At 61.3% G+C, this 40,723-nt stretch carries 36 protein-coding genes and 1 pseudogene; 19 read left to right on the top strand and 18 right to left on the bottom strand.

What is annotated here, in order from left to right; translation table 11 throughout:
• The 6 genes from CFII68_RS19060 to CFII68_RS19085 all read left to right on the top strand — a co-directional run.
• Positions 1-1,268: benzaldehyde dehydrogenase (locus tag CFII68_RS19060; RefSeq protein WP_033062525.1), on the top strand; the 1,268-nt coding region annotated here is incomplete at its 5' end.
• Between the two features lie 69 nt (positions 1,269-1,337).
• Positions 1,338-2,105, top strand: coding sequence for a coniferyl-alcohol dehydrogenase (locus CFII68_RS19065; protein WP_018604029.1), 768 nt, complete (start codon positions 1,338-1,340; stop codon positions 2,103-2,105).
• Positions 2,106-2,194: 89 nt separating this feature from the next.
• Positions 2,195-3,844: a DUF1302 domain-containing protein gene (locus CFII68_RS19070; protein ID WP_018604028.1), complete on the top strand. Its 1,650-nt coding sequence runs from the start codon at positions 2,195-2,197 to the stop codon at positions 3,842-3,844.
• Positions 3,845-3,859: 15 nt separating this feature from the next.
• The gene (locus CFII68_RS19075) at positions 3,860-5,221 is read left to right on the top strand and encodes a DUF1329 domain-containing protein (RefSeq protein WP_018604027.1); all 1,362 of its coding nucleotides are present in this window, start codon (positions 3,860-3,862) and stop codon (positions 5,219-5,221) included.
• 69 nt (positions 5,222-5,290) lie between these two features.
• The gene (locus tag CFII68_RS19080) at positions 5,291-6,394 is read left to right on the top strand and encodes a YCF48-related protein (protein ID WP_033062524.1); all 1,104 of its coding nucleotides are present in this window, start codon (positions 5,291-5,293) and stop codon (positions 6,392-6,394) included.
• A 52-nt stretch (positions 6,395-6,446) separates the two neighbouring features.
• A complete protein-coding gene (locus CFII68_RS19085; RefSeq protein WP_018604025.1) occupies positions 6,447-8,867 on the top strand; it encodes an RND family transporter in 2,421 nt (806 codons plus the stop codon).
• A gap of 145 nt (positions 8,868-9,012) precedes the next feature.
• Here CFII68_RS19085 and CFII68_RS19090 read toward each other — a convergent pair whose 3' ends face one another.
• Entirely contained in the window at positions 9,013-9,870 is an 858-nt protein-coding gene (locus CFII68_RS19090; RefSeq protein ID WP_018604024.1) for an SDR family oxidoreductase, read from the bottom strand.
• A 188-nt stretch (positions 9,871-10,058) separates the two neighbouring features.
• On the opposite strand from CFII68_RS19090, the gene CFII68_RS19095 reads away from it, so the two are divergent.
• The gene (locus CFII68_RS19095; protein ID WP_018604023.1) at positions 10,059-10,463 is read left to right on the top strand and encodes a VOC family protein; all 405 of its coding nucleotides are present in this window, start codon (positions 10,059-10,061) and stop codon (positions 10,461-10,463) included.
• A gap of 161 nt (positions 10,464-10,624) precedes the next feature.
• On the opposite strand, the gene CFII68_RS19100 is transcribed toward CFII68_RS19095, so the two are convergent.
• Positions 10,625-11,773: a MalY/PatB family protein gene (locus CFII68_RS19100; RefSeq protein WP_018604022.1), complete on the bottom strand. Its 1,149-nt coding sequence runs from the start codon at positions 11,771-11,773 to the stop codon at positions 10,625-10,627.
• Positions 11,774-11,931: 158 nt separating this feature from the next.
• Here CFII68_RS19100 and CFII68_RS27850 point away from each other — a divergent pair.
• The 3 genes and pseudogenes from CFII68_RS27850 to CFII68_RS19110 form a co-directional block, all read left to right on the top strand.
• A pseudogene (locus CFII68_RS27850) lies at positions 11,932-12,033 on the top strand (alpha/beta hydrolase); the annotation flags it as partial.
• A gap of 227 nt (positions 12,034-12,260) precedes the next feature.
• Positions 12,261-13,007, top strand: coding sequence for a YkgJ family cysteine cluster protein (locus CFII68_RS19105; RefSeq protein ID WP_018604020.1), 747 nt, complete (start codon positions 12,261-12,263; stop codon positions 13,005-13,007).
• A gap of 241 nt (positions 13,008-13,248) precedes the next feature.
• Complete coding sequence (locus CFII68_RS19110; protein WP_018604019.1) at positions 13,249-14,157, top strand: AraC family transcriptional regulator; 909 nt, start codon at positions 13,249-13,251, stop codon at positions 14,155-14,157.
• Positions 14,158-14,203: 46 nt separating this feature from the next.
• Here CFII68_RS19110 and CFII68_RS19115 read toward each other — a convergent pair whose 3' ends face one another.
• From CFII68_RS19115 to CFII68_RS19130, 4 genes are all read right to left on the bottom strand, one after another.
• The gene (locus CFII68_RS19115) at positions 14,204-16,444 is read right to left on the bottom strand and encodes a xanthine dehydrogenase family protein molybdopterin-binding subunit (RefSeq protein WP_018604018.1); all 2,241 of its coding nucleotides are present in this window, start codon (positions 16,442-16,444) and stop codon (positions 14,204-14,206) included.
• A gap of 12 nt (positions 16,445-16,456) precedes the next feature.
• A complete protein-coding gene (locus CFII68_RS19120; RefSeq protein WP_003201837.1) occupies positions 16,457-16,930 on the bottom strand; it encodes a (2Fe-2S)-binding protein in 474 nt (157 codons plus the stop codon).
• Between the two features lie 139 nt (positions 16,931-17,069).
• Positions 17,070-18,110 carry a hypothetical protein gene (locus CFII68_RS19125; protein WP_018604017.1) on the bottom strand — a complete coding sequence of 347 codons (1,041 nt, stop codon included), beginning with the start codon at positions 18,108-18,110 and terminating at the stop codon, positions 17,070-17,072.
• Between the two features lie 122 nt (positions 18,111-18,232).
• The gene (locus CFII68_RS19130) at positions 18,233-19,441 is read right to left on the bottom strand and encodes an MFS transporter (RefSeq protein WP_018604016.1); all 1,209 of its coding nucleotides are present in this window, start codon (positions 19,439-19,441) and stop codon (positions 18,233-18,235) included.
• Between the two features lie 153 nt (positions 19,442-19,594).
• Between CFII68_RS19130 and CFII68_RS19135 the strand changes: the two genes are divergently transcribed.
• Entirely contained in the window at positions 19,595-20,476 is an 882-nt protein-coding gene (locus CFII68_RS19135) for a LysR family transcriptional regulator (protein WP_018604015.1), read from the top strand.
• 54 nt (positions 20,477-20,530) lie between these two features.
• Here CFII68_RS19135 and CFII68_RS19140 read toward each other — a convergent pair whose 3' ends face one another.
• The 4 genes from CFII68_RS19140 to CFII68_RS19155 form a co-directional block, all read right to left on the bottom strand.
• Positions 20,531-21,232, bottom strand: coding sequence for a YafY family protein (locus CFII68_RS19140; RefSeq protein ID WP_033062523.1), 702 nt, complete (start codon positions 21,230-21,232; stop codon positions 20,531-20,533).
• Positions 21,233-21,235: 3 nt separating this feature from the next.
• Positions 21,236-22,168 (bottom strand): NAD(P)-dependent alcohol dehydrogenase, encoded by a 933-nt coding sequence (locus tag CFII68_RS19145; RefSeq protein ID WP_018604013.1) that lies wholly within the window; start codon positions 22,166-22,168, stop codon positions 21,236-21,238.
• Between the two features lie 182 nt (positions 22,169-22,350).
• The gene (locus tag CFII68_RS19150) at positions 22,351-22,740 is read right to left on the bottom strand and encodes a putative quinol monooxygenase (protein WP_018604012.1); all 390 of its coding nucleotides are present in this window, start codon (positions 22,738-22,740) and stop codon (positions 22,351-22,353) included.
• A 78-nt stretch (positions 22,741-22,818) separates the two neighbouring features.
• On the bottom strand, positions 22,819-23,724 hold the full coding sequence (locus tag CFII68_RS19155) for a LysR family transcriptional regulator (RefSeq protein WP_018604011.1): 906 nt from the start codon (positions 23,722-23,724) through the stop codon (positions 22,819-22,821).
• Positions 23,725-23,898: 174 nt separating this feature from the next.
• On the opposite strand from CFII68_RS19155, the gene CFII68_RS19160 reads away from it, so the two are divergent.
• The 3 genes from CFII68_RS19160 (at position 23,899) to CFII68_RS19170 (ending at position 26,019) form a co-directional block, all read left to right on the top strand.
• The gene (locus CFII68_RS19160) at positions 23,899-24,198 is read left to right on the top strand and encodes a hypothetical protein (protein WP_018604010.1); all 300 of its coding nucleotides are present in this window, start codon (positions 23,899-23,901) and stop codon (positions 24,196-24,198) included.
• 69 nt (positions 24,199-24,267) lie between these two features.
• Entirely contained in the window at positions 24,268-24,963 is a 696-nt protein-coding gene (locus CFII68_RS19165; RefSeq protein WP_018604009.1) for a type 1 glutamine amidotransferase domain-containing protein, read from the top strand.
• Positions 24,964-24,987: 24 nt separating this feature from the next.
• Positions 24,988-26,019 carry an amidohydrolase family protein gene (locus CFII68_RS19170; protein ID WP_018604008.1) on the top strand — a complete coding sequence of 344 codons (1,032 nt, stop codon included), beginning with the start codon at positions 24,988-24,990 and terminating at the stop codon, positions 26,017-26,019.
• Positions 26,020-26,056: 37 nt separating this feature from the next.
• Here the strand turns inward: CFII68_RS19170 and CFII68_RS19175 are convergent, their stop codons facing one another.
• The 8 genes from CFII68_RS19175 to CFII68_RS19205 are packed head-to-tail and all read right to left on the bottom strand — an operon-like array spanning position 26,057 to position 35,189.
• Positions 26,057-26,836: an SDR family NAD(P)-dependent oxidoreductase gene (locus CFII68_RS19175; protein WP_033062521.1), complete on the bottom strand. Its 780-nt coding sequence runs from the start codon at positions 26,834-26,836 to the stop codon at positions 26,057-26,059.
• Between the two features lie 60 nt (positions 26,837-26,896).
• Positions 26,897-28,156 carry a TIGR02270 family protein gene (locus CFII68_RS19180; protein ID WP_018604006.1) on the bottom strand — a complete coding sequence of 420 codons (1,260 nt, stop codon included), beginning with the start codon at positions 28,154-28,156 and terminating at the stop codon, positions 26,897-26,899.
• A 33-nt stretch (positions 28,157-28,189) separates the two neighbouring features.
• Entirely contained in the window at positions 28,190-29,113 is a 924-nt protein-coding gene (locus tag CFII68_RS0125880) for a hypothetical protein (RefSeq protein WP_033062520.1), read from the bottom strand.
• Between the two features lie 23 nt (positions 29,114-29,136).
• The gene (locus CFII68_RS19185; protein WP_018604004.1) at positions 29,137-30,324 is read right to left on the bottom strand and encodes a PAAR-like domain-containing protein; all 1,188 of its coding nucleotides are present in this window, start codon (positions 30,322-30,324) and stop codon (positions 29,137-29,139) included.
• A complete protein-coding gene (locus tag CFII68_RS19190) occupies positions 30,324-31,361 on the bottom strand; it encodes a 3-oxoacyl-ACP synthase (protein ID WP_018604003.1) in 1,038 nt (345 codons plus the stop codon). Before CFII68_RS19190 ends, CFII68_RS19185 begins: the two co-directional genes overlap by 1 nt.
• On the bottom strand, positions 31,361-32,473 hold the full coding sequence (locus CFII68_RS19195; RefSeq protein ID WP_018604002.1) for a DUF2169 domain-containing protein: 1,113 nt from the start codon (positions 32,471-32,473) through the stop codon (positions 31,361-31,363). The genes CFII68_RS19190 and CFII68_RS19195 overlap by 1 nt, the downstream gene beginning before the upstream one ends.
• Before the next feature lie 15 nt (positions 32,474-32,488).
• Complete coding sequence (locus tag CFII68_RS19200) at positions 32,489-32,947, bottom strand: DUF6484 domain-containing protein (protein WP_018604001.1); 459 nt, start codon at positions 32,945-32,947, stop codon at positions 32,489-32,491.
• Between the two features lie 16 nt (positions 32,948-32,963).
• Positions 32,964-35,189 (bottom strand): type VI secretion system Vgr family protein, encoded by a 2,226-nt coding sequence (locus tag CFII68_RS19205; RefSeq protein WP_018604000.1) that lies wholly within the window; start codon positions 35,187-35,189, stop codon positions 32,964-32,966.
• A gap of 547 nt (positions 35,190-35,736) precedes the next feature.
• Here CFII68_RS19205 and CFII68_RS19210 point away from each other — a divergent pair.
• The 5 genes from CFII68_RS19210 to CFII68_RS19230 all read left to right on the top strand — a co-directional run bounded on the left by CFII68_RS19210 (position 35,737) and on the right by CFII68_RS19230 (position 40,694).
• The gene (locus CFII68_RS19210) at positions 35,737-36,441 is read left to right on the top strand and encodes a heavy metal response regulator transcription factor (protein WP_018603997.1); all 705 of its coding nucleotides are present in this window, start codon (positions 35,737-35,739) and stop codon (positions 36,439-36,441) included.
• Complete coding sequence (locus CFII68_RS19215) at positions 36,441-37,814, top strand: heavy metal sensor histidine kinase (RefSeq protein WP_018603996.1); 1,374 nt, start codon at positions 36,441-36,443, stop codon at positions 37,812-37,814. Before CFII68_RS19210 ends, CFII68_RS19215 begins: the two co-directional genes overlap by 1 nt.
• 128 nt (positions 37,815-37,942) lie before the next feature.
• A complete protein-coding gene (locus CFII68_RS19220) occupies positions 37,943-38,203 on the top strand; it encodes a DUF2790 domain-containing protein (RefSeq protein ID WP_018603995.1) in 261 nt (86 codons plus the stop codon).
• 105 nt (positions 38,204-38,308) lie between these two features.
• Positions 38,309-39,301 (top strand): oxidoreductase, encoded by a 993-nt coding sequence (locus tag CFII68_RS19225; protein WP_018603994.1) that lies wholly within the window; start codon positions 38,309-38,311, stop codon positions 39,299-39,301.
• Positions 39,302-39,371: 70 nt separating this feature from the next.
• Positions 39,372-40,694: an NTP/NDP exchange transporter gene (locus CFII68_RS19230; protein ID WP_018603993.1), complete on the top strand. Its 1,323-nt coding sequence runs from the start codon at positions 39,372-39,374 to the stop codon at positions 40,692-40,694.
• Positions 40,695-40,723 lie beyond the last annotated feature (29 nt).

Here is a 40,723-nt window from a genome sequence, read left to right as displayed (position 1 = left end):
CGCTGGGCCCGCGGCAACGCGCGGCGATCTTCCGCAAGGCCGCTGACGTGGCTGAGCAGTCCTTCGACGAACTGGCGCTGTACGTGGCCCGGGAGACCGGCGCCGCGCTGTTCAAGGGCCAGCATGAAGTGCGCGAAGCCATCGTGCTGTTGCATCAGGCCGCCGGCCTGCTGTCCCAGGCCCATGGGGTGGTCCTGCCCAGCGAGGCGGGGCGCCTGTCCTATGCACGGCGCCAGCCCCATGGCGTGGTCGGGGTGATTTCGCCCTTCAACTTTCCCCTGGTGCTGTCCATGCGCTCCGTTGCGCCAGCTCTGGCGGCGGGCAACGCCGTGGTGCTCAAGCCGGATCCGCAGACCCCGGTGAGCGGTGGTTTCCTCATCGCTCGGTTGTTCGAGGTAGCGGGGCTGCCCAAGGGCTTGTTGCAAGTGTTGCCCGGCGCGGCGGATGCCGGTGAGGCGCTGTGTCGCGACCCTAACGTACGCATGATCGCCTTTACCGGTTCCACCGGCGCCGGTCGCAAGGTCGCTGAAGTGGCCGGGCGCAACTTGAAGAAGGTCGCGCTGGAGTTGGGCGGCAAGAACCCACTGATCATTCTTGAAGACGCCGACCTCGACCTCGCCGCCCGCAACGCGGCCTGGGGCGCCTGGCTGCATCAAGGGCAGATCTGCATGGCCACCGGGTTGATCCTCGCCCATGAATCCATCGCCGAAGAACTGACCCGCAAACTGGTGGAAAAAGCCCAGGCCTTGACCGTAGGCAACGCCGCCCAGGGCGAAGCTGCGTTGGGGCCGCTGATCAATCAGCGCCAGCTGAAACGGGTGCACGACATCGTCAGCGACTCCGTGCGCGCCGGGGCTAGACTGGAGGCAGGTGGCGAGCACGATCGGCTGTTCTATCAGGCCACGGTGCTCAGCGGCGTGAAACCCGGCATGCGGGCCTTCGATGAGGAGGTGTTCGGGCCCGTGGCAACGGTGGTCAGCTTCGCCACCGATGATGAGGCCGTCGAGTTGGCCAACCGCACCGAGTACGGTTTGGCGGCGGCGATCATTTCGCCGTCGGTGGGTCGGGCCATGGCCATCGGTGAGCGGTTGCAGTGCGGCATGTTGCACATCAATGACCAGACCGTCGCCGATGAGTGCATCAACCCGTTCGGCGGGCGCGGCGCCTCGGGCAATGGCGGCAGCGTCGGTGGCCCGGCGGACTGGGACGAATACACGCAATGGCAGTGGGTGACGGTCAAGGATCAGGCGCCGGTCTACCCGTTCTGACCGGCAGGTTTACAGGGCCCGATGAGCTGAGGGCCCTGCGAGTACACAAAAATAATAAGAGGACTCAACATGAAACTCGACAACAAGATTGTGCTGGTGACCGGTGTCTCATCAGGCATTGGTGCTGCCACGGCGAGCCTGCTGCGCGCCCATGGCGCCCAAGTGATTGGCGTGGACCTCAAGGCGCCGCACATGACCCTGGACGGTTTTGTGCAGGGCGATTTGAGCAGCGCCGAAAACATCGAACGGTTGCTGCCGCAGCTACCCGCACGGCTCGACAGCCTGTGCAACATCGCCGGGGTGCCGGGCACCGCCAACCCGCAACTGCTGGCGCGGGTCAACTACCTTGGGTTGCGCCACTTGAGCCGTGCGCTGCTGCCGCGCATCAACGCGGGCGGCAGCATCGTCAATATCGCCTCGATCCTCGGCGCCGAATGGCCGTTGCGCCTGGAACAGCACAAGGCGCTGGCGCGCATCGAAGATTTTGCCGCCGCGCAAGCCTGGCTGGCCGACCACCGGGTGCCGGACCAGACCTGCTACCAGTACTTCAAGGAAGCCTTGATCGTCTGGACCTATCTGCAGGCCCAACCCTGGTTCCTTGAGCATTCGGTGCGCATGAACAGTGTCGCCCCGGGCCCGGTGTTCACGCCCATCCTCGACGACTTCGTGAGCATGCTCGGCGAGGCCCGGACCCAGGCCGATGCCCATCGCATGAAACGTCCCGCTTACGCCGATGAGGTGGCGGCGGTGATCGCTTTCCTGTGTGCCGACGAGTCGCGCTGGATCAACGGCGTCAACCTGCCGGTCGATGGTGGATTGGCCTCCACCTACATCTGAATGCGCAGCCGTAGAACGCGGTGCAAGCCGCTACCTGAGCGTGTTGGCTGCAAAGCCATGCCAAAAAATAACAATAACGAGAAGCGTCCATGGATAACCTCAAAGATTGCTTTGGTTTCAAGCATTGCGCCCTGTTCCTGGCGTTATGCAGCACCGGTGTGATGGTCGAAAGGGTCCAAGCCATGCAAATGGACCTGGGTGACTCCGACTGGAAACTGCGCTGGGACAACACCATCAAGTACAGCCAGGCCTGGCGCCTGCAGGGACAGGACAGCCGCTTGGTCAATGCGCCAACCGCCAACGGCCTGTACCCCTCGATCCAGAGCCAGGGCGACAAGAATTTCAGCCGTGGCCTGGTCTCCAACCGTCTGGACCTGTTTTCCGAAATGGACTTGAGCCGGCAAAACTATGGTCTGCGCGTGAGCGGTGCAGCCTGGTACGACGATATCTACAACCAGGACACCGACAGCAGCGAGCAACCGCATTTCCTCAGCGAAACCCGCAAGCTCCATGGTCGCGACGCGGAAATTCTCGATGCCTTCGTGTTCTTGCGCGGTGACCTCGGTGAAGATTCCCAGGGCGTGGCGCGCCTGGGCCGACACAGCCTGATCTACGGGGAAAGCCTGTTCTACGGTGGCAACGGCATTGCCAATGCCCAGGGCCCGACCGACGTCGTCAAATTGCTCAGCGTGCCGGGGACTCAGTTCAAGGAGATCCTGCGCCCGGTCAATCAGATCTCCGGGCAGTTGCAGATCAACCCGCAGCTGTCGGTGGGCGCTTACTATCAGTTTGAGTGGGAACGTTCCAATCTGCCCGGCGCCGGCAGCTACCTAAGCGACGTCGATGCCATCGGTTACGGCAGTGGCCCACTGCGCGAAGTGTTCGGCAATGACACGGTGAATGGCGGTGATCTTAAACCGCGCAATTCGGGGCAGGGCGGCATGCAGATCCGCTACAAACCCACCGGCACCGAGCTGGAGCTGGGTTTCTACGCGGCCCAGTATCACGATAAAGCGCCGATCGGGTTGTACGCCTACCTGGACGGTCCGGCGTCTGCGGCCACTGGCTTGCCGATCCTGGGTTCCTATCGTCAGGTCTACGCCGAAGACATCAAGACCGCCGGCGTCAGCTTCTCCACCGCCTACGGCCCGTTCAACTTTGCCGGTGAAACGTCGCTGCGCTGGAACGCGCCGCTGGTGAGCAATCTGCAAGTAGTGACCCCCGGCATGGCGGCCGATGGTGGCGACAATGAGTTGTTCGCCAGGGGCAAGACCGCCCACGCCAACCTGTCGGCCATCTACCTGTTATCGCCCACCGCGTTCTGGGACGGCGGCTCGGCCCTGGCTGAACTGGCTTGGAACCGCACCCTGAGTGTGACCAAGAACGCTGCCGCGCTGGACTCCAACACCACCCGCGATGCCACGGCGCTGCGGGTATTGATCGAGCCGGCGTACTTCCAGATTGTCGACGGAATCGACCTGACCGTGCCGATTGGCATGGGGATAGTTCTCGACGGGCGCTCATCGGCGGTCAACAAATCCGGCTTCGGCAACACCCATTCCGGTGACTGGAGTGTCGGGCTCAAAGCCACCTATCTGCAACGCTGGGATGTCGGCCTCAACTACGTGAACTTCTTCGGCGCACCGAAAGCCGGGCTGCGCGAGGACGGCAATTTCAGTTACGGACAGTCGTTGGCCGACCGCGACTTCGTCTCGCTCTACGTGAAAACCTCATTCTAATAAGGTGGATTCGCCATGCAGAACACAACACTCCTGAACACCTGCGTCCTGACCCTGGCCCTTGCCGGCATGGGGCTGGCGCAGGCGGCGGTGTCGCCTGAACAGGCCGCACGCTTGAAAACCGATCTGACCCCCCTGGGTGGCGAGCGTGCCGGCAATGCCGATGGCAGTATCCCGGCTTGGCAGGGCGGTTATACCCAGGTCACGCCCGGCTATAAGCCGGGTGACAAGCGTCCCGATCCATTCGCCGGCGAGAAACCGCTGTATTCGATCAAAGCTTCGAACATGGAGCAGTACGCCAGCGAATTGGCCGAAGGGACCAAGCTGCTGTTGAAGAAATACCCGGACTATCGCCTGGACGTGTACCCGACCCATCGCTCGGCCGCCGCCCCGCAATGGGTGTATGACAACACCAGCAAGAACGCCACCCGCGCCGCGCTGGACGTGGCCAGCGAGAAGGTCTCCAACGCCTACGGCGGCATTCCGTTCCCGATCCCGGAAAACGGCGCCCAAGTGCTGTGGAACTACCGGTTGTCCTGGCAGGGCGGCGACACCATCAGCGCGCCGTTCGATACCTGGCTGATGACCGCCGGTGGCAAGAAAGTCCAGGCGACCCGGGCCCAGTTCTCCTATCAGTTTCCCTACTACTTCGAAGGCGGCAGCCTGGAAAACTATGCGGGCAAGTACCAGGTGGGCAAGCTGTTGACTGAGTTACCGTCATCCAAGGCCGGCGAAGGCCTGATGACCCATTGGGACATGGACCCGGCCAATCGGGCGGCCTGGCAGTATCTGGTCGGCCAGCGCCGGGTTCGCCGGGCACCGAACATTGCCTATGACACGCCGGACTTCGTGACCTCCGGCGTCGGCCTGTTCGACGAAGCGTTCATGCTGTTCGGGCCTACCGATCGCTATGACCTCAAGCTGGTGGGCAAGAAAGAACTGATCGTCGGCTACAACAATAACCGCGCCGCGCTGGCCAAGAGCGACGACCTGGTCAAAGCGAACTTCCTCAATCCTGATCTGGTGCGTTGGGAGAAGCATCGGGTCTGGGTGGTCGAGGCCACGCTCAAATCCGGCAAGCGCCATGTCGTGCCGCGTCGGACCTACTACGTCGATGAAGACTCCTGGCAGATCTTGATGGCCGACGGTTATGACGCTCAGGGCAAGCTCGGCCGGCAGATGTATTCGCTGACGCTGCTGGCGCCGGATATGCCGGCCCTCACCGCACAGGTCATGTGGGGCAGCTACAACCTCGACACCGGGGCCTACTTCCTCAACGCATCGAGCAATGACCTGGCGGTTCAGTACCAGAAGATCGCGAGACCTTCGGCGTCCTATTACACGCCGGATGCCATGGCCAACGAAAACATGCGTTGAACCAGTGGCGGCCGTGGCGAGGAGGCGGTTCGTCGCGGTCGCTTACGATTTTCCGGGCGGAATAACGATATGAACGTTGAAAAATTTTTTGCGCGCCGCAGTCCGCTATGGGGTGTTTGTGTCTTGGTGGGGAGCCTGTTGATGAGCCTGCCCTTGGTTGCACAGGCCACGACATTGGCCGTGCTGCAACAGCCGGCATTGCCGACCGCCAAGGCCCAGCGCTCGGTGTTGCTCGGGCTGGCCCGGGCCGGCGAGCGTCTGGTGGCGGTCGGTGAGCGCGGGATCGTGCTGCTCTCCGATGACGCAGGAGTCACCTGGCGCCAGGCCAAGGTGCCGGTCAGCGTCAGCCTGACGGCGGTGCAATTCGTCGATGCCGAGCAGGGCTGGGCGGTCGGTCATCTGGGCGTGGTGCTGCACACCCAGGACGGCGGGGAAACCTGGCAGAAGCAACTCGACGGTCAGCGTGCCATCGCCTCGGCGGTGCAGTTCGCTGAGCGCGATGTCAATCAACCCGACGGTGCCAGCCACTTGGCGCAGGCACGGCGCATGCTCGATGACGGACCGGATAAGCCGTTTCTCGACCTGTACTTCAGTGACCGCCTGCACGGCTACGTCGTGGGCGCCTACAACCAGATCTTCCGTACCGACGACGGCGGGCGAAGCTGGCAGCCGTGGATGCGGCATGTGGACAATCCGCAGGGCTTGAACCTGTATGGCATCCGCGCCTTGGGCAACGATCTGTGGTTGGTGGGGGAGCGCGGTTTGCTGTTGCGCTCGACCGACGCCGGGCAGTCATTCCAGGCCTTGAAGTCACCTTACGAGGGCAGCTTTTTCGGCCTGCTCGGCACCCGCGACGGGGCCTTGGTGGTCTATGGCTTGCGCGGCAACGCCTGGTGGTCCGGTGACCGTGGCAACACTTGGCGCCGCCTTGATACCGGTATCGAGTCGACACTGGCGAGCGCCGTCGAACTGCGCGACGGCGGCCTGCTGTTGGCCAGCCAGAGTGGTGAACTTTTATTCAGTCATGACCAGGGTCGAAGCTTTGACAAGCGTCAGAGCCGCAGCGGCGGGACGCTCGCTGCCGTGCAACAGGCGGTCGACGGCAGCCTGGCCAGCGTCGGCTTGACCGGCGTGGCCGCTGACCAGGATCCGCGGGCCTCCGGTAAACCTTGAAACTTCACGGTGTAGCGCTATCGAGCCACGGCTCGTGCAACAGGAGTCAAACTTGAAAGACGACAGAACCCAAACCGTGATCGGCCGCCAGGAAGACTTCGACCGGGCGTCAGGCAACTTCGCTGAGCGGGCGATCTTCAACCATCGACCGCTGGTGATCCTGCTGTGCCTGCTAGTGACATTGGTGCTCGGCTGGCAAGCCACGCGCATCGGCATCAACGCCAGTTACGAGAAGACCATTCCCACCGGACATCCCTACGTCGCCAATTTCCTGGAGAATCGCAAAGAGTTGAGCGGCCTGGGCAACTCGCTGCGCATCGCCGTGGAGGTCAAGCAGGGGAGTATTTTCACCAAGGACTACCTCGACACCCTGGCCAAGCTCAACGACGAGCTCTATCTGCTGCCCGGTGTCGACCGCCCCTACATGAAATCGTTATGGACCCCGACCACGCGCTGGACCGCCGTGACCGAGGAGGGGCTCGACGGCGGCACGGTGATCCCCGACGACTACGATGGCTCGACGACCAGCCTCGAGCAGGTACGGACTAACGTGGCCCGCTCCGGGGAAGTCGGACAATTGGTCGCCGGCAACTTCAAGTCCAGCGTGATCTTCGTGCCGTTGCTGGAAATCAATCCGCAGACGGGCAAGGCGCTGGACTATGGCGAGTTTTCCCGGCAACTGGAGGCGCTACGAGACAAGTACCAGACCGATGACCTGCGGATTCATATCACCGGCTTTACCAAGATCGTCGGCGACCTGATCGAGGGCATGACCCAGGTACTGCTGTTCTTCGTGGTGGCGGTGCTGGTGACGGTCTTGGTGCTGTTTGGCTACACCCGTTGCGCACGCAGTACCCTGGTGGTGGTGACCTGCTCACTGGCGGCGGTGCTTTGGCAACTGGGGCTGCTAGCGCTGCTCGGTTATGAGCTGGATCCCTACTCGGCGTTGGTGCCGTTCCTGGTGTTCGCCATTGGCATGAGCCATGGCGCGCAGAAGATGAATGGCATCATGCAGGACATTGGTCGCGGTACCCACCGGGTGGTCGCCGCGCGCTATACCTTCCGCCGCCTGTTCGCCGCCGGCATCACCGCTTTGCTCTGTGACGCGGTGGGCTTTGCCGTGTTGCTGCTGATCAACATTCGGGTGATCCAGGACCTGGCGGTCACTGCCAGCCTCGGTGTGGCGGTGCTGATCTTCACCAACCTGATCCTGCTGCCGATCCTGCTCAGCTATATCGGCGTCAGCCCAGCGGCGGCGCAACGCAGCCTGAGTGCGGAAACCACCGAGCAACAGGCGCAGATCAAGCATCCCCTGTGGCGGGTGCTGGATCTGTTCACCCAACGTCGCTGGGCGATTGGCGCCATGTTGGTTGGCTTGCTGTTGGCCGCGTTTGGTTTTGCCGTGAGCCTGCAGCTGAAAATCGGCGACCTGGACCCCGGCGCTCCAGAGCTGCGTGCCGACTCGCGCTACAACCGCGATGCGTTGTTCATGACCCAGAACTATGCGGCCAGCTCGGATATTTTCGTGGTCATGATCAAGACCCCCGAGGATCAATGCACCCGTTACGCCAGCCTCTCCGCGGTAGACGCGCTGGCCTGGCAACTGGAGCAATTGCCCGGCGTGGAATCGACCACCTCGATGGCGGCGCTGAGCAAGATCGCCACGGCCGGGTATAACGAAGGCAACTTCAAATGGTATGAACTGATCCCCAACGACGGCGCACTGGGTGCCGTGCAAACCCGTGCCCCGCGAGAACTGTTCAATCAGGGCTGTTCGATGCTGTCGCTGTACGTTTACCTGGCCGATCACAAGGCTGACACCTTGAGCCGGGTGGTGGAGGCCAGTGAAAACTTTATCGCTGGGCACCAGATGCCGGAGGTCAAGTTCATGCTCGCGGCCGGCAGCGCGGGGATCGAAGCGGCGACCAATATCGTGGTGAAGAAGTCCATGCGCGAGATGCTGTTCTGGGTCTATGGCGCCGTCAGCCTGCTGTGTCTGGTGACCTTTCGCAGCTGGCGCGCCACCCTGTGCGCGATGCTGCCGCTGATGCTCACCTCGATCCTGTGCGAGGCGCTGATGGTGGGGCTGGGCATGGGGGTGAAAGTCGCGACATTGCCGGTCATCGCACTGGGCGTGGGCATTGGCGTTGATTACGCGCTCTATGTGTTGAGCGTGATCCTGGCGCGAATGCGTGCCGGCGACACTTTGGCCCAGGCGTATTACCAGGCGCTTCTGTTCACCGGCAAAGTGGTGTTGTTGACGGGCATGACATTGGCAGTGGCGGTGTCGACCTGGGCGTTTTCACCGATCAAGTTTCAGGCTGACATGGGAATCTTGTTAGCCTTTATGTTCCTGGTGAACATGCTTGGCGCCTTGATTCTGCTGCCAGCCTTGGCCTGGTTGCTGCTGCCGCAGAAGGTTTTCTTAAAAAAGCCTGAACCGAGTCGGCGGGAGGGGTGGGTGAGGGGCTGAAGGAGGCGGCCATATAGACGACCTTGGCGCGGGTGAACGCGTTTCTTCTGCGGGAGCGAGCCTGCTCGCGATGAGGCCAGCACATTCAACTTCGCAGCCCAGCGGGAGCAAGCTCCGTCGCCACAGGTAAAACACTGCGCTTTGCTTAAAGTATCGGCTTGCCTCCGGTAATCCCGTAGCGAGTCCCGGAGATGTAGCTGGCTTCGTCCGAGGCCAGCAGCACATAGATCGGCGCCACTTCAACCGGTTGGCCGGGGCGACCAAGCGGGGTCTGGGAACCGAAGTTCTGTACTTCCTCTTCTGGCATGGTCGCCACGATCAGCGGCGTCCAGATCGGTCCTGGTGCCACGCTGTTCACACGGATGCCCTTGGGGCCGAGCAGTTGCGCCAGGCCGCCGGTGAAGTTGGCGATGGCACCCTTGGTGGTGGCATACGCCAGCAACGTCGGCTTGGGCATGTCGGAGTTGACCGAACTGGTGTTGATGATCGAGCCCCCCGGCTTCATGTGTGGCACGGCAGCCTGGCAGATCCTGAACATCGCCGTGATGTTGATATCGAACGTACGCACCCATTCTTCGTCGGATATTTTCTCAAGACTTTCATGGGTCATCTGGAACGCGGCATTGTTGACCAGGACGTCGATATGCCCGAAGCGGGCGACGGTTTCATCGACGATTTTGCGGCACTGGTCTTTGCTTGCCAGGTCACCGGGCAGCAACAGGCATTGGCGCCCGGCCTGCTCGACCCAGCGCGCGGTTTCCTTGGCGTCTTCATGCTCGTCCAGATAGGCAATCGCCACGTCCGCGCCTTCACGGGCAAAGGCAATGGCGACGGCGCGACCGATGCCGCTGTCGGCGCCGGTGATCAGGGCGATCTTGTTCGCCAGTCGTCCGGAGCCGGTGTAGCTCTGTTCGCCGCAGTCCGGGTAGGGGTCCATTTTCCGTTGGCTGCCGGGCACTGGTTGGCTTTGTTTCGGGAAAGGCGGGAAAGGGTAGTCGACCATTGTCGTTCTCCAGGCTTGGTTGCGATGGAGGGTGGACTCTGGGGTTTCGGACAGAGTTCGGTCGGATTTTCTTGCCAGTCGATGAGCGTGACAATGGGCGTTTCGTCGGTGAACAAAGGACACCGGCGAACATTGGATGAACCTGTATTCTCCTATGTCAGTACGGGGTTTCGATAAGGAGCGGGACAATGTTCAGCCACATACAGATCGGTGCGCGTGACCTGCCGAAAATGGTCGCTTTTTATGACGCAGTCCTCGGCTGCCTGGGACTGGAGCGTATCGAGGGTGAACACGATTCGGGCCCGCCGGGGGAGGGTTGGCAGCGGCCCGGCAAGCATTGGCCACAGGTTTTCGTCCAGTTGCCTTTCAATGGCCTGCCCGCTACGTGGGGCAATGGCATGCAAGTAAGCTTCGCCGCCGACTCGCCGCAAACCGTCCGCGCCGCCTGGGAGCAGGCGATGGCCATGGGCGGTATCGACGAAGGCCCTCCCGGCCCGAGGCCACAGTATTGCGAAGGCTATTTCGGGGCGTATTGCCGTGATCCTGAGGGGAACAAACTGTGCTTTGTCCATGCGCCGGATATGCATGAGTAACTGTTGTGGCGAGGGGATTTATCCCCGCTGGGCTGCGAAGCAGCCCCAATAAACAGCGCACGAAGTCAACCTGACACAACGAGTGATCTGTTTTTAGGGCCGCTTCGCAGCCCAACGGGGATAAATCCCCTCGCCACAGGGGATTGTTGTCGCCTGTTGGATCAGCCCCTGGCTTTCAGGCTGCGCTCCATCCGCGCGATGCCTTCCTCCAGCAGCGCCCGCGGGCAGCCGAAGTTCAAGCGTACGAACTGACCGGCGTCGTCGCCAAAATCCAGGCCGGCACTCAGCCCGACCTTGGCTTGTTTCAGGAAGAAGGCCTGCGGGTCATCCAGTCCCAGCCCGGAGCAATCCAGCCAGGCCAGGTAAGTGCCCTGGGGCACGGTCATGGTGACGCCCGGCAGGCGCGTGTTCACCGCGTCGACCAGGTAATCACGGTTGGCTTGCAGATACGCCTTCAAGGCCTCTAGCCACGGGCCGGCTTCGCTATAGGCCGCACGGGTCGCTTCAAGGCCCAGGGCATTGACGCTGTCGACCATGCCGGCCCGGGCGCTGTTGACCCGTTCGCGCAGCTTGGCGTTCTGGATAATGGCGAACGAGGTTTTCAACCCGGCGATATTGAAGGCCTTGCTGGCGGACATCAGGGTGATGGTGCGCTCGGCAATTTCCGGGCTGAGGGAGGCGGTTGGAATGTGCACGCGACCGTCGAAGCACAGCTCGGCATGGATTTCGTCGGAGATGATCCAGGCGTCCTGCTCCAGGCAGATATCTGCCACGGCCTTGAGCTCCTGACGGTCAAACACCTTGCCCAACGGGTTGTGAGGATTGCTCAGCAACAGCGCGCCACCGCCCTGTAACGCGTCGCGCAATGCCGCCAATGGCGTGTGGAATTCACCGTTGACCGGGTCGAATGGCAATTCCACTTTGTTCAACCGCCAGTGACTCGGGGCGTTGCGCAGCGGCGGGTAGTTGGGCACCTGCACCACGACGTTCTGCTGGGGTTCCACCAGGGCATGCAGCGCCATGTTGAAACCCGGCTCGACACCCGGCAGGAACACAATCTGCTGGGGCTCGACGCGCCACGCATACTTGTTCCACAGGTCGGCCACGACGGCGGCACGCAGATCGTCCTGGGCCACGCTGTAGCCCAGCATCGGATGTTCCAGGCGCTTGTGCAGCGCGTCGATGATCACGGGCGGGGCGGGGAAGTCCATATCAGCGACCCACATCGGCAACACATCGGCCGGGTAGCGGCTCCATTTGGTACTGCCGGTGCCGTGGCGCTCCAATACCGTGTCGAAATCGAAAGTCATGGGGGCTCCATCAGTCAGTCATGAGATGGCGAACATCATAAAGCAAAGGCCAATGAGAAATGCCGACAACATTGGCATCCTGACCCAGGTGATTCCCTGCACCTCTCGGTTTGTCCGGCAAACCGAGCCTTGCGCATACGCATGTATCTCTGTGTATCTACGAACATCGCCTGATCGATGGTGGCGTCGGCCACAACTTGCCGCAAGAGGCACCGCAGGCGTTCGCCCAGGCGGTGATCGACGCCGATCATCTTCAATGATGCCGCGTTCCCAGTATCTGAAGTGAAGGGTTGCCTGAAACAACGGATTTTCCTCCCAAGGGCTGATACCTGAAATCACCTTGGATCAGGCAAACATACCGGCGGATTCGGCAAGCGGATTGGCATTTCGCTCCACATACTCTCGCGGCCCTGAGGCCCTGCCACAGCTGTATCCGAGTGGCAGGGGCTTTTGTAGGTCATCGAAAACATGTGTGCGAGTGCTTGATATGGAAAACAACGCGATCCGCTTTGCCTGCAACGGCTGCGGGATTTGCTGCAAGGGTCGGCTGATTCCACTGACGCTGGACGAGGCAAGGCAGTGGCTGCAACGCGGACATGAGGTGGCGGTCGTAGTGGAGGCGTTCGATGAGTCGACCTGGCCTTCGGAGCCTCGACAATTTGCCCATAGCGCCCAACGGGCCGTGGAAGTCACCAGTGGCGATGCCCAGATTCGAGTCGTTGCAGTACTGGCGGGCAATGCGCTGACGCAGTGCCGCAATCTCGGCGACGATGGCCGTTGCGGTATTTATGAAGAGCGGCCGTTGGTCTGTCGAATCTACCCAATGGAAATCAATCCGCTCATTGCCTTGCGTCCAGCCGACAAGATCTGTCCTCCCGAAGTCTGGGAGACGGGCGAGGTTTTGTTTACCGACCGTGTCGTCGATCCGGTCCTGGCCGATCAGATCGAACGTTCCCGCCAGGCGGACAGGGACGATGCCCAGGCCAAGATTGCGCTGTGTGAAGCGATGGGCATGAACGTCGCGGCTTGGAAGGGCAACGCGCTGGCGGTGTACTTGCCTGATCGAGTGCAGTTGGCTGAGGCGATCATGCGCTACGACCGCGCCCCCGTGGCACCGACAGGCCTGGATTGGAAAGTGCGGGTCGAAACGCCGGCCCTGGCCCAACGACTGCTGCAAGTGGGTGTCGCGCTGGATGATCAACGGTCAACCGGCTACATCTTCCAGAATCTTTAGCACCCAGCCAAACCATCACTTTGTGCCCACCCAACTCCTGAAACACATTGTCATTTCTGGCCCGAGGTGACTGATGCGAGCTACGGATCGTTAAATCGAGTAGAAATTGCCTCAATCAGGCAAGCGACTCGAACCGCCGACCCAGCATACTGCGTCCATATTGATCAACGACTTAGGGTGATGCCGAACAGCGTTCGCCATCACCGCAAGTCGTGGGTCCGATGTTTTCAAGGAGTGAGATGTGCACACCGATTTCAAAAGCGACCGGGGCGCCAGCGACATCAGTCGCCTGGCCGGCTCGGTCAGCCAGCTTGTGCCCAGCGAAGGCGACCAGATCACCGCCATTGCCGGCTTGAGCCTGCATCGGCGTAACGCGATCAGCGCGCCGACGCACTGCATCTATGGCCTGGGTATCGGCGTGACCTTGCAAGGCCGCAAGCAAGCCATGCTCGGGGACGAGATACTGACCTACGCGCCCGGCCAGTCCATGGTGACCTGCGTGGATCTGCCGGTCATTTCCCATGTTTCCCAAGCCAGTGTCGCCAAGCCATTCCTGGGCATGATGCTGAGATTCGACAGCACGATGGTGATGCAGGTGGCCGAGCGCATGCAGTTGTCACAGCGCATGAGGGACGACGCGTTTCGACCGATTACCGTACAAGCGCTGGATGCCGGGGTGCTGGACGCCCTGCGACGCTTGATAGACCTGCTGGAGGAGCCGCCGCTGCTTGAGACAGTGGCTCCGCTGATCAAGGAAGAGATCATCGCTCGCCTGTTGAGCGGTGCCCACGCGCCGCAGTTGCTGCATGTGATCGCTGCCGGGTCACCCAGCCAGCACATTGCCAAGACCGTCGCCTGGCTGAAACTGAATTTTCGCCAAGCGTTGCGCATGGACGATCTGGCGGCACAAGCGCACATGAGTCCTTCCACGTTTCGCCTGCACTTTCGCACCGTGACCGGTATGAGTCCGTTGCAATACCAGAAGCAACTGCGGCTACAAGCCGCTCGGCAGTTGATGTTGAGCCAGAACGTCGACGCAAGCAGTGCCGGGGGCTTGGTTGGCTATGAAAGTGCCTCGCAGTTCAGCCGTGAATACAGCCGTCTCTTTGGGGCGCCGCCGCAACGGGATATCAAGCGCATTCGCTTGTGATTGTGAGGCGTGCCTGGCATTGCGACCAGACAGCCTCACACCCCGGTCACGCCAACTTGAACGGCAACTCACGCAACGGTTTACCCGTCAGGCTCGCCACGGCGTTGGCAAAAGCGGGGGCCAACGCCGGGAGACCGGGTTCTCCCATTCCGGTGGGCGGCTCGGCGCTTGGCACGATGTGGACGGCGAATTCCGGCATGTCGGTAATGCGCGGCACGCTGAAGTCGGCAAAATTGCTCTGCTGCACCACACCATCTTTCAGGGTGATCGCTCCACCTGGCAGGCACATCGACAAGCCCATCAGCGCCGCGCCTTGGACCTGGGCCTCGACACTGCGTGGGTTGACCGTCAGGTTGCAGTGCACACCGGCTGTCACGTTGTGCAGCACCGGACGGCCGTCCTGCACCGAGGCTTCGACGACGTAGGCCACCACCGAGCTGAACGACTCGTGGACCGCCACGCCCCAGGCATGGCCCGCCGGTAATTGGCGCTTGCCATACTCGCTCTTGTCCACGGCCAATTGCAGCGCCTCGCGATGGCGCGGGCTCTGGTCACCAAACAGCTTCATCCGGTAGGCCACTGGATCCTGCTTGGTCGTGCGAGCAATCTCGTCGATCAGCGTTTCCATCACAAACGCCGTATGGGTGGAGCCCACGCTGCGCCACCACAGCACGGGAACGTTGAGCTTGGGGTGATGAACCGTCAGCCGCATGGGCAGCGGATACGGATTGCGCAGGCCTTCCGTGGCGGTCGGGTCGATGCCATTTTTCACCTGCCCACCAAACACGGTGCCGGTGATGATCGATTGCCCGACCAGGGCGTGGTCCCAGGCGAGGACCTTGCCACTGTCATCAAAGCCGATGCGCGCGCGGTGCAGGTGCATGGGGCGATAGTAGCCACCCTTGATGTCGTCTTCCCGGCTCCAAAGGGTGCGAATAGGGGCGTTGACCCCAGCGGTGCGCGCGGCCTTGGCCACTTCGCAAGCCAGTACAACGAAATCGTTGGTGGGCACGCCACGTCGGCCAAAACCACCGCCGGCGGTCTGCACGTTCACCTGGATCTGCTCTGGCTTGAGGTCCAGCACCTTGGCGGCCGCAGCCGCATCGCCGCCGGGGAATTGCGTGCCGACCCACAATTGAGCGCCATTGCCAGCAAGCTGCACGGTGCAATTGAGCGGTTCCATGGGGGCATGGGCGAGGTAGGGGAACACGAACTCGGCGTCCAGTTGATGCGGCGCGGTGGCAAGCGGCGTCATGTCGGCATCAAAGTGCAACGGGCCTGGCTTGCCCGCCAGCTCCCGGTATTGAGCCAGTTGTTTTTCGCTGTCCACTTTTTCCACGGCGGACGTGTTCCATTCCACCTTCAGTGCATCGCGTGCCAGCTTCGCCTGCCAGTAACTGTCGGCAACCACCGCAACACCTTCGGCACCGCCGTCCAGCGGCACACGCACCACGGCCTTTACACCTTTCGTGGCCCGCGCCGCGCTGTCATCCAGGGAGGCGATTTTGGCGCCGAACACCGGTGGGCGGGCGACGACAGCCGTGAGCTGCCCCGGCAGATGCATGTCGATGCCAAAATCCTGCTGGCCGCTGCTCTTGGCCTTGGCATCGATACGGGTGGTGGCCTGGCCGATGATGCGGAAGTCCTTGGGATCCTTGAGCGTGATCTGCTCGGGCACCGGCATCGCCATCGCGGCTTCGGCCAGTTCGCCGTAGCTCGCTTTACGGCCTGCCGGGCCGAGGACCATGCCGGCCTGGGTGCTCAGGCTCGCCACGTCGACGTTCCAGCGCGCGGCGGCAGCACTCAGCAACATGGCGCGGGCACGGGCGCCGAGTTCGCGGTACTGGGTATAGCTGTTCTTGATCGAGTTGGAACCGCCGGTCAGGTGGATGCCGAAGGCCGGGTCCATGTAGGCGGCGTCACTGTTGCCGTTGCGACTGCGCACCAGGCTCCAGTCGGCATCGAGCTCCTCGGCGAGAATCATCGGCAAGCCGGTCTGCACGCCCTGGCCGAACTCCAACCGGTTGATGGTCACCGTGACCTCGCCACTGGGCGCGATCTGTACGAATGCGGAGGGTTGCTGGGTCGGCTTGAGCGGCGCTGCGGCGGCGCCATTGGCCTCCTGGGCCAGGGCCAGGTGTGGAAACGCACCCAAGGCCAGCCCGCCGATGCCGACGATCTTGAGAAAGCTGCGGCGGGGCAGCGCAGCGGGGCCGTCAGCCACGTCGCGTTCAAGCATGTGTTGCAAGGCGCGAGGCTGCTCGTTCGGAAAAATCTCGTTCAACATGGTCAGCTCCGATCAGGCAAGGGCTTTGGCGGCATCAGCCACCGCGGCGCGGATACGGGCGTAGGTGCCACAGCGGCAGATATTGCCGGCCATGGCCGAGTCGATCTCGGCGGCCGTGGGCTGCTTGCCCTTGGGCTGGGCCTTGAGAAAAGCGGTCGCGCTCATGATCTGGCCGCTCTGGCAGTAGCCACATTGCGCCACGTCATGCTTGACCCACGCTTCGTGCACGGCGCTGCCGACCGGGTCGCTGCCGTTGGTGGCCGCTTCGATGGTGGTGATCTTCTTGCCTTCGGCGGCGGCGATGGGCGTCACGCAGGAACGAATGGCCTGGCCATCCAGGTGCACGGTGCAGGCACCACACAGCGCCGCGCCACAGCCGAACTTGGTGCCGGTCATGCCTAGCGTGTCGCGCAGGGTCCAGAGAATCGGGGTGCTTGGGTCTACGTCGACCGTGTATTCACGGCCGTTTATGTTCAGGGCGCTCATAGGGGGACCAGCTCCAGATGGTTTGGCTCTGGTTAACTATAGGAAGGAATGGTTGGGGTGGATTGCACGATCCAGGCTGATGCTTGCCCGATCCTGCGAATCCGTGCGCTGTTGCATGGCAGTCAATACCGTAGGGCGCTCAGACGCTCAATACCAGTTCCCGTCCCGCGCGGCGCAAGATGGCTTCTACTGTGCCGCGGTGAATGAAGACTTTGTTCCAGTGGGCGGTGAACATCGCTTCGGTAGGAAATCCCTGGCGCTGCCATACTTGCTTGCCGCTGATCAACTGCACCTCCACGAATTGACCCAGGCGATCGTCCTGGCGTTGCGCGTTGACGATACGCCCGGTCAGTCGTGCGATCCCACTCAGTTCATACTTCCAGTGGATGCTCTCAAGGTTATTGATGTCCCAGGCGACGACAGGCTCAGCCAGTACCAACGTGGCAGTCCCGTCGACGGTGTCATGTTTTAGGAACGCGACGATACTTTCTACGTTAGCACATGCAGTGACCGCTTCGCGGATGCCCTCGAATGTCGCATTGAGGGCGGCATCACCGTTGACTACACCAAACATGAAGCCCAGGTCAGCCTCATAAGGATGGCTGATGCGCTTGTACCCGAACGCTTCCAGTGCAATGAGCTCGCGTCCGAGAATGGTGGGTCTTTTGGCGGCATCGCTCCAGAGAAAGTTCTTGTTCAGTGCTTTCTTGTAAGCGAGGTAGAACACACAGAGTCGATGAACACCGCCCAATAACCAGCAATCATTCATCAGTGGCCACCAATATTGCTCGGATAAAATACTGCCCGTTTGCTGGCTGGCTTCAGGCTTCTGCCCAGTGAAAAATTTTTTGCTGTGCGAATCCGGCGTGTAAGACGTCGTTCCAAAATTGGTGAATAAATCTTCGCCGCCTTCTTTTCTCAGCGTCGCCAATTCACCGAGAACAAGGGCATTAAGGGCATTCTTGTAGGCGTTCTGATACAGCTCCCAACCGTAATAACCTGCATAGGCTTTCTGACTGCTTTTGTAATAATCGGCTTTGTCGCTGGCGCTCAGGCTTTTATAACCTTCCATCGCCCGGATTTGCCCATAAAAGTTATTTTCATAATAGGACGGCTGAAGCGTGGCGAAATAATCCCAGCCTTGCTTGATGGCTTGTTGAAACTGGGCCTCGTTATACATACCCCCGGACCTCCCTGTAACGGTGGAATCAGCATAGTGTCCACCCATTCTTTTCGCCAACGCGGCCACACGTATGCTACGGCTGTGTCAATTCAGGCATTTGCGCGGATGACAACTCACCCTCATTGGATGCGCCCTGCGAACCCGTACTGCCTGGCAGACCACACCACCGCCAACGTCAGCAGCAGGAGAACGACCAGGACCGGCGCAAACGCCACGACCCCCAGGTGATCGAGCAGCAGGCCCCCCACGATCCCGCCACCGGCAATGGCGACGTTCCAGGCCGTGACCAGCATCGACTGGGCGAGATCCGCTGCCTCTGCGGCCGTCTTGGCGATTGCCGTCTGGAACAACGTCCCGGCCCCTCCAAAAGCGATTCCCCAGGCCGCCACTGCGATGTAGATCGCAGCAGGGCGATCGCTCATGACGCCTAGCGTCAGTGCCGAGATGGCGAACAGCGCCGTGCTGGCAAGGGTCAATGCCCGTAGATGGCGATCGATCAGCACGCCGACGACCCAGATGCCCAGCAACGATGCGACCCCGAAGACCAACAGGACCAGGTCGGTCCGCTCGCCCAGGCCCGCCGTCATCAGGAACGGTGCGATATAGGTAAAGAGGATGTTGTGCGCCAGGACAAAGGCCAACACCACGAACAACACCGAGCGAACGCCTGGCAGGGTGAAGACCTGGCGCAACGCAAGGCGCTTATTGGTGGTTTGCCCAGGAAAGTCAGGCAGCTTGAGTCGTACCCAGACCATCAAGGCGACGGCGAACAGGCTCATGATGGCGAAGCTCATCCGCCAACCGATCAAATTACCGAGCAAGGTGCCGGCCGGTACGCCCAGGGATAACGCCAAGGGTGCGCCCACCATGGCAATCGCAATCGCCCGGCCTTTCTGGCTCTCGGGCACCATGCGGGCGGCATAACCGGCCAACAAGGCCCAGAGCAGCCCGGCCGATACGCCACCCAGCAAGCGCGCGACGATCGTCAAACCATAATGGGACGAAAGCGTCGTCACCGTATTGGCCACGGCAAAACCGGCAATGGCCAGCAGCAAGAGCGACCGGCGCCGCATGCCTTGGGTCGCGGCCGTCAACGGAATGGCCGCCAGCAATGAACCTATCGCGTAGACCGTGACCAACTGGCCGGCGAGGGCTTCGGAGATCGCCAGCCCTTCGCTGATCTGTGAGAGAAGGCCGGCGGGCAAGGCTTCGGTGAGAATGGTCACGAACGCCGCGAGCGCGAGGGCAAACAGTGATCCGATGGGGAGCGGCGCAGCGTCTTGAACGATCTCGGCACCAGCGTCGATATGGGTATTGGCAATCGTCATGTGTCACCTGCTTGGAAACGCTTCTGACCCGCCGGATAGCGGCGTCAATCGCAGATTGATAAGTGCCGACAACGGTAAGTGTCCCTCCTTGGCGAGACAAGAATGCTAGAGTGCGCAACACATCGGAAAAAATGTCCGTAATTGGAGCCTGGCGTGGAATCACTGAGCGGGATTGGTTTTTTTGTTCGCGCGGCCGAAACCCGCAGCTTTTCAGAGGCGGGCAGGGCGCTTGGCATTTCGTCTTCGGCGGTGGGCAAAAGCGTCGCCCGGCTCGAGGAACGGCTGGGTGTGCGGCTGTTTCATCGCAGCACGCGCAGTATCACGCTGACGGCGGAAGGGACGCTTTTCCTCGAGCGTTGCCGGCGCATTCTCTGCGAAGTCGAAGCGGCCGAACTGGAACTGTCGCAAACCCGCCAAGCGCCGCGGGGCAAACTGCGCGTGAGTTTGCCCCTGGTTGCTGATTTGGTGATGCCGACGCTGATCGCCTTCATGCGCCGCTACCCCAGTATCGAACTGGACCTGGATTTCTCCGACAGGCTGGTGGACATCATCGAGGAAGGTTTCGATGTCGTCATTCGGACCGGAGAACCGAACGACTCCCGGCTGATGTCCCGCCCGTTGGGCCCGTTCAAGCTGGTTGTGGTCGGTTCGCCCCAGTACTTCGCCGAGCACGGTACGCCGCAGGTGCCGGCGGATCTGCTGCGCCATGCCTGCCTGCTATACAAGTTTCCCAGTACTGGCAGGATGCAGGTCTGGCCGGTCAATGGGGAAGGACAGCCCGATCTCAACCTGCCGGCCACCCTGGTCTGCAACACTACCGAGGCGTTGCTGCACGTAGTGCACGACGCGCTGGGGATTGCCTGCGTGCCGGATTTCACTGTGCGTGAGGCGATCGCCAGTGGTGAACTGGTCACCGTCCTCGACGAGTTCAATCGGCATCAGAACACCTTCCGCATGCTCTGGCCTTCAAGCAAACACCTGGCGCCGAAACTGCGGGTGTTCATTGATTTCATGAGCAGTGAGTTGTTCAAGTGACTGAACCACCGCCTTCGCGAGCAAGCTCCCTCCCACAAGGGAAATGCGCTGGTCCTAGCTGCAGTCTTTCTGTTTGCACGGGTGCGCTTCCCGGGCGCGCCACTCCTTGACCAGCTGTTGCCTGGGTCGGGCGTAGCGCTCCTCCAGGATAGCCACCTCGACGATCCGGTCCGTTCGGAATAGACGATAGTCGCCACGCAGCTCACACCAGCCGGCGATATAGCGCTGCGATTCGACAAACCCCAGCATGATCGGCCAGAAGGTTCGCTGCGTCTGCTCTCCATTCTCGTCCTTGTAGACGATCCGCATTTTTCGCTGTTCGCGAAGCGCCAGCCGGACCTGCGCCAGATCCAACGCCGCCGGCGCGCCTTGATTGCGACTGACATAGATCGTGTCGTTGTCCAATGTTCGCCGCATGTGCGGCGGCAGGACACTGTCGATTTTTGCCAGGGCGTTTTGAACGGCGCGGGCCAGGCCTTCATCGGTTTGGCGGCTGACCCACTGTGCGCCGGCCATCAACGCTTGGATCTCTTCCTCGGTAAAACTCAACGGAGGCAACAGAAAACCCGGGCGCAGGACGTAGCCGACGCCGGGTTCACCAACGATGTCCGCCCCCATCGACTGCAGCGTGATGACGTCTCGCCGGATGGTACGCAACGACACATTCAGCTCACGGGACAGCGTGATACCGGAAACCGTCCCGCGGTGGCGCCGAAGGACTTGCATGAGGTCGAATAATCTATGGCTTCTTGACACGCTTCAGTCCATGGCCACGAGGGCCTTGCCACGGAGCTTCCTGCCGCCCTCGATGGCCGCGATAAGCTGGATCGCATCGCCGAGCGGCACCACCTCCGCTACAGGAAGCCGGAAGCTGCCATTCTGGGCGGCTTGGGCGAGCGTGTCGAGAACGTCGGGGCGCGGCGTACAGATGACGGGTTTCAAGCGTTTATCAAAGAGTGCGCGAATGAACTTGCCAGGGCTTGGATTCAGGTCCAGCAGTACGCCACCCTTGCGCAGCAGGCTGAAGCCGAGTGACAGGGGCATTGTGGCCGCCGTGTCATACACCACATCGAAACGTTCAGGCAGGTGGGAGAGGTCGGTCTTCTGATAGTCATAAACCGTATCGACCCCCAACCGTCGCGCTCGCTCCAGGGTCTGCTCACTGCAAGAACCGCTAACCTTGGCCCCCACCATACGGGCTATCTGCACGCAGGCTTCACCTACTGCGCCACTGCAACCGTTGATGAAGACATGCTGGCCCGCGCTCAGCCTGGCCTTGTCCCGCAACCCGTTCCACGCGGTCATCCCCGGTGTCCCGAGGCAGGCGGCTTGCTCGAAGGATACGTCGTCGGGTTTGCCGGACAGCAGCGATTCCTGGGTGACCACCGCTTCTGCCAGGGCGCCACTTTCCTTGAAGCGGGCGAGACCAAACACAGCATCGCCCACCTTAAAACGCGTGACGTCGCTGCCCACCGCAATGACCGAGCCGGAGAAGTCCATTCCCATGGCCCTAGGGAAGGACCTACCCGTAACGATCTTCATCTGGCCGCTGCGCAACTTCCAGTCGATCGGGTTGATGGCGGCGAATCTGACTTTTACAGCAACTTCGCGCGGGCCCGGTGAAGCCAACGTGAATGACTCGAGTTTCATCACATCCGGCCCGCCGTAATTGTAATACTGGATACGCTTCATAGCTGACGCTTACTCTGGATGATTGATGAGATAGAAGTAGGGCCGGGGGCAGGGGCGCGGTTTCCAGCGCATCGTTGAGCCTGCGGCCAATCACTTCACTCTAACCATCGACAGGGTCAGTTTTTGTCACCATTGTTTTTCCGCAGGGCACCTGCCTGGCACGGGAAGGCATCGTCCCGGTTTCACTTCGAACTCAGTTGGATCGGCGTCGTCTCGATCAATCGTCTGGAGAGGATCATCGACTGGGTTTGCTCTACGTACCGTTTGAAATGCGCAGACCCGATGTGGGACAGGTAGGCTTGCTCGTCAGCGTAGATTTCGAAGAAGTGGAGCAAGTGAGGGTGGTCTTTATCCGCCACCGAATAGATGGCAATCACCCCGGGCTCCACGCGCGCGGAGATCTCCATCTCTTCCTTGACGATCTGGGTATAGCGTTGCAGTTGCTCTGGATCGATCTCGAGCTGTGCGACACGCACCACCACCGTGGATGGAAATGTCTGCGCGCTGGCCCCGCCGGATGCAAACAGGCAAAGCACCATCGCGCACTTGGAAAACCACTGACGAATGTTCATGACAAACTCCTGGCAAGGGCTGGGTGAATTCAATGACTCACCCACGGGCGACACGCTGTGGGCGACGGTTTCTCTGGCTCACAGCTTCATGATGTCTGGCAGTCGGCTGGCCAGCACATCGATGATGTGCCGCAGCCGCATGGGCATTTGCCGCATCTGAGGTGAGACGGCATGACAATCCATCGTGGTGGGCGGATGCGTTTCCAGGAGCTGAACGAGAGCACCCGAGCGCAAGCGATCACGCACCAGCCAAGAAGGCAGCCAGCCAATGCCCATGTCAGCCTCGACAGCATCGGCGATCAATGAAAGGTCATTCAAACGAATGCGCGGGGAAAGGGACACCGTCTTGAGTTGGCCATCGGTATCCGTAACGGCCCAGGGCTGCGTGTAATCGCGCCGGTGATACAGCACCGCGTCGTGGCCGAGCAATTCTGGCAGGCTGCGGGGCTGCCCGTTTTTGGCCAGATAACCTGGTGATGCGCAGAGCAGTTTTTGCTGGACCGCCAGATGTTGTGTACGTAGGCCGCTGAGTTGCGCCAGGGGGCCAAAGCGAATCGCCAGATCGAAGCCTTCGGCGATCAGGTCTACGGACTGGTCGCTGAAGTGCAATTCAAGTTCCAGCTTGGGATGTTGGCGGGCCTGTTCCAGCAGGATCGGGCCGGCACAGTATTGGCCGAACAGGACCGGCATCGTCACGCGCAGGCGCCCCGTGATTTCTTGCTGGCCCGATTCCAGCAGGGACTGAGCCGAGCGGACTTCTTCCAAGGCGCGCAGGCAATGTTCGTAATACACCTGGCCAGCCTCGGTCAGGCTTTGGGTCCGGGTGGTCCGATGGAACAGGCGAACGCCCAGCCGCTCCTCCACCCGGCCAATCGCCTTGCCCACCGCCGATCGCGTCAACGACAACTGTTCAGCCGCGCGGGCAAAACCGCCGGCGTGAACGACTTCGACGAACAGTGCTACGCCATCCAATGGATCTCTCATACGGCCCTGGCTCCTGGATTGGTTCCCTTGATTCAACTTTATGGAGAAAAAATATCGTTAATGGTGATTATTATTCCACTATAAGCTACAGGTTCATTGATATTGGTGTCCAGGCGGAGCCAGTGCGTCGATTCCACTGCGCCTAAGCCCTGCACCCGACCAAGGAGCCGAACCATGAAACTGCTTTGTCTCGACATTCCTCAACCTGGCGCCAGTCTTGAGAAATATCAGCCGCATCTGTTCGACGAAGCCCGACATGCCTGGCAGCTCTACAAGGGCGGCATCGTGCGCGACTTCTATTTTCGCCAGGATCGCCCAGGTGTCGCGATCATCGCTGAGGCCGACACCGTGGAATCCGCCAGGGCGGCATTGAACGAATTCCCCCTGGCCAAAGTGGGGCTCATCGACTGGGAGATCATTCCGCTCGGGCCCTTCATGAACTGGGAAATGCTCTTCGCGCCTGGTAACGCCTGACGCTTATTGCGGCGCTGGCATCGTGATGAACGCGCCTGTCTTCTTCGTCTCAACCAAGAGCCCGAGACCATGAACAAACAAGCTTCTGAACTCAAACCGGTCCTTTTCGTCGTTACCAGCAACGCGGTGAAGGGCGCGTCCGGGATCCCCACCGGCTTCAACCTGGCCGAGGTCACTCATCCATTGGAGAAACTGCAGGAGGCGGGCATCCGTGTCGAACTGGCCTCCATCAATGGCGGTGCCGCGCCCTTGGACGGGCTGGAGGATATGAGTGATCCCGTCATCGCCCACTATTGGGCCGATGCGGATTTCCGGCATGCACTTGAGCACACCTTGCCCATGAACGAGGTGGATCCATCACGCTATTCGGCCATTTTCTTCGCCGGTGGTCACGGCACGATGTGGGACTTCCCTGATAACCCTGCCGTACAAGCGGCGATCCGCGAAATCGATGCGGCCGGCGGCATCGTTTCGGCGGTCTGTCATGGGCCGGCGGCCTTGGTCAATGCACGTCGCGCCGACGGCAGCCTGCTCGTGGCCGGTAAACGGGTCGCAGCTTTCACTGACAACGAGGAAGAGGAAGTGCAGTCCACCCACGTTGTGCCATTCCTGTTGGCATCGACGCTCAACCGCCGCGGCGCACATCACCAGCAGGCGGCTAACTGGGCCGACAATGTGGTTGTCGACGGTCGCCTCATCACCGGTCAAAACCCCCAGTCCGCCGCCAGCCTGGGCGAAGCACTGCGAGATGCGCTGTTAGCGTGATGACTTATGAGTAGGGCGCGCGATATGAAACTGATCTGTGTTGAAGAGCACGTACTCGACCCCGCCATGGGCGTCGCCACGCAGGCGCTCGTGCAGGCCGAGGCCCCCTATCTTTCGGGCTGGGGCAGTCGGGTGATCGATGGTGTACAGGTAGCGGACCTTAGTCGGCCGCATGTTGTTGCGCCCAGCGAGTCAGCTCGCAAGGCGTTGGAAACAGGCACATCACGCTTGGCCGATATGGACGCAGCAGGAATCAGCATGCAAGTGCTTTCCTATGGCGGGTTTCCTCAGCTATTGCCCGCCTCGCAAGCCATTGAGCTGTGTCGTGCTGCCAATGACCAGCTGGCGGTGACCGCGCAAGCTCAGCCCGATCGTTTCAGCGGTTTTGCCACGCTCCCGTGGCAGGCACCCGAGGCGGCGGCGCGTGAGCTGGAGAGGGCGGTGACGGAGCTGGGCCTCAAAGGCGCGCTGATCAACGGTCGTCCGGGGGATACGTTCCTGGACGACGCAGGCTATGCCCCGATTCTTGCCGCCCTCAATGAGTTGAAGGTTGCGTTGTACGTCCATCCGGGTCTGCCGCTGCCTGCCGTTCAAACGTCGTATTACGGCGGGTTCGAGCGTGAACTCAGTGCACGTCTTTCGATGTTTGCCTGGGGTTGGCACAACGAGGCAGGCATTCAAGTCGTGCGGATGTTGCTCGCGGGCGTGTTCGACCAGTATCCCCATCTGCAAGTCATCAGTGGGCACTGGGGCGAAATGGTGCCGTTTTTCCTGCAGCGTCTGGAGGACGCTATTCCCCAGGATGCCAGCGGCCTGCAACGTCCCATCGGTCAGACTTACCGCGAGCATGTCTACGTTTCGCCCAGTGGCATGCTCACGCTCCCGCATTTCCAGTTCATTCACGCGCTCATGGGCGCGGAGCGAATCCTGTATTCCATCGATTATCCCTACCAGAGCCTGGATGGCGCCCGCGCTTTCCTCGAGAGCCTGCCCATCACTGAAGCGGACAAGGCGCTCATCGCCCACGGTAACGCCGAGCGATTGCTGGGCCTATGACGCGAATCGTGGCGAATGCCTGGGGCGCCTGTTCAGCTCAAGGGGCCTTGTTCTCGACCAGGCAGTTTCCGCCATCCACCACGATGACTTCGCCCGTGAGGTAGCTCGCCTCTGAAGACGCAAGGAAAGCCACCAATGCCGCCACCTCTTCGGGACGTCCGGCGCGGCCCATCGGCGTGTAACCGGCCGCCTTGGACTCCTCGGCAGTGGTCGACCCGGTAGTGATCCAGCCGGGAGCGACGCTGTTCACCGTGATCCCTTGCTGGGCGACTTCCAGCGCCAGGCTCATGCTCATTCCAACCATCGCGGCCTTTGCGGCGCTGTAAGCCGCTTCACCGGGGTTACTGCAGCGGGTGCCGGTCGTGGAGCTGATGTTGACGATGCGCCCGTAACGACGCGCCCGCATACCAGGCAGAACGGCCCGTGTCAGCAGAAAAGCCGTGGTCAGGTTTCGCGCCAGTGTCAGGTTCCAGGTGTGCAGGTCCATGCTTGCCACGTCGGAAAAGAACTCCGGGCTGCCTTGCATGGCCATGCCCGCGTTGTTGACCAGAATATCGATCCGACCCCAGAGGAACTCCGCCCACAGGATGAACTCACGTACCTGGTTTTCATCGGTAAGATCGAGGGCCCGGCCTTCGACTTCGAACCCTTCGGCACGCAGTTCTGCAACTCGATCATTGATTCGCGCACTGCTGGCGGTGACGATCAATCTCGCTCCCGCCGCGCCCAGCCTGCGGGCGATCGCCATGCCGATTCCGATCTCGCTTCCAACCCCACTGATGAGGGCCACAGGGTTCTGTCCGGTTACGTTTGGCACGGTGCCTCCAGAGGGTTGTCAGTGATTGCCAGGCGTCGGCGCGCTATATAAACACGCAGATCAACGCCCGAACACCGCCGTCATCCCCAACAAGCGCTTTTGCCGCCAGGCCGGTGCGCTCGTGGGGAAAAGCACCTCGTCTGGCCGATAGCGGGCGAGACCGCAGGCGGCGGCGATGCGTTGGCGTTGCTGGCCGCGGACAAGGGCTTGCTGAAAACTGTGTTCGCTATGGGCCAACCCCAGCATATAACGCGTACCCACCTGGAAGCGTCCGCCATTGGCTTGCCACCATTTTTCGATTGCCTGCGGGTCCGGCCAAGGCAGGTTTTCATCGGGGTCCATCGCGACATTGGGGTCATCAGGGTTGTCGTTCGGGCCTGCATCGAAATCCGGCAGGGCCTGCAATTCCAGGTCGAGTAGCGCCAGGTCCGCGCCGGTGATCAGGCTGAAGGCTTCACCGGCGACGCGGGCATAGGGCAGGTCGCTCATCTGCTGGATCAACCAGGGTACGCAGACCGGATCGCCCAGCAGCCCTAGGGCCTCGATGCCGATGCGCCGATCCCGGGGATCCTGTACCAATTGACGTATCCAGGCGATGCTGGGCTCGCGTTCCTGCCAAGCCAGCAGTACGCAGAGCGCGCGGTACTGAAACTCGCCCGGTTGTTCGGCGAATGAGCGCAGAGGCTCCAAGGCCTGCTGATCAGCCATTTGAGTGGTGGCCCAGTTGGCCCAGAAACGCGTGGCGGCGTCTTCATGCTGGCGGTGGGCACGAATCGCCGGCAGCAGGTCACGCCGACGCAGCTCGCCCGCCGTGCGGGCGGCACGTGCCAGCACACTGGGGTCAGCATCGGAAAGTACGGCCAGCAGGGCGGGGCCTGGATCGTGGCGATGCATGCCGCAGGCGGCGAGGCCGAGGCGACGGAACAGGGGCTCGGGGGAGGCGAGCATACGTTCGATCCAGGGCGATACCCGTTCCCAGTCAAGCCAACCCAAAGCCATCAGGTAGCCGCGTTCGGTTTCCAAGGCACTGCGCAAATGCTCGCTGAGCCGCGATAGTACTTTCGCGTCGGCCGTCTCGAAGGCCAGCACCACACTGGCGAACATCTCGCCGATGGCGTGTGGGTCGAGCTGGGCCAGTAGCGTTTCCAGGCCTGCTGAGCCGGCGATACGCAGGCCATCGAGATGGGCGTCGATGCGCTCGTCCAGGGTGCTGAGGTCGTCCAGGTCGTAGTGTGGCGCACGCGAGGCGTAATCGCGCAGGATGGCGAGGAAACCGGCTTCTTCAGCGTGCAAGTCAAGGACGACGGGCAGTGTATTCATCGACCGTCGACTCCGAGGCATGGGCTGGCCGGCTCAGTCAATTTGCAGGCACCGTTTCCAGTTCGAACCATCGAACTCCATGACGTCCTTGGGGCTGATGGACCACATGATCCCATCTGCCGCACTCAGGTGATAACACGCGCGCGGCGCATCATCGCCAAAATCGACGGGCTTGAGTGTGTCGCCTTCCAGTCGATAGACGAAATGGGTGGAAGACACATACAACTGGCCGTCGAAATATTCCATGCCCCAGAGGTCTTCCCGGGTGCTTTCATGGTCGATCACTTCCCATTGATCATTGCGCCCGCGCAGTAAGGTCCCGAGCTGGCCGCAGGCATAGGCAAAACCGTCCGGCGCGCAACGAACCTTGTAGAGCGCCAGGTTGGTCGGGCTGTTCTGCTGGGTGAAGACGGAGCCGTCGTATTTCCAGATTTCGCCTTCCCAGCCGACCGTATAGATTTCCTGTTCGCTGAACCCATCGATGGATTCGAAGCTTGTGTCGGTAATCGGGGTGTCACCGACCTGGGCGCTCTGGTCGATGCAGCGCCATTGGTCTTCGCCATCGCGGACGTAGGCCTGGCGGCAGGTGCCTACAGCGTAGGCGCGGCCTTTGGCGATGCCGCGGATTTCCCGCAGAGGGCCGCGCTTTCGCGGATCCACTCCGCAACTAGCAATGGCTTCCTCCGTTTTGGTGCCGCCACCACTGGCTTCGACCGATCCATCGGTGCCCAGCATCAGGTAGCGTTCGACTGGCCTATGGCAGACCGTTCCTGAACAGGCAAGCCACGGCACCGTGCCGGCATACCAGGTACCACGATCGAGCGTGTAAAGTATCGAATCTATATAACCTTCACTGATGGCGGCATCATGCGTGATTATCAAATAGCTCAGGTCTGAATAGCGAACGACTCCGGTACTGATGCTGAGTCCGCTGAATCTTGGGTCTTTCGGGTCCATGCTTTTCTCCTGATATGAGCAAATTAGCGGTGAGGACTGACGGGGCTCATCTCGGCCGCAGCCTGAGCTCGCTGAGCTGGATCACTCGTCATGGAAGCTCGGGCATTGATCGGTTTTTCATCGCCAGGGTCCTTTGCTTCGTCGTGGTACTTGTTCAACTGGGCTTCCAAGCACTTCTGGGAACAATCGGAATCCGGAAAGGTTTTCTTGGCCGCTTTGGCCCCTGTCTCCGTGGCCTTGGACCTTGGCCACTCACCTTTTGCATCGGCCTCTTTCAGGGCCACCACGCCACGCCGGGTATGCATCTGGCCATGGGTGGCGGTGGTCTGGTTGGGGCCCTCCACGCACATGACCGGCGCCTTGTCGGTCTGGTATTTGCTCCAGCCGGCTTTCGTCGGGTGCTGGTTCCTGGGCTGACCCGGGAAGGCCGGCCCATCGGTAAAGGATGCCGAATCGATCAGGTGGTCTCCGGTTTGTCCCGGGCAACATCTGTTGGGCTTGTACGGAGCGAGAAAACAGCGCAGGGCCTTTTGGCAAGGGTCAGCGTTGATGGTCTTGGCCAACGACGAATATTCGCTTTTGACTCCGGTGTGGGCCGCTAGATAAGCCGGATCAGTCTCAAACCCGTCGCCTGCCGTTTTTTTTGCGGAGTTGCGGTCTTTGAGGGCGTTTTTTAGCTTGTCGATATCTGGGCAGACCACTTTCTGACTGGTGTCACACGCTTTTTTCACGCGTTCTTTTTCTTCCTTGCATTGGCCCGGGTCCTCGGCGAGCGCCATTCGATCGGAATAAGGCCAAGGTACGGTATTGCCAGGTTGAGAAGCGTGGTTATGGGTGGTCAGGTCCATGTGCCGGACCACGTTCTTGCCTTCGTACTTCACATCCATCGACCAGGAAGTGAAGTACACCTTGCCCTTGTTCCTGGTCGTGACGATTCCTTTTTTTGGCGCATTGCCAGCCTCGTCCCCATAGCTGGTCTTGAAGTGGCTCTTGTCCTTGAGCATCACTTCCTTACCACTGATCTTCACCGTGCGGCTGCCCTTGGTGGTGTCCTTGGCCATGCCGGTGTTGGGGTAGGGGATGGGTACACCGAGCGGGGTGGGCGGGGCCTGGGGTGGGGTGAAACAGACATCCGGGAAGCAGGCGATCGACTTGCCGTCAGCCGCCTTGCAGGACACTTCCATATTGTTGGCGAAGACTTCGTTGGCCATCAGGCGGCCCTCACGATCTGGTAGCTGAGCAGCGCGGCGGCGCGTTGGCCGGCGTCGTTGCCCAGGTGGCAGAAGATGTTCGGTCCTTCGCCGTAGCCCTTGCGACTGGCAGCCAGGGCCACGGCGAGCATCACCGGGCCGATGGCGGCGCCGACTTCACCGATACAGTCGGCCGGGTGCCAGAGATGGAAAAACTCCTTGCGCACTCGCAGGGTGCGGCTCAAGGCCAGGGAGGCTTCCTTGAAGTAGTACTGCTCGCCAGAGATGTCGGTGAGCCGATAATCCATCTGCTCCAACCCACAGCCGGCCTCGCTGAGTGCCGCGCGTACGGCCTGGGTCAAGCCTTCGGCGCGTAGCGGGAGATCCTCGGATTCCACCGTGGCCTGTTCCACGCCGAAACCCAGGCCGATGCAGGTCAGTTGCGGTGTTTCGCTGGCAACCGGGGCGGCCAGTACCACGGTGGCAGCACCTTCGCCGGGAATGAACCCATTGGAGTTCTGGCTGGTGAGCAGGCGTTCACGCTCTTCGAAGGCGACCAGCGTCGGTCCGCACAGAAAGGAGTCGACGCCAGCGACCAGCACGTGACGATGGCCGCCCTGGTAGATCAGAGTGCGTGCATTGAGCAGGGCCACCGCAGCGCTGACCCGGCCGCGGGCGATGATGTTGGAATCCGGATGAAAGCGCAGGCCCAGTTCAGCTTCGATGTCCTGCAACAGGCTTTTATCGAGGCCATCCAGGCGGCCGGGACGCTCGGCTTCGGCCACACCGAGCAGCAGCGGGGTCTTTTCCGGATCGACCTCGGGGGTGCTCTGTAACGCGTCGGCGATGGCGCGGGCGGCCATCTTGATCAGCTTGGTGCGGCCGCGCCAGGGTTGCTCCAAGGGCACGCTGGCGCCAATGACCCATTCGCCGCCGCGGTCGATAAAACGGGTTTCCTTGAAATTGTCGATGGCACAGCGGATCGCCGCGCAGCTGGCTGGTGCGCTGAGGCCGACAGCGCTGACCATTCCCGAGCCGATGATGCACAGAGTGGTCATCAGTCCGTTTCCTCAGGTGCCCGTCTGGCCTTGACCAGGGCGCCCAGCGACGGGTAGTAATCCTTGCCCAATTCACGAGCACGCCACCACGCTGCGGGCAGGGTGCCGACCAGCACTTGGGCAATCTCGAAAATGTTGCGCCGTAGCGGACGGGAGATCCGCCAGGTCAACTGCACCTGCCGTGCCTCCGTGTCGATCAGCAAGGTGTCGATCACCGCCGATACCGTTTCATGGCCGCCTTTTTTCAGGAAAAAGGTCACCGGTACATTCATTTCCGGAATGCGAAAACCTGTGCGCTCCTGGGGCGTGAGGTTGAGCAACAGCACCTCCTCGCCGCCGCGCAGGTAATCGGTTTGCTGGTCGTCAGGGGCGGCCTGGAAGTAGCGGTTATCGAAATCTCCTGGCAAAAAAGGAAAGCAGTCAGCCAGCCAGGCATCGTCGTAGCTACCGGCGAAGCGGGCGCGTTGCGGCCAGCTGCGGCCGATGGGGCCGAGAGCCATGGGGCGGAAGTCGCCGGAGGGGCTGTCGATCGGCTTGCCCAGTTCCTCGGTATTGGGCATTGGCTTGTAAGCGACTTCAGCACTGTCGATGCTGCCTGGGAACCAACCGCAACCGCTTGGGTTGTCCAGGTAGCAATGCCGCATATCCGGATTCTTGGCCATGGGATGGGAGCCTCCATAGGCCTGGGCATAGGAGATGTCCTGCTCGGTAAAGGGTTGCGGTAAACCGGGAGAAACCCCCAATAGCCCCGGTTGCCATTGTCGGGGGCCGAGGACGGAAAAGGCTTTGCTCATCTGACCGACACGAATGCCTGCGGTCAACTGCGTCACGGGCCGGCCACCTGGCGCATAGGCCTTGCCGCGGACCAGCACATCGCAGAATGGCTTGACCGGGGCGAAGTCCATTTCCTGCAGCGGGGCGCTGAGGCCCGGTTCGCCGAGGAAAGTATCGGCCATCAGCAGCGGCTGCTGGACATCGGCAAGGGTCGCGACGCGACCGTCCAGCGGCAGATCGAAAGAGCCCTTGGCAACTATCACCAAAGATTCGCGACCGTCGCTCGCCATCCCCATGGTATAGGCAGCCTGTAGTTTGCTGGCGTTGAGCAGCTCCATCGTGCGACTACCTGTCTAGTTGATCTGCACCGAACCGCCCTTGATGCGGTTCACGCCGGATGATCGGCTCGAAAGATAGGTCCCTCGAATCAGCACCTTGCCCTCGCGGGTGAGGGTGATGCTCGCCTTGCCGCAGCGCAGGACGATTTCCCGCTCCGCCGTGAACTCCAGGCGTTCGCCGTCCAGGTGGGCGACGGCTGGCGTGGTGGTTTGTGGCAGGCGCTGGATGCGACCGATCACCAGCGGCCGGCTCAGGTCGCCGGCCTCGAACATCAGCGCGACCTGGGCGCCGATGTCTTCACGGGCGAGCGGGGTGGTGGTGCGTGCGGCGAGGCCGGTTTCGCCGGGGCAGCCAGGGAAGGCCACCACAGGAGCATCCGCGCTGGGCACATCCAGCAGCACCCCAATCACGACGCCATCCACGCGCGCGGGCGTGGCAGTGGAGGAAACGGGTAAATGATATTCAACGGTCATGGCGCCCACTCCGTGGCTAGTTCTGCAGGATTTTCTGGCCTTTGACGACCACGTTCTTGTTCGCCTTGATGTTGATGGCACCGGAGCCGTCGATGGTAATGTTCTTGCCGCTGATCACGATGGTGCCGTCCTTCTTCATGGTGATGCTGGCCGCGCCCGTGGTCAGGCTGATGGAGTCGCCGGCGTTGAGGGAGAAGTGCTTGCCCACGTCCAGGCTGTCGTTCTGCTTGATGTTGGTGCTGCGGTTCTGGGCCACGTCGCGGGACTCGTTCTGGCCGATCTGGGTACTCTGGTTGCCGCTGATCTCGATGCCTTCGTTGCCCTGGACCGTTTCGTTACGGTTGCCGCTGATGCCGATGGTCTCGTTGCCGCCCACGTCTTCGGTGCGGTTGCTGGCGATGCTGATTTTCTCGTTCGCACCGACCTTTTCCGTGCGGTCGGCACCGATGGTGATGGTCTCGTTACTGCCCACGTTCTCGGTGCGATTGGCACCAATGGTGATTTTCTCGTTGCTGCCGACATCCTCGGTGCGGTTCACACCGATGGAGATGGTTTCGTTATTGCCGACCTTTTCCTTGCGATCCACACCGATGGTGATGGTTTCGTTGTTGTCGACGGTTTCAGTGCGGTCGTGTTTGACGTGCACGGTCTCGTCGTTGTCGATGGTCTTGCTGCGGTCGTGGCCCACCCAGTGGGTCTCGTCGTTCTCGACCTCGATGTCCTGGTTTTTTTCGGCGTGGATAAACAGCTGCTCGGCGCCTTTCTTGTCCTCCATGCGGATTTCATTGAAGTTGGCCGGTGAACCGCCCTTGCTTGAACGGCTTTTCGTCCCGCTCTGAGTGGCATTGGCGGGCAGCGCGTAGGGCACAGTCTGTTCGGCGTTGTAGACGCGGCCGGTGATGATAGGCCGATCCGGATCGCCCTCGAGGAAACTGACGATCACTTCCTGGCCGATCCGTGGGAGCTGCACGGAGCCCCAGTTCTTGCCGGCCCAGGCCTGGGAAACGCGAATCCAGCAGGAGCTGTTTTCGTTGGACTGGTCATGGCGATCCCAATGGAAATGCACTTTGACCCGGCCATACTGGTCGGTCCAGATCTCCTCGCCATTGGGACCGACCACCACGGCGGTCTGCGGTCCACGGACGATGGGCATCGGCGTGAGGGGCAGAGGGCGGAAGGCCTGGTTGGCATCCATGCAGTCCAGCTCGCTGACGAACTGTTCGTCGACGTCAGACTGCCCGCTTTCATAGGCATCCTGACGAATCTGATAACGGGCGGCCACCACGAGATACTCGCGGTTCTGGTCCGCACGGTCGTACCCCGTCAGCGTGAACACATGACCGCAACCGATGCCGCGGGCGCGGCCGCGTAATTGCACACGCTCGAACTGGCTGTGAATGGCTTCGATGCGGGTACGGGCGTAGTGATCGCCGTCGTTGCTCTGGACGTATTCACCCGGGTAGTCGTAGAGCGGGTAGTCGGCGTTGGTGTGGTTGCGCGGCACGCTGGAGCGCACCTCAAGACTGGCGCGCGGGCGCAGGAAGTCATAGTCGTTCAGCGCCAGCGAGCCAGGTTGGACTTCTCGCGCCAGTTGCCAGTCGTAGAAATGATCGCGCTCGCGCATTTGTCGATCGGGCGGGTAGAAGGGCACCGAGGCATAGTCCGGCGCCGTGGAGTGGGCGCCATAGGCGTCGGCGAGCACCAGCACATGCCGGGATTGTTCATGGCGAAAGTAGTAATAGATGCCTTCCTGCTCCATCAGCCGACTGACAAAGTCGAAGCTGGTTTCGCGGTACTGCACGCAATATTCCCACTCGCGATAGCTGCCGCTCAGGCTGTCTTCGAAATCGGAAAACCCGAGGTCGCGGAACACCTGCTTGATGATGTCCGGCACCGTCTTGTTCTGGAAAATCCGGCAGTCGGAGGTGCGCGTGAGCAGCCAGAACCAGGGCCGTAGACTGACGCGATAACCGGCGAACTGGCCGTGCCCGGTCAATTGCCGGCAACTGCAGACAATGCCGTGGAAGTAGCGTTTGCCACCGTCGTACAGCTCCAGGGTCAGGCCCATCGGCTTGCCCAGCAACTGGTCGAACGTGATCGCCCGGTCTTCGGAGGTCAGGTCCAATTCGTAGTGGAACAATCGCCCCAGCTCTTCGCTGCCTTCCATGCTTTGCAACAACAGGACATCGCCGCCGAGAGGACTGTCGACCTGTACCAAACGGTTGTTTTGCGTGATTGTCATGAGCGGCTTCCTTGGCTCGGGTTCGGGCGTCAGTTGGCCATTGCAAGGAAGGTGGCGCCGTACGCAGGGTCGTCGCCATAGGGGATGCCAGGGGGAATCGAGTCCAACAATTGCTGCACATCCACCACAGGGGGATCTCCTTATCGGTCTTGCGGTCTTCAAGCAAACTGAACGTACGAGCAGATCCTTATCCTGCCGATTAACGTGTGTCTGGAGCCCGTTAGATAACGTTCCAGCATCGCCCCAGTTGGGACGGATACCTGACGTCAAGATAGGTGACGAAAGGTCGTCTACATAGTTTCGTTAGCTATAACGGTAATTCCAAATTCGAATAACTCAGTAAGAGTGACGGACTCGGCCCTTGCAGCCTTTCTGACAAGAATGTCAGGAAGCGGTCAGCCTGGGGACACCTTCGCCGCCTAGACTGGGGAAAATGTACATCCAGGCGATCGTGCAGGGGGCTTGAAGCATCAGCAGCAAGCCAAACATCGGGATCGACTATTGGGTCTCCTAATTTGTGGCACCGTTTTAAGAGAGGCGTTACCCGATGCGTTTGCTCATTGTCGAGGACGAAGAAAAAACCTCCTCCTACGTCCATCGTGGCTTGACCGAGCTCGGCTACATTGTCGACGTTGCCACGAATGGTATCGATGGCCTGCACTACGCGTTGGAATGGGATTACGACGTGGTGATCCTGGATGTGATGCTGCCGGGCAAGGACGGCTACGACGTGCTGCAAGGCCTGCGCCTGCACAAGAAAACCCCGGTCATCATGCTGTCGGCCAGGGGGACGGTGGATGACCGCATTCGAGGGCTGCGCGAGGGCGCCGATGATTACCTGGGCAAGCCTTTTTCGTTTGCCGAACTTGTCGCACGTGTCCAGGCCTTGATCCGTCGTCGCGCCGGTGACACGGTTGACCTGACGCATTTGCGCATCGACGACCTGGAAGTCGATCTACAAGCGCGCAAGGTGACCCGGGGAGGGCTGCGGCTGGACCTGACGGCCAAGGAGTTCTCCCTGTTAAGCCTGTTGGCGCGGCATCAGGGCGAGATCCTTTCCAAGTTGATGATTGCCGAGCAGGTCTGGGACATGAATTTCGACAGTGATGCCAACGTCGTCGAGGTTGCGATCAAGCGCGTCCGCGCCAAGGTGGATACCCCGTATCCGCGCAAGCTGCTACATACCGTCCGCGGCATGGGGTATGTACTGGAAAGCCGAGAGGCAGATGGCAGGCAAACGGGTACGCCTTGATGAAAAGATCGATCGCCAAGCGGCTTGCCCTGATGTTCGCCCTCGCTGTCCTGCTGATCATGTCGATCAGCGCGACGCTGTTGCGCTGTTCCTTGAAGCAATCGCTCGATGACCAGATGCAGAATGAGCTGATCCTGCGCCATTCCGTGCTCGACCCGGTGCTCGCCAAATACGATTCGCCGACGTTCTGGGTCGGTTTGCGCCAGAAGCTCGACGGCCTGACGCCTGCGGATGAACGAGTCCGCTATTGGATCCTGGTGGACAACCCAGCCTTCAGTTACGGCGGGGTGATGCCGGACGGCCAGGATTGGTCGAAGCGCTCCGATGGGCTATTTACCGTCGACTTGCCTGAGAAAGAGCGGCCCATGATGGTGTTGCTCAAGACCATTCCCCCCATGGGCAACCGTCCGGAACTGCGTTTTATCGTGGGGCTGGATTCAACGCCGTTCAGGAAGACCCTGGACCACTTCACCAAGATTCTGATCCTGACCTCGGCGTTGGGCATCGGGCTGGTTGCGCTGCTCGGTTACTGGATCGCGCGTTTTGGCCTGGGGCCGGTGAGGCGTTTGAGCCGTCAAGCCAACAGCCTGCCGCCGGGGGATTCGAAGCAGCGACTGGACACCGAGGCGTTGCCAGGCGAATTGCAGGAACTGGCGGTGTCGTTCAACGGCGCCCTGGCTCGCCAGGAAGCAGCCTGGTGCCAGCTCGAAGGGTTCAATGCCAATGTGGCCCATGAGCTGCGAACGCCCCTGACCAACCTGATCGGACAGACCCAGGTGGCATTGGCCCACGGGCGTGAGGTGAGCGAGCTTCAAGACTTGCTGCAGTCGAACCTCGAAGAGCTGGAACGGATGGGCACCATCGTCAATGACATGCTGTTCCTGGCCGGAGCCGAGAGCGGGCAACGGGCTACCGAGCTCAGTGATGTCTCGCTTTATGAAGAGGCGTCGAAGACGGTGGAGTATCTGGAGCCGGTCCTGCACGACAAACAGCTGAGCGTGGTGATCCAAGGTGACATGCGTGTGTGCATCGACCGACGCCTCTTTCACCGCTCCCTGGCCAATTTGATACAGAACGCGGCGCGATACGCGGTGCCGACAAGCACCATCACGGTAACGCTGGCCAGCCACGGCATGCAGGTCGAGGTGAGCGTTTCCAATGCCGGGGAGCCCATCGACAACGTGCACCTGGAGCGTTTGTTCGAGCGTTTCTATCGCGCCGACACCGCCAGGACGCGAAGCGATGCCCACCATGGCCTGGGCCTTTCCATCGTGCGTGCGGTGGCATCCATGCACGGTGGGCGGGTGTTCGCCCACAGCAAGGATGGGCTCAATACCTTTGGATTTTCCCTGATGAGCCAGGCGGCGCGCTAGTCGCCGCCTGCGAGTAACGTCCGCCCGCGTTTGACATCTTCCCGTCAGCCAGCAGTCACCTTGACGTCAGTCGCCCCCGCCTAGAGTGCCACGACCATCCCAACGAGGACAGTGTCGTGGAGCCCACTATGAACATTCGAAACCTGTCGATTGCCGGCCTGCTGGCAGTCATCTCCTTGAGCGGCTCGCCGCTGCTCGCCAAAGAGCAAACGCAGTTCCCGGCCTACGAATATGGCATGCCGCTGGACATCGCCAGGGTCATCCATATCGAGGAGGCGACATCACCGGTATGCGAGGTCGTGCAAGCCAATATGACCTATTTGAATACCCAAGGAATAAAGAAGCACGTCAGCTTTCTGCAGTTGGCGCAGGCGTGCTCGAACCAGTGACCGTCCGGCGATGCCGGTTCATTTCTTCAGACAGGGACCATCACCATGTGGAATAGAACAACACCCGCCATTGGCCGCACGAGCACCATGAATCGGCTTGCGAGAATGGCGAGAACCCTCGCCGCGGGCGTCGCGCTGCTCAGTACGGTGAGTATCGAAGCTTCCGATCGCATTACACCGAAACCAGACTGGTCGACCAGCGACATACCGTCCCAGAAAGGCCGGATTGTCCTGATCACCGGTGGCACCAGCGGCATGGGCTACGAGGATGCGCTGGCCTTGGCGCGTGCCGGCGCCGAGGTCATCATCGCCGCGCGCAACCCAGAGCGCGGCGCACAGGCCATTGCGCGTATCCGCGAGTCCGTGCCCGACGCCAAGGTGCAGTTCGAGAACGTGGACCTGGCTGATCTTTCATCGGTGCGCGACCTGGCCCAGCGTCTCAATCAACGGCTGCCGCGCCTCGACGTGTTGATCAACAATGCCGCCGTCATGGCACCGCCCGAGCGGGGTACATCCGCCGATGGCTTTGAACTTCAGTTGGCCACCAACTATCTGGGACACTTCGCGCTGACCGGCCTGTTGGTGCCGCTCTTGCGTCAAAGCCAGGATGCCCGCGTGGTGAGCCTGTCCAGCATTGCCGCGGCGCGCGGCGCGATGAACCTTGATGACCTTCAGAGCGAGCAGAAGTACGACCCGTACGCGGCCTACGCGCAATCGAAACTGGCCGTCCTGCACTGGGCATTTGCCTTGCAGCGGCGCAGTGATGCTGAAAACTGGGGGATTCGCAGCATGGCGGCGCATCCCGGCGTTGCGGTCACCGAGTTGGTCGCACGGGGGCCAGGCCTGGACAGCGAGTTCGGTCGGCGTTGGGCAAAGGACCGTGACGCGTACCACTCAGCGGCACAAGGGGCGTTGCCCACCTTGTATGCCGCCACTGCTGCGCAAGCGGTGGGCGGAGCTTATTACGGCCCGACCGCTGACGATGAAAGACGCGGTCCGTTGGGATTCGCCAAGACGCCGCCCGCTGCGAGCACGCAGGCCGATGCCGAACGGCTCTGGGCCGTCTCCGAGCGACTGACCGGCGTGACCTATCGCTGATGCAACCCTGGGCGCGGGCGTCCGTCCCGCGCTTGACCTTTGTCTTGTTGCCGTCTCCCCGGAGTTCCTTATGAGTGCGCCTTCCTATTTGCACCGGCTGAGTCTCGCCCTGAACGCCCGCGACGGTGAGTTGCGTCCGGCGCTGTGCGGGTTCCTGCTGTTCCTTTGTCTCTTCACCGGTTACTTCACGCTGCGCCCAATCCGTGAATCGATGGGCATCGCGGCGGGGGTGGAGAATCTGCAATGGCTGTTTACCGCGACCTTCCTGGTCATGCTGGCAGCCGTGCCGTTGTTCGCCTGGCTCAGTTCGCGGGTGCCGCGCCTGCGCCTGATCGACTGGGTGTACGGCTTCTTCGGTTTCAACCTGCTGATGTTCGTCGAGTTGTTCCAGTTCCAGCCGGACAGTGTCTGGCTGGCCCGGGGCTTTTACGTCTGGATCTCGGTTTATAACTTGTTCGTCGTGTCAGTGGCCTGGAGCCTGATGGCAGATGTATTCGACAGCGAGCAGGCCAAGCGTCTGTTCGCCTTCATCGCCGCGGGCGCCAGCGTCGGCGGTCTGTTGGGTCCGGCCCTGAGCGCGCTGCTCATCGGTCCCCTCGGCGCCTCGGGGTTGATGTTTCTGGCGGCCGTGTTGCTCGGCGCCTCGCTGGTGTTGAAACGGGCGTTGATGGGGTGGCGCGAAACGGGCGGGGCCGGCCGCCCCGGCGCCGCACCGACGCAAAGCCCCCAACAGCCATTGCACGGTAATCCGTTCAGCGGGTTGACGGCGGTGCTCAGGTCACCTTACTTGCTGGGGATCGCCGGCTTCGTGGTGCTGTTGGCGACGGTCAGCACCTTTCTCTATTTCGAGCAGGCGCGCCTGGTGGCCGAGCACTATCCGGATCGCCAGGCGCAAGTACGCATCTTCGGCACCATCGACATCATCGTGCAGGCCGGTGCGTTGCTGTCCCAGCTGTTCATCACCGGCCGCATCGCGCCGAAGTTGGGGGTGCGTGCTTTGTTGGCCGTCGTGCCGCTGCTCATGTGCATCGGCTTCCTCGGCCTGGCGTTGGCGCCGGGGTTCGCTCTGCTGGCGGCGGTGATGATCGTGCGACGAATCGGTGAGTACGCGTTCGTCCGACCGGGCAGGGAAATGTTGTTCGCGCCGTTGGATGCCGAGAGTAAATACAAGGCCAAGAACTTCATCGACACCGTGGTTTATCGCGCAGGTGACGCCATGAGCGGCTGGGCCAAGAGCCTGCTCGACCTGCTAGGGCAGGGGGCCGGTCTGGCCGCGATAATCGGCGCCTGTTGCGCACTGCTGTGGGGTTACTTGGGCTGGCAACTGGGGCGGAAGGCGGATAATGCCACGTTGCGGGAGTTACGTTTGGCGACCATCTCGGCCAGGGCATGAGGACCGTGCCGGCCAGAATGAAACCCACT

This window comes from Pseudomonas sp. CFII68 (assembly GCF_000416195.1).
In the GTDB taxonomy this organism is placed as follows: domain Bacteria; phylum Pseudomonadota; class Gammaproteobacteria; order Pseudomonadales; family Pseudomonadaceae; genus Aquipseudomonas; species Aquipseudomonas kilonensis.
Note: the sequence above shows the minus strand (reverse complement) of the source record. Positions and strands in the feature narration are given on the sequence as shown.

What these genes read in the sequence shown, in the direction of transcription:
- CFII68_RS19120 (WP_003201837.1), bottom strand. Translation starts at nt 16,930, where the DNA reads ATGAGCGCCCTGAACATAAACGGCCGTGAATACACGGTCGACGTAGAC.
- CFII68_RS19150 (WP_018604012.1), bottom strand. Translation starts at nt 22,740, where the DNA reads ATGAACATTCGTCAGTGGTTTTCCAAGTGCGCGATGGTGCTTTGCCTG.
- CFII68_RS19160 (WP_018604010.1), top strand. Translation starts at nt 23,899, where the DNA reads ATGAAACTGCTTTGTCTCGACATTCCTCAACCTGGCGCCAGTCTTGAG.
- CFII68_RS19070 (WP_018604028.1), top strand. Translation starts at nt 2,195, where the DNA reads ATGGATAACCTCAAAGATTGCTTTGGTTTCAAGCATTGCGCCCTGTTC.
- CFII68_RS0125880 (WP_033062520.1), bottom strand. Translation starts at nt 29,113, where the DNA reads ATGGACCCGAAAGACCCAAGATTCAGCGGACTCAGCATCAGTACCGGA.
- CFII68_RS19210 (WP_018603997.1), top strand. Translation starts at nt 35,737, where the DNA reads ATGCGTTTGCTCATTGTCGAGGACGAAGAAAAAACCTCCTCCTACGTC.
- CFII68_RS19125 (WP_018604017.1), bottom strand. Translation starts at nt 18,110, where the DNA reads ATGTATAACGAGGCCCAGTTTCAACAAGCCATCAAGCAAGGCTGGGAT.
- CFII68_RS19195 (WP_018604002.1), bottom strand. Translation starts at nt 32,473, where the DNA reads ATGGAGCTGCTCAACGCCAGCAAACTACAGGCTGCCTATACCATGGGG.
- CFII68_RS19215 (WP_018603996.1), top strand. Translation starts at nt 36,441, where the DNA reads ATGAAAAGATCGATCGCCAAGCGGCTTGCCCTGATGTTCGCCCTCGCT.
- CFII68_RS19145 (WP_018604013.1), bottom strand. Translation starts at nt 22,168, where the DNA reads ATGAAGCGTATCCAGTATTACAATTACGGCGGGCCGGATGTGATGAAA.
- CFII68_RS19170 (WP_018604008.1), top strand. Translation starts at nt 24,988, where the DNA reads ATGAAACTGATCTGTGTTGAAGAGCACGTACTCGACCCCGCCATGGGC.
- CFII68_RS19115 (WP_018604018.1), bottom strand. Translation starts at nt 16,444, where the DNA reads ATGTTGAACGAGATTTTTCCGAACGAGCAGCCTCGCGCCTTGCAACAC.
- CFII68_RS19075 (WP_018604027.1), top strand. Translation starts at nt 3,860, where the DNA reads ATGCAGAACACAACACTCCTGAACACCTGCGTCCTGACCCTGGCCCTT.
- CFII68_RS19130 (WP_018604016.1), bottom strand. Translation starts at nt 19,441, where the DNA reads ATGACGATTGCCAATACCCATATCGACGCTGGTGCCGAGATCGTTCAA.
- CFII68_RS19230 (WP_018603993.1), top strand. Translation starts at nt 39,372, where the DNA reads ATGAGTGCGCCTTCCTATTTGCACCGGCTGAGTCTCGCCCTGAACGCC.
- CFII68_RS19185 (WP_018604004.1), bottom strand. Translation starts at nt 30,324, where the DNA reads ATGGCCAACGAAGTCTTCGCCAACAATATGGAAGTGTCCTGCAAGGCG.
- CFII68_RS19225 (WP_018603994.1), top strand. Translation starts at nt 38,309, where the DNA reads ATGGCGAGAACCCTCGCCGCGGGCGTCGCGCTGCTCAGTACGGTGAGT.
- CFII68_RS19090 (WP_018604024.1), bottom strand. Translation starts at nt 9,870, where the DNA reads ATGGTCGACTACCCTTTCCCGCCTTTCCCGAAACAAAGCCAACCAGTG.
- CFII68_RS19100 (WP_018604022.1), bottom strand. Translation starts at nt 11,773, where the DNA reads ATGACTTTCGATTTCGACACGGTATTGGAGCGCCACGGCACCGGCAGT.
- CFII68_RS19180 (WP_018604006.1), bottom strand. Translation starts at nt 28,156, where the DNA reads ATGAATACACTGCCCGTCGTCCTTGACTTGCACGCTGAAGAAGCCGGT.
- CFII68_RS19190 (WP_018604003.1), bottom strand. Translation starts at nt 31,361, where the DNA reads ATGACCACTCTGTGCATCATCGGCTCGGGAATGGTCAGCGCTGTCGGC.
- CFII68_RS19165 (WP_018604009.1), top strand. Translation starts at nt 24,268, where the DNA reads ATGAACAAACAAGCTTCTGAACTCAAACCGGTCCTTTTCGTCGTTACC.
- CFII68_RS19095 (WP_018604023.1), top strand. Translation starts at nt 10,059, where the DNA reads ATGTTCAGCCACATACAGATCGGTGCGCGTGACCTGCCGAAAATGGTC.
- CFII68_RS19220 (WP_018603995.1), top strand. Translation starts at nt 37,943, where the DNA reads ATGAACATTCGAAACCTGTCGATTGCCGGCCTGCTGGCAGTCATCTCC.
- CFII68_RS19065 (WP_018604029.1), top strand. Translation starts at nt 1,338, where the DNA reads ATGAAACTCGACAACAAGATTGTGCTGGTGACCGGTGTCTCATCAGGC.
- CFII68_RS19200 (WP_018604001.1), bottom strand. Translation starts at nt 32,947, where the DNA reads ATGACCGTTGAATATCATTTACCCGTTTCCTCCACTGCCACGCCCGCG.
- CFII68_RS19155 (WP_018604011.1), bottom strand. Translation starts at nt 23,724, where the DNA reads ATGAGAGATCCATTGGATGGCGTAGCACTGTTCGTCGAAGTCGTTCAC.
- CFII68_RS19205 (WP_018604000.1), bottom strand. Translation starts at nt 35,189, where the DNA reads ATGACAATCACGCAAAACAACCGTTTGGTACAGGTCGACAGTCCTCTC.
- CFII68_RS19080 (WP_033062524.1), top strand. Translation starts at nt 5,291, where the DNA reads ATGAACGTTGAAAAATTTTTTGCGCGCCGCAGTCCGCTATGGGGTGTT.
- CFII68_RS19105 (WP_018604020.1), top strand. Translation starts at nt 12,261, where the DNA reads ATGGAAAACAACGCGATCCGCTTTGCCTGCAACGGCTGCGGGATTTGC.